Annotated in this window: 57 protein-coding genes (1 of these 57 running past the window's edge); 22 read left to right on the top strand and 35 right to left on the bottom strand. The window is 46.1% G+C overall.

The genetic code is table 11. From position 1 onward, the window contains the following. Positions 1-207, top strand: the 3' portion of a protein-coding gene (locus BMX05_RS10445) for an MFS transporter (RefSeq protein WP_218139038.1). Its footprint begins 1593 nt before the window's first position; only the last 207 of its 1800 coding nucleotides appear in the window; its start codon lies beyond the left edge, outside the window; its stop codon occupies positions 205-207. A 229-nt stretch (positions 208-436) separates the two neighbouring features. Further along, positions 437-1384, top strand: a complete 948-nt coding sequence (locus BMX05_RS10440; protein ID WP_093311440.1) for a chemotaxis protein — start codon at positions 437-439, stop codon at positions 1382-1384. 5 nt (positions 1385-1389) lie between these two features. On the opposite strand, the gene BMX05_RS10435 is transcribed toward BMX05_RS10440, so the two are convergent. Further along, the gene (locus BMX05_RS10435; RefSeq protein WP_093311437.1) at positions 1390-1665 is read right to left on the bottom strand and encodes a DUF2782 domain-containing protein; all 276 of its coding nucleotides are present in this window, start codon (positions 1663-1665) and stop codon (positions 1390-1392) included. 116 nt (positions 1666-1781) lie between these two features. Here BMX05_RS10435 and polA point away from each other — a divergent pair, with 116 nt between their 5' ends. Further along, positions 1782-4490: a DNA polymerase I gene (gene polA / locus BMX05_RS10430; protein ID WP_093311434.1), complete on the top strand. Its 2709-nt coding sequence runs from the start codon at positions 1782-1784 to the stop codon at positions 4488-4490. A 27-nt stretch (positions 4491-4517) separates the two neighbouring features. Here the strand turns inward: polA and BMX05_RS10425 are convergent, their stop codons facing one another. Further along, the gene (locus BMX05_RS10425; RefSeq protein ID WP_093311432.1) at positions 4518-4775 is read right to left on the bottom strand and encodes a SlyX family protein; all 258 of its coding nucleotides are present in this window, start codon (positions 4773-4775) and stop codon (positions 4518-4520) included. 188 nt (positions 4776-4963) lie between these two features. Between BMX05_RS10425 and BMX05_RS12910 the strand changes: the two genes are divergently transcribed. Beyond that, on the top strand, positions 4964-5431 hold the full coding sequence (locus BMX05_RS12910) for a cold-shock protein (RefSeq protein WP_093311430.1): 468 nt from the start codon (positions 4964-4966) through the stop codon (positions 5429-5431). A gap of 73 nt (positions 5432-5504) precedes the next feature. Here the strand turns inward: BMX05_RS12910 and trxB are convergent, their stop codons facing one another. The 3 genes from trxB to BMX05_RS10405 form a co-directional block, all read right to left on the bottom strand. Then, positions 5505-6455, bottom strand: a complete 951-nt coding sequence (gene trxB, locus BMX05_RS10415) for a thioredoxin-disulfide reductase (RefSeq protein WP_093311427.1) — start codon at positions 6453-6455, stop codon at positions 5505-5507. A 197-nt stretch (positions 6456-6652) separates the two neighbouring features. Continuing rightward, positions 6653-7891 carry a ribonucleotide-diphosphate reductase subunit beta gene (locus BMX05_RS10410; protein ID WP_093311424.1) on the bottom strand — a complete coding sequence of 413 codons (1239 nt, stop codon included), beginning with the start codon at positions 7889-7891 and terminating at the stop codon, positions 6653-6655. 91 nt (positions 7892-7982) lie between these two features. Then, complete coding sequence (locus BMX05_RS10405; protein ID WP_093311421.1) at positions 7983-10811, bottom strand: ribonucleoside-diphosphate reductase subunit alpha; 2829 nt, start codon at positions 10809-10811, stop codon at positions 7983-7985. 565 nt (positions 10812-11376) lie between these two features. Here BMX05_RS10405 and BMX05_RS10400 point away from each other — a divergent pair. Next, positions 11377-12096, top strand: coding sequence for a response regulator (locus BMX05_RS10400; protein ID WP_395855343.1), 720 nt, complete (start codon positions 11377-11379; stop codon positions 12094-12096). 12 nt (positions 12097-12108) lie between these two features. Next, entirely contained in the window at positions 12109-13833 is a 1725-nt protein-coding gene (locus BMX05_RS10395) for an ATP-binding protein (RefSeq protein ID WP_093311411.1), read from the top strand. Between the two features lie 134 nt (positions 13834-13967). Here the strand turns inward: BMX05_RS10395 and yidC are convergent, their stop codons facing one another. The 3 genes from yidC to rpmH all read right to left on the bottom strand — a co-directional run bounded on the left by yidC (position 13968) and on the right by rpmH (position 16526). After that, positions 13968-15602 carry a membrane protein insertase YidC gene (gene yidC / locus BMX05_RS10390; protein ID WP_093311406.1) on the bottom strand — a complete coding sequence of 545 codons (1635 nt, stop codon included), beginning with the start codon at positions 15600-15602 and terminating at the stop codon, positions 13968-13970. Between the two features lie 337 nt (positions 15603-15939). Further along, the gene (gene rnpA, locus BMX05_RS10385) at positions 15940-16371 is read right to left on the bottom strand and encodes a ribonuclease P protein component (RefSeq protein ID WP_093311451.1); all 432 of its coding nucleotides are present in this window, start codon (positions 16369-16371) and stop codon (positions 15940-15942) included. Positions 16372-16391: 20 nt separating this feature from the next. Then, complete coding sequence (gene rpmH / locus BMX05_RS10380) at positions 16392-16526, bottom strand: 50S ribosomal protein L34 (RefSeq protein ID WP_093311402.1); 135 nt, start codon at positions 16524-16526, stop codon at positions 16392-16394. A gap of 1233 nt (positions 16527-17759) precedes the next feature. Here rpmH and BMX05_RS10370 point away from each other — a divergent pair. Continuing rightward, positions 17760-18929 carry an anhydro-N-acetylmuramic acid kinase gene (locus BMX05_RS10370; protein ID WP_093311399.1) on the top strand — a complete coding sequence of 390 codons (1170 nt, stop codon included), beginning with the start codon at positions 17760-17762 and terminating at the stop codon, positions 18927-18929. On the opposite strand, the gene BMX05_RS10365 is transcribed toward BMX05_RS10370, so the two are convergent. Further along, the gene (locus tag BMX05_RS10365; RefSeq protein WP_093311396.1) at positions 18926-19780 is read right to left on the bottom strand and encodes a hypothetical protein; all 855 of its coding nucleotides are present in this window, start codon (positions 19778-19780) and stop codon (positions 18926-18928) included. The two genes, BMX05_RS10370 and BMX05_RS10365, sit on opposite strands and share 4 nt — an antisense overlap. Positions 19781-19882: 102 nt before the next feature. Here BMX05_RS10365 and rluD point away from each other — a divergent pair, with 102 nt between their 5' ends. The 5 genes from rluD (at position 19883) to cysQ (ending at position 25580) form a co-directional block, all read left to right on the top strand. Beyond that, on the top strand, positions 19883-20827 hold the full coding sequence (gene rluD, locus BMX05_RS10360) for a 23S rRNA pseudouridine(1911/1915/1917) synthase RluD (protein WP_093311393.1): 945 nt from the start codon (positions 19883-19885) through the stop codon (positions 20825-20827). 130 nt (positions 20828-20957) lie between these two features. Continuing rightward, positions 20958-22001 (top strand): quinolinate synthase NadA, encoded by a 1044-nt coding sequence (nadA, locus tag BMX05_RS10355; protein WP_093311390.1) that lies wholly within the window; start codon positions 20958-20960, stop codon positions 21999-22001. 133 nt (positions 22002-22134) lie between these two features. Beyond that, positions 22135-24018, top strand: coding sequence for a methyl-accepting chemotaxis protein (locus tag BMX05_RS12520; protein ID WP_177166879.1), 1884 nt, complete (start codon positions 22135-22137; stop codon positions 24016-24018). 148 nt (positions 24019-24166) lie between these two features. Further along, a complete protein-coding gene (gene nudE, locus BMX05_RS10345; protein WP_093311384.1) occupies positions 24167-24733 on the top strand; it encodes an ADP compounds hydrolase NudE in 567 nt (188 codons plus the stop codon). A 1-nt stretch (position 24734) separates the two neighbouring features. Further along, a complete protein-coding gene (gene cysQ / locus BMX05_RS10340; RefSeq protein WP_093311381.1) occupies positions 24735-25580 on the top strand; it encodes a 3'(2'),5'-bisphosphate nucleotidase CysQ in 846 nt (281 codons plus the stop codon). Here cysQ and ruvX read toward each other — a convergent pair. From ruvX to BMX05_RS10300, 8 genes are all read right to left on the bottom strand, one after another. Next, on the bottom strand, positions 25577-25993 hold the full coding sequence (gene ruvX, locus BMX05_RS10335) for a Holliday junction resolvase RuvX (RefSeq protein WP_093311378.1): 417 nt from the start codon (positions 25991-25993) through the stop codon (positions 25577-25579). The genes cysQ and ruvX overlap by 4 nt on opposite strands. Before the next feature lie 2 nt (positions 25994-25995). Next, the gene (locus tag BMX05_RS10330) at positions 25996-26553 is read right to left on the bottom strand and encodes a YqgE/AlgH family protein (protein ID WP_093311375.1); all 558 of its coding nucleotides are present in this window, start codon (positions 26551-26553) and stop codon (positions 25996-25998) included. Between the two features lie 60 nt (positions 26554-26613). Next, positions 26614-27483: an energy transducer TonB gene (locus BMX05_RS10325; protein WP_093311373.1), complete on the bottom strand. Its 870-nt coding sequence runs from the start codon at positions 27481-27483 to the stop codon at positions 26614-26616. Between the two features lie 12 nt (positions 27484-27495). Further along, on the bottom strand, positions 27496-28467 hold the full coding sequence (gene gshB, locus BMX05_RS10320) for a glutathione synthase (protein ID WP_093311370.1): 972 nt from the start codon (positions 28465-28467) through the stop codon (positions 27496-27498). 30 nt (positions 28468-28497) lie between these two features. After that, positions 28498-29229, bottom strand: a complete 732-nt coding sequence (locus BMX05_RS10315; protein ID WP_093311368.1) for a 16S rRNA (uracil(1498)-N(3))-methyltransferase — start codon at positions 29227-29229, stop codon at positions 28498-28500. A 6-nt stretch (positions 29230-29235) separates the two neighbouring features. After that, positions 29236-29682 (bottom strand): protein-export chaperone SecB, encoded by a 447-nt coding sequence (secB, locus tag BMX05_RS10310; RefSeq protein ID WP_093311365.1) that lies wholly within the window; start codon positions 29680-29682, stop codon positions 29236-29238. A 95-nt stretch (positions 29683-29777) separates the two neighbouring features. After that, entirely contained in the window at positions 29778-30035 is a 258-nt protein-coding gene (gene grxC / locus BMX05_RS10305; protein ID WP_093311362.1) for a glutaredoxin 3, read from the bottom strand. Between the two features lie 29 nt (positions 30036-30064). Continuing rightward, positions 30065-30475 carry a rhodanese-like domain-containing protein gene (locus tag BMX05_RS10300; RefSeq protein ID WP_093311360.1) on the bottom strand — a complete coding sequence of 137 codons (411 nt, stop codon included), beginning with the start codon at positions 30473-30475 and terminating at the stop codon, positions 30065-30067. A 546-nt stretch (positions 30476-31021) separates the two neighbouring features. Between BMX05_RS10300 and mqo the strand changes: the two genes are divergently transcribed. Further along, positions 31022-32509: a malate dehydrogenase (quinone) gene (gene mqo / locus BMX05_RS10295; protein ID WP_093311357.1), complete on the top strand. Its 1488-nt coding sequence runs from the start codon at positions 31022-31024 to the stop codon at positions 32507-32509. Positions 32510-32588: 79 nt separating this feature from the next. On the opposite strand, the gene purC is transcribed toward mqo, so the two are convergent. The 3 genes from purC to dapA all read right to left on the bottom strand — a co-directional run bounded on the left by purC (position 32589) and on the right by dapA (position 35365). Beyond that, complete coding sequence (gene purC / locus BMX05_RS10290) at positions 32589-33302, bottom strand: phosphoribosylaminoimidazolesuccinocarboxamide synthase (RefSeq protein WP_093311354.1); 714 nt, start codon at positions 33300-33302, stop codon at positions 32589-32591. A gap of 134 nt (positions 33303-33436) precedes the next feature. Next, positions 33437-34456 carry a hypothetical protein gene (locus tag BMX05_RS10285; protein WP_093311352.1) on the bottom strand — a complete coding sequence of 340 codons (1020 nt, stop codon included), beginning with the start codon at positions 34454-34456 and terminating at the stop codon, positions 33437-33439. A 15-nt stretch (positions 34457-34471) separates the two neighbouring features. Further along, positions 34472-35365 (bottom strand): 4-hydroxy-tetrahydrodipicolinate synthase, encoded by an 894-nt coding sequence (gene dapA, locus BMX05_RS10280; RefSeq protein WP_093311449.1) that lies wholly within the window; start codon positions 35363-35365, stop codon positions 34472-34474. A gap of 177 nt (positions 35366-35542) precedes the next feature. Between dapA and BMX05_RS10275 the strand changes: the two genes are divergently transcribed. Next, positions 35543-36037: a peroxiredoxin gene (locus BMX05_RS10275; protein WP_093311349.1), complete on the top strand. Its 495-nt coding sequence runs from the start codon at positions 35543-35545 to the stop codon at positions 36035-36037. On the opposite strand, the gene BMX05_RS10270 is transcribed toward BMX05_RS10275, so the two are convergent. The 10 genes from BMX05_RS10270 to BMX05_RS10225 form a co-directional block, all read right to left on the bottom strand. Next, positions 36038-36484 carry a hypothetical protein gene (locus BMX05_RS10270; RefSeq protein WP_093311347.1) on the bottom strand — a complete coding sequence of 149 codons (447 nt, stop codon included), beginning with the start codon at positions 36482-36484 and terminating at the stop codon, positions 36038-36040. 131 nt (positions 36485-36615) lie between these two features. Next, positions 36616-37062 (bottom strand): DUF2721 domain-containing protein, encoded by a 447-nt coding sequence (locus tag BMX05_RS10265; protein ID WP_093311345.1) that lies wholly within the window; start codon positions 37060-37062, stop codon positions 36616-36618. An 87-nt stretch (positions 37063-37149) separates the two neighbouring features. After that, entirely contained in the window at positions 37150-38664 is a 1515-nt protein-coding gene (locus BMX05_RS10260) for a methyl-accepting chemotaxis protein (protein ID WP_093311343.1), read from the bottom strand. Between the two features lie 12 nt (positions 38665-38676). Beyond that, entirely contained in the window at positions 38677-39246 is a 570-nt protein-coding gene (locus BMX05_RS10255) for an SCO family protein (protein ID WP_093311340.1), read from the bottom strand. A gap of 119 nt (positions 39247-39365) precedes the next feature. Then, positions 39366-40697: a KamA family radical SAM protein gene (locus BMX05_RS10250; RefSeq protein ID WP_093311338.1), complete on the bottom strand. Its 1332-nt coding sequence runs from the start codon at positions 40695-40697 to the stop codon at positions 39366-39368. Between the two features lie 203 nt (positions 40698-40900). After that, positions 40901-42181, bottom strand: a complete 1281-nt coding sequence (gene hemL, locus BMX05_RS10245) for a glutamate-1-semialdehyde 2,1-aminomutase (RefSeq protein ID WP_093311336.1) — start codon at positions 42179-42181, stop codon at positions 40901-40903. Between the two features lie 16 nt (positions 42182-42197). After that, positions 42198-42878 carry a thiamine phosphate synthase gene (thiE, locus tag BMX05_RS10240; protein ID WP_093311333.1) on the bottom strand — a complete coding sequence of 227 codons (681 nt, stop codon included), beginning with the start codon at positions 42876-42878 and terminating at the stop codon, positions 42198-42200. A 26-nt stretch (positions 42879-42904) separates the two neighbouring features. Then, positions 42905-43777, bottom strand: coding sequence for a bifunctional hydroxymethylpyrimidine kinase/phosphomethylpyrimidine kinase (thiD, locus tag BMX05_RS10235; protein ID WP_093311331.1), 873 nt, complete (start codon positions 43775-43777; stop codon positions 42905-42907). 11 nt (positions 43778-43788) lie between these two features. Continuing rightward, positions 43789-44226, bottom strand: coding sequence for a protoporphyrinogen oxidase HemJ (hemJ, locus tag BMX05_RS10230; RefSeq protein ID WP_093311329.1), 438 nt, complete (start codon positions 44224-44226; stop codon positions 43789-43791). Between the two features lie 29 nt (positions 44227-44255). Beyond that, positions 44256-46061, bottom strand: a complete 1806-nt coding sequence (locus BMX05_RS10225; RefSeq protein ID WP_093311327.1) for a chloride channel protein — start codon at positions 46059-46061, stop codon at positions 44256-44258. A 70-nt stretch (positions 46062-46131) separates the two neighbouring features. Between BMX05_RS10225 and argC the strand changes: the two genes are divergently transcribed. The 4 genes from argC (at position 46132) to erpA (ending at position 49106) form a co-directional block, all read left to right on the top strand. After that, positions 46132-47178 (top strand): N-acetyl-gamma-glutamyl-phosphate reductase, encoded by a 1047-nt coding sequence (gene argC / locus BMX05_RS10220; protein WP_093311324.1) that lies wholly within the window; start codon positions 46132-46134, stop codon positions 47176-47178. Positions 47179-47213: 35 nt separating this feature from the next. Further along, positions 47214-47972, top strand: coding sequence for a DUF6776 family protein (locus tag BMX05_RS10215; protein ID WP_093311322.1), 759 nt, complete (start codon positions 47214-47216; stop codon positions 47970-47972). Position 47973: 1 nt separating this feature from the next. Further along, on the top strand, positions 47974-48543 hold the full coding sequence (locus BMX05_RS10210) for a bactofilin family protein (protein WP_093311320.1): 570 nt from the start codon (positions 47974-47976) through the stop codon (positions 48541-48543). A 209-nt stretch (positions 48544-48752) separates the two neighbouring features. Beyond that, entirely contained in the window at positions 48753-49106 is a 354-nt protein-coding gene (gene erpA / locus BMX05_RS10205; RefSeq protein WP_093311317.1) for an iron-sulfur cluster insertion protein ErpA, read from the top strand. 32 nt (positions 49107-49138) lie between these two features. Here the strand turns inward: erpA and BMX05_RS10200 are convergent, their stop codons facing one another. Then, positions 49139-49873 carry an SIMPL domain-containing protein gene (locus BMX05_RS10200; protein ID WP_218139037.1) on the bottom strand — a complete coding sequence of 245 codons (735 nt, stop codon included), beginning with the start codon at positions 49871-49873 and terminating at the stop codon, positions 49139-49141. Between the two features lie 204 nt (positions 49874-50077). Here BMX05_RS10200 and lon point away from each other — a divergent pair, with 204 nt between their 5' ends. Next, entirely contained in the window at positions 50078-52561 is a 2484-nt protein-coding gene (gene lon / locus BMX05_RS10195; RefSeq protein WP_245710698.1) for an endopeptidase La, read from the top strand. Between the two features lie 37 nt (positions 52562-52598). Here the strand turns inward: lon and BMX05_RS10190 are convergent, their stop codons facing one another. Further along, entirely contained in the window at positions 52599-53399 is an 801-nt protein-coding gene (locus BMX05_RS10190; protein ID WP_177166878.1) for an ATP-binding cassette domain-containing protein, read from the bottom strand. Positions 53400-53434: 35 nt separating this feature from the next. After that, positions 53435-54184: a tRNA (N6-threonylcarbamoyladenosine(37)-N6)-methyltransferase TrmO gene (gene tsaA / locus BMX05_RS10185; RefSeq protein WP_093311314.1), complete on the bottom strand. Its 750-nt coding sequence runs from the start codon at positions 54182-54184 to the stop codon at positions 53435-53437. Positions 54185-54306: 122 nt separating this feature from the next. Here tsaA and BMX05_RS10180 point away from each other — a divergent pair, with 122 nt between their 5' ends. Further along, a complete protein-coding gene (locus tag BMX05_RS10180) occupies positions 54307-55128 on the top strand; it encodes an alpha/beta hydrolase (protein ID WP_093311311.1) in 822 nt (273 codons plus the stop codon). A 3-nt stretch (positions 55129-55131) separates the two neighbouring features. Here BMX05_RS10180 and BMX05_RS10175 read toward each other — a convergent pair whose 3' ends face one another. After that, positions 55132-55899 (bottom strand): response regulator, encoded by a 768-nt coding sequence (locus BMX05_RS10175; RefSeq protein ID WP_093311309.1) that lies wholly within the window; start codon positions 55897-55899, stop codon positions 55132-55134. Positions 55900-56115: 216 nt separating this feature from the next. Then, positions 56116-56295: a hypothetical protein gene (locus BMX05_RS10170; protein ID WP_093311307.1), complete on the bottom strand. Its 180-nt coding sequence runs from the start codon at positions 56293-56295 to the stop codon at positions 56116-56118. A gap of 86 nt (positions 56296-56381) precedes the next feature. Between BMX05_RS10170 and mtnC the strand changes: the two genes are divergently transcribed. Together mtnC and BMX05_RS10160 are read left to right on the top strand one after the other, a co-directional pair. After that, positions 56382-57065, top strand: coding sequence for an acireductone synthase (gene mtnC, locus BMX05_RS10165; protein WP_093311304.1), 684 nt, complete (start codon positions 56382-56384; stop codon positions 57063-57065). 139 nt (positions 57066-57204) lie between these two features. Continuing rightward, the coding region (locus BMX05_RS10160) for an RNA-guided endonuclease InsQ/TnpB family protein (RefSeq protein WP_143051962.1) at positions 57205-57671 on the top strand (467 nt) is incomplete at its 3' end.

Below are 57671 nucleotides of genomic sequence, written 5' to 3'. Positions count from 1 at the left end.
CAACGCTCTGTGCCAGTGGTGCCTATGGCATTGCAAGGGCTTTGGGGATCTTGGTTCTCACGTTCTGGTGGTATGGCTTTTCGTAAGTGGCCCAAGCGTTTGCGTGCCCCTGTCACTTTAAACGTTGGCGACCCCATCATGCAGGTTACAGAAATGCAAGTGCTACAGCAGCAAGTTGAACATCTTTTGAGGCAAGAAATTAATTAAGGTATGACGATTTCTAGCCCGATTGGCAAGGGGTTTCGGGCTATTTTGCTAAGGCTTAAAAAGGCGTGATCGTTAAAATGTCAAATAATGAGTGTTAAATACTCAATATTCCTGCTAACTTTGCTAAGGATCACTTTTGCAAAATGATGCTTACCTTTAAAATGACTGGATTTGTACAAGTCTGGCACTAAGTCACATCTAAGCACCTATCTACAAGGAAGGTTGCCTTATGAGTAGCCTGTTTAACACGATTAATCAGCGCACCCAAATAGCTGGCTCCAACCGCTTTGAGGTTTTGCTATTCCGCCTAGGCGATCATTACCTATACGGCATGAACGTGTTTAAGGTCAACAAAATCATCCCGCGAGGGCGTTTACAAGGACGTAAAAATGAGCAGTCTGGGCTGCTTGGATTGCTTAACACCCAAGATTACGGGACTTTACCGGTTTTTGACTTACGTCACAAAATTGGTAAAGGCGCTTTACCAGCAAGTTCAATTCACAATGTGGTCATTACTGAATATAACCGTCAAGTACTGGGTTTTTTGGTCGGTGCTATTGAAGGAATTCGCAATGTGGAATGGCAAAAGGTTAAGCATGCGCCAAGTCATATTGGCAAGGATCATTTTTTAACTGCAGTGTACGTTGAAGAAAACAGCATAGTACAGATTCTCGACCTAGAAAAGTTCATGGAAGAGCAACTGCATTTAAAGGCGCAAGCAGAACATGCGGCTTTAGGTGCTAAATTGGACGATGACCGCTTAATTTTAGTTGCAGATGATTCTAAAACGGCACTGAAGTTTTTGGTAAACAGTATTAAAAGCATGGGGTTACAAGTACAAGCTTGTCATAATGGCCAAGAGGCTGCAGACTGGTTAGCAGAACACGCACAAACGCAACCGCCTGCGCTTGTGATCACCGATATCGAAATGCCGCAAATGGATGGCTATACACTAACGCGCACGATACGTGAAATGCCAAATATGCGCCAAGTACCTGTTATTTTACATACTTCCTTAAGCGGCGCTTTTAACCAAGATATGGCCAAGAAGGTCGGTGCGAATGGATTAGTTGCCAAGTTTTGTGCAGGTGATTTGACACGTTTACTACTAGATCACCTTGGTGAAGTGCCTTGCCAAGAAGAAGCACAAGCTTTAGCCGCTACGGCTTCTCCTTAAATTGTCTACCACTCAAACAGTACCCATTGGGGCACAAGTAACACGTCTCTTTCTTGACGAATAAAGTGCCCGTCACCTTTTGCATTCACTAGAAAATAAGGACGCCCCACCTTGGGGGTGACTTTGATTGCGTAGATCTGCCCATTGATCTTATATTCTTCTAGCTGCTGCTTTTCAGTCTGTTGAATACGTACCTCAGTTTCAGGCAAATCATTAGCATAACCTAGACTGGCAAGTGTCAAGCTTAGCAGCACAAATGCACGCTGAATGTAGACTGACATCTGGCACCTCCTCAAAAATAAATACTTGGTTTTAAGAATAAGGCAAGGCGCACAAATTTGCTATGATAAGCCTAATTTTTTGTTGAAATCCATCTCATGAATATAAGGTTAATCGAATGCCTACGCCGCCTACAGTTATTTTAGTTGATGCCTCTTCTTATTTATATCGTGCTTTTAGTGTTCTGCCTCCTTTGATTGATTCTCAAGGACGTCCCACAGGTGCTATGCTGGGCACATTAAAAATGTTAAAACGCTTGCAAAAAACCTATCCTCAAGTACCTATTATTACAGTTTTTGATGCCAAAGGGGAAAATTTCCGCCACAAATTATATAAAGAATATAAGGCAAATCGTACAAGTGCGGATCCAGATTTAATTTTACAAATAAAGCCTTTGCATGCTTGTATTCGTGCTTTAGGTTTGCCGCTTATTTCTCAGGAAGGTGTAGAAGCAGATGATGTTATTGGTGTGCTTGCTTATCAAGCCAGCCAAGCAGGGCATCAAGTGCTGATTATTTCTGGTGATAAAGATCTATGCCAATTGATTAACGAAAAGGTACACATGCGTACCATGGATCAAAGAGACCATTATTTTGATCCGGAAGGTGTTAAAGAGAAATATGGAATATCACCTGAATATATAGTTGATTACTTAGCTATTAAAGGAGACACCTCTGATAATGTGCCAGGCGTTAAAGGGATTGGAGAAAAAGGCGCACTTGCATTAATTCAGCATTTTGGGCACTTGCAAGATATTTATGCACATCTTGATCAGGTGGCAGAAATACCTGTACGGGGTGCGAAAAGTCTTGCCAAAAAGTTACAAGAAGATCAAGAAAGTGCTTATTTATCTTTAGAGCTAGTACGTATTTATCATGAATATGAAAATATTAATCTAGATATTGATTGGCAAAACCTTAAGATGGCACAAATGGATGTTGAACAAGTTCGCCAATTATACCAAGATTTTGAATTTAATTCTTTACTCAAAGAGTTAGAAGAAGAGCAGCTAGGAACGCAAGACACAAAAGCTATCTATCAATGTATTCAAGAGTTATCGGATTGGCACCGCTATTTAGAAGAAATAGCAAGTGCACCCGCTTTTGTGATCGATTTGGAAACCACAAGTTTAGATAGCAAAAATGCTGAAATTGTTGGCATTGCACTTTCTACCAAGCAAAACGAAGGTGTTTATATTCCTCTTGCACATTTAGAAGAAAAACCGCAATTAGCATGCCAGCAAGTATTACAGGATTTACGTCCTTACTTAGAGTCGACAGAAAAAGTAAAAATTGGTCAACATTTAAAATATGATATAGATGTGTTGGAAAACTATGGTATTCGGGTTGAAGGTCCAATAGAAGATACACAATTAGAGTCTTATATTCTCAATTCTACACTCACTAAGCACAACATGGATGATTTGGCGGCCACTTACTTGCAGCGCAAAACGATTCGCTTTGAAGAAATCGCTGGCAAAGGAAAAAAACAGTTAAATTTTGCGCAGATCCCTATTGAAATAGCTTTTCCTTATGCAGCAGAAGATGCAGAAATTACTTGGGCCTTGCATGCTTACTTGTATCCACTCTTAAAAGAGCAGCCCCAATTACTAGAAGTTTATCGTACAATTGAGTTGCCATTAATTCCCATCTTAGCAAGTATGCAGCGTAAAGGCGTTGCCCTAGATGTGCAAGCCTTGCAAGATCAAAGCCAAGAATTAGCAGTACGGATTCAAGCGCTGGAACAAAAAGCTTATCAGCTAGCAGGGCAGGAGTTTAATTTGTCTTCTCCTAAACAATTAGGACATATTTTATATGAAGTCTTACAAGTCCCTGTGATTAAACGTACACCTAAGGGACAGCCGTCGACCGCAGAAGATATTTTAGAACAATTATCGCAAGAATACCCTTTGCCACGTCTATTGCTAGAGCATAGAAGCCTAACTAAGTTAAAAAATACTTATACAGAAAAATTACCAAAACTCCTTGATAAAAATACGGGGCGTCTACATACACATTATCATCAAGCAGTCACGGCAACGGGGCGTTTATCTTCTTCTGATCCTAATTTACAGAATATTCCAATTCGGACTGCAGAAGGTCGACGTATTCGTCAAGCTTTTATTGCTCGTGAAGGTTATTGTTTAGTTGCTGCAGATTATTCTCAAATTGAACTACGTATTATGGCACATTTATCAGAAGATCCAGGTTTACTGGCTGCTTTTAATCAACAAAAAGATGTTCATACAGCCACCGCTGCTGAGGTGTTTGCGCTTCCTGTTGATCAAGTCACTACAGAACAAAGACGCAGCGCAAAAGCCATTAATTTTGGTCTGTTATATGGGATGAGTGCTTTTGGTTTGGCACGTCAGTTAAAAATTGAACGTGAACAAGCACAAACTTATATTGATACTTATTTTGCACGTTATCCACAAGTTGCCGCTTATATGCAGAAAATACGTGCCCAAGCACATGAACAAGGTTATGTAGAAACTTTATTTGGGCGGCGTCTTTATGTCCCAGAGATTCGTCAACCAAGCAAGCGTCAAGCAGCAGAACGCACCGCAATTAATGCCCCCATGCAAGGGACTGCCGCAGATCTAATTAAAAAAGCCATGATTCGTGTTGATGCTTGGTTACAAGCACATCCACACCTTGATGCTTGGATGTTAATGCAAGTACATGATGAGTTGGTGTTTGAAGTACGCGAGCAAGATACCAAGGCGGTGATTGAAGGAATCCGTACCTGTATGCAAGGCGTGGCCACTTTAAAAGTGCCTTTAATCGTTGATGTGGGTGTCGGCGCTAATTGGGATCAGGCGCACTAGGCACCTGATATCAGCCAAAAGCGCTCACTAGTAATGTGGAGGGCGCTCATCCTGAACCTCAGGTTGTAAAAGCGCCACTTCTTGCTGCAAGTCTTGGTGGCGTTTAACCATTAAACGCAAGGTTTTTTGCAAGGCTAAGATGTCTTTTTGTTGTTGCACAAGAACAGTATTGAGTTGATCAAGGGTATCATCTTGAAAGCTTTGACGAATTTCTAACTCATCGATGCGATCACTAAGTGATTGTATTAAAAGGTGAACTTGGGTATCTGTTGTATTTTTTGGCATTTTAGGGTCTTCCTTAAGTCGTATCGCAGTTTGGGCGCTTGAGGTGCTATGGTGCGTATGGAGAAAATGCGCATGAAAAACTACTCACTGTGTATAGGAAGTAGGTTTGCATCAATAATAATAATAGAGTGCCTTGGTCAGTGTCAGCGTTTTGATCTTTAAGGCACCTGAACCTGAAGAGAGTGGTTATGAATTCGAAAGTTTTTGCTCGCTGTACCCTTATTAGCTTACTGCTGGCTTTGCCAACCCCAGTATTACTCTTTTGGTTATTAAATACGGGAGAGACACCTCTATTAGCCATCAAAAGTACCGACGCCTTATTTGCATTAGAAGGGGTAGTACAAGCGTATTTAAAAGTGAGCAGCCTGTTATTTTTGATTCTATTATTAGCTAATTTAAGTTTCTACTGGTTAAGCCCACATTTAGCTTTGCCAATGCAAGAAATCGATCAACGCGAAACAGGGACAGTAAAATGGTTTGATGCGAATAAAGGTTTTGGTTTTATCACCCGTGATCAAGGTGGTGATGTTTTTGTCCATTTTCGTGCGATTCGTGGTACAGGTTATAAGTTATTAGCAGAAGGGCAAAGGGTTTATTTTACGGTCAGCACGAATGATAAAGGGTTACAAGCGGATGATGTGAGTTTAGTTAAGTAAGTTATCAAGCAAAAATTGATACAAGGGGCGAGGTCTTTTGTAAGAACCTGCCCCTTTTTTAGTTAATTTTCAATTAACCTACTTGTTGATCTAAATAACGCTCAGCATCTAAAGCAGCCATACAGCCTGTTGCTGCAGAAGTAATAGCTTGGCGATAAATATGATCGCTGACATCACCCGCAGCAAACACACCAGGAATACTCGTTTGGGTTGCATTGCCTTCCAAGCCGGAACGTACTTTTAAATAGCCATTGTGCATTGCAAGTTGGTCATTAAAAAGTTCTGTGTTGGGTTTGTGGCCAATAGCAATAAAGACACCAGTGACTTGAATTTCTTGAGTGCTGCCATCTTGTGTTGATTGTAAACGCAGGCCCGTTACCCCGCTAGCATCCCCTAATACTTCATCTACTTGGTGATTCCAAATAATATCAATCTGACCAGCAGCTTGTTTTTCAAATAATTTATCTTGGAGAATTTTCTCTGAGCGTAATTGATCACGACGATGGATGAGTGTGACTTTTTTAGCAATATTGGCTAAATAAAGGGCTTCTTCAACGGCGGTATTGCCACCACCAATAACCGCGACTTCTTGATTGCGATAGAAAAAACCATCACAAGTTGCACAGGCAGAAACCCCCTTGCCTTTAAAGTTTTCTTCGCTTTCTAAACCTAAATATTGCGCGCTGGCACCTGTGGCAATAATTAAAGCATCACAAGTATAGGTATCATTATCACCAATTAGGGTAAAAGGGCGCGCTTGTAGTTTTGCGGTGTGGATATGATCAAAAATTACTTGAGTATCAAAGCGTTCTGCATGTTTACGCATACGTTCCATTAATTCTGGGCCTTGTACCCCTTGATCATCTCCTGGCCAATTGTCCACTTCTGTAGTGGTGGTGAGCTGCCCACCCATTTGCATTCCTGTAATGAGAACAGGCTTGAGGTTGGCACGTGCTGCATAGACAGCTGCGGTATAACCCGCAGGACCTGAACCTAGAATAATCAAAGGGGTATGCGTACTCATAACAAGCTCCAAAGGAAAAATTTTATTCATCAACAGGATTTATACTTGAGTATAAAAGAGGGAATTAATGCAAGGCAAAAGGATTTTGTTTATCTTATTAATAGTTAAAAACTATGGCTGGTATTGCTTTTTTTGATGAATTTAATAAAAAAAGGGAAGCTGCCAGCTTCCCCATGAAAGGCTTTAAATCGGTCTATTTAATCCCAAGCGAGGGCACCACCGACTTGGTATTCAGTCACGCGAGTTTCAAAGAAGTTTTTCTCTTTACGTAAGTCGATAATTTCTGACATCCAAGGGAAGGGATTACTCGCACCTGGGAAGGCTTCCGCCAAACCAATTTGCATCAAACGGCGGTTACAAATAAAGTGCAAATATTCTTGCATAATTTCTGCATTCATCCCTAAAACACCACGCGGCATGGTATCACGTGCGTATTCAATTTCGAGTTGAGTGCCTTCTAAAACCATTTGTAAGACTTCTTGCTGGAACTCAGGTGTCCATAGGTGCGGATTTTCGATCTTGATTTGGTTGATCATATCCACCCCAAAATTGAGGTGCATAGACTCATCGCGCAGAATATATTGGAACTGTTCTGCAACCCCTGTCATTTTGTTACGGCGGCCCATAGATAAAATCTGGCTGAAACCGCAATAGAAGAAAATACCTTCTGTGACCAAATAAAAGGCAATCATATTGCGCAGTAATTCTTGGTCTGTTTCTGGCGTGCCGGTTTGGAAATCTGGACGTGATAACGACTGGGTATGTTTTAAACTCCATGCCGATTTTTTTGCAACTGAAGGCACTTCGCGATACATATTAAAGACTTCGCCTTCATCCATGCCTAAAGATTCAACACAATATTGATAGGCGTGTGTATGGATGGCCTCTTCAAAAGCTTGGCGTAGCAAGTATTGGCGGCATTCTGGGTTGGTGATTAAACGATATACGGCAAGCACTAAATTATTAGCAACCAAAGAATCAGCCGTCGAGAAATACCCAAGAGAACGCATCACAATCAGGCGTTCATCCTCTGTGAGACCATCTTGGCTTTTCCACAAAGCGATATCCGCATTCATGTTAATTTCTTGTGGCATCCAATGGTTGGCGGTGCCATCCAGATATTTTTGCCATGCCCAATCGTACTTAAAAGGCACTAACTGGTTTAAATCTGCACGACAGTTAATCATGCGCTTATCATCTACTTGAATCCGTTGCGCGCCCATTTCGAGTTCTTCTAAACCCGCAGCAATATCCAAATTGGCAATGGCCGCTTGTGCCTTTTCCATTTGTGTACTGGCTGTAAGCGTGGTCACGGACACCTCAGCTAAGGACGGGCTTGGCGTTGCTTGCGGTTCGTGAGCTTGTGGCTGTGCGACCTTAGGCGAACTGAATGTGACCATCTCATCATTATAGTCATCCCAGCTTAGTGTAGACATAATCAAAGTACCTCGATCAACCGCAGGTTAAGAACAAAAAATACAACGCCAGAAGGGGATTGGCTGTGACCTTCTGGCATGACACTAGGTGTTATTGGCAAGCTTCACAGTCTGGATTATCAAGAGAACACGCCTGAGGCACAGGCGCAGCCTCACCCAAAGCAAAGGAAGAGGAGGTCGGTGCGCTTGTTGCGGCTACGGCATTTAAATTCCCTTGATTGACTGTGGATTTTTCTACCGAAGTTGCCCCTAATGCACGTAAGTAATAAGTGGTTTTTAAGCCGAGTTGCCACGCCATGCGATAGGTAACATCCAGCTTTTTGCCAGAGACCCCTTTAATATACAAATTGAGCGATTGCGCTTGGTCAATCCACTTTTGTCGACGTGAAGCTGCTTCGACTAACCAGCGTGGTTCTACTTCAAATGCAGTGGCATATTTTTGCTTTAAGTGGGCAGGAATCCGCTCAATACTCTGCAAAGAGCCATCATAATATTTAAGATCATTCACCATCACCTCATCCCATAAACCTAAAGCTTTTAGCTCATGCACAAGGTAAGGGTTTACAATGGTGAACTCCCCAGAAAGGTTAGATTTTACGTATAGGTTCTGATACGTCGGCTCAATGGATTGGGACACACCACAGATATTGGAAATCGTTGCTGTTGGTGCAATCGCCATCACATTAGAATTACGCATCCCTTGTTGTTGGACTTTTGCCCGCAAACTGGACCAATCAAGGCGGCTTTGCGTATCCATTTGTAGATATTCATGCCCACGCGCTCGTTGCAACAAGCGAATGGAATCTAAAGGTAAAATCCCCTGATCCCATAGGGAGCCTTGGAAGCTAGCGTAAGTGCCACGTTCTGCGGCAAGATCACTTGAGGCTTCGATGGCGTAAAAGCTAAGCAGCTCCATAGAAATATCAGCAAAGTCAACCGCTTCCCTAGATGCATAAGCTAGATTTTGCTTAAAGAGGGCATCTTGGAATCCCATAATGCCTAAACCCACAGGGCGATGTTTCAGGTTAGAGAGACGGGCTTGTGGTACTGCGTAATAGTTAATATCAATGACGTTATCTAGCATACGGACAGCCGTGCGCACATTGTGCTTGAGCTTATCTGCATCGAGCTGGCCTTGCGCATTAATATGTTGCGCCAGATTGATCGAGCCTAGGTTGCAAACGGCGATTTCTTCTGCGTTGGTGTTCAAGGTGATTTCAGTGCAGAGGTTAGAGCTATGCACCACACCTTGATGCTGTTGTGGTGAACGCAAGTTACAAGGATCTTTGAAGGTGATCCAAGGGTGGCCGGTTTCAAACAACATAGACAGCATTTTGCGCCACAAATCTTGCGCCTTCACACGCTTAAAGTGGCTTAATTGGCCTTGATCTGCTTGGCGCTCATATTCTTCATAACGTATACGGAAAGCATCGCCATACAAGTCATGCAAATCTGGGCAATCTGATGGTGAGAATAAAGTCCAGTGCTTATCTTCAGCCACGCGCTGCATAAAAAGATCCGGTACCCAGTTCGCCGTATTCATATCATGGGTACGACGACGATCATCTCCGGTATTTTTGCGCAACTCTAAAAACTCTTCGATATCTAGGTGCCAAGTTTCTAGATAAGCACACACAGCCCCTTTTCTTTTGCCACCTTGATTGACAGCAACTGCGGTGTCATTGACCACTTTTAAGAAAGGTACCACGCCTTGGCTTTTGCCATTGGTGCCTTTGATATGGCTACCTAAGGCACGTACAGGTGTCCAATCATTACCAAGGCCACCAGCCCATTTAGATAGCAAGGCATTATCGCGAATGGCACCATAAATGCCTTCAAGATCATCCGGTACACTGGTGAGATAACAGCTTGATAACTGGCTACGCTTAGTCCCTGCATTAAAGAGGGTGGGCGTAGAGGCCATATAATCGAAGCTAGATAAGAGATTATAAAACTCTATCGCGCGTTCGGTCGGTGCTTGCTCATTAAGTGCCAGCCCCATAGCCACACGCATAAACATCAGCTGAGGTAACTCATAACGGGTATTTTTATGATGCAAGAAATAGCGATCATAGAGGGTTTGCAGACCTAAATAAGTGAACTGATTATCACGATCTGCACGCAAAGCTTGGCCTAAACGGGGAATATCAAAGCATTCACCTAATTTACTATCTAGCTGATCTAATGTGATCCCTTTATCAAGATAGGCTGCCAAAGCTTGTGGATATAAGTCTTGCATTTGCCCTTGGGTTGCTTCCTGCGCTAGACCGAGGAAGCTCAGGGCTTCACGTCTGAGGTTATCGAGCAATAAACGGGCAGTAACATAAGTATAATTGGGTTCTTTTTCTACCAAGGTGCGTGCGGCCATCATCAAGGCTGTAGACACTTCCTCGACAGGAACCCCATCATACAAGTTGCGCAAGGCATACTCGATAATTTTGGTAGATTCTACTTCTGCTAAGCCGGTACAAGCTTCTTTGACTAGGGTTTCAATGCGTCCTAGATCCAAAGGGCGGCGTTCTTGATCGGCATAAGTCACATTAATACTTGGATGTGGCTTACTGATTCCTTGTTCACGTGCGGCACGTAAACGTGCATGTTCTTCGCGATACAAAACATAAGTCCGTGCGACTTTTTGTTCACCGGCACGCATCAGAGTTAGCTCCACTTGATCTTGCACTTCTTCAATATGTATCAGGCCGCCACGAGGCAAACGGCGTTCGAAGGTGCTTTGAATTTGTTGGGTGAATTCAGCGATTAATTCGTGGATACGCGTAGATGCGGCGGCTTGATCACCTTCAACGGCAATAAAGGCTTTGCTCATTGCCACACGGATTTTATTAGCATCGAAACAAACCACATCACCGTTACGTTTAATCACGTTTAAGCTGTTTTCAGTGCGCGTACCCTGTGTGCTCATAATTACGTATTGGTCCAGTTAATTAAGTCAAAACACCTCTGCCACGGTCGCAAAATCGCGGCCATGCAAGGCGGGAATAAAGAAGAAAAGTGAAGATGTAAAGCTTATCAGCTTAATGTTTGCGTGTTGTTCAGCAAGAAATATACCTAGAAGTACACAAGTGACTGACTTGGATAAAACCCCTATATATAGTCCCTAAAGTTGCTGACGGCACAAGATAGTGTTGTTGGATGTGATTTTCAAGTGAATAAATTTGTGGTCAGATATTGACAAAGAGGAAAGCCTTGCAAGCTCTAGCCTAAACGCCTGATGTTTTTTTGTATCCACAAAATAGGGGCTGGATGAAAAAAATTGCATAGGGCTACATAAGGAAAATGGCTTGTCTATTTCTTGCACTTTGCCAGACCCTACCTTAGGCTTGCGTGATTTTTTGCTATCCGCTGCGAAAAAGCTGCGGCTGTGACTATCCTGTATGGGGACTAAGTGATACCCTGTAACCTAGCCGATGCCGCATAGTGACGCTATGTGGCCTTTTGTAAAAAGTGACGCCTAAAGTGAGATGCCTGTGGAAGCGCATGATTCTTCTCGAATACTGATAGTTGAAGATGACACTCGCTTAGCGAGTTTGACTCGTGAATACCTCGAAGGGAATGGTTTTAACGTCACTGTTGAAGGTGACGGCGCACGCGCAGTGGAGCGTATTCTACGTGAAAAGCCTGACTTGGTCATCCTTGATGTGATGTTGCCGGGAGAAGATGGCTTAGGAGTCTGTCGTCGAGTGCGTCCTGAATATACAGGACCAATTTTAATGTTAACTGCGCGCACAGACGACATGGATCAAGTCGTTGGTCTGGAAATGGGCGCAGATGATTATGTGGCCAAACCTGTACGCCCACGTGTTTTGCTAGCGCGCGTGCGTGCTTTGTTGCGACGTTCAGATAATCTAGAAACGGATTTAATCGCACCAGAAGATACCCCTAGCCGTCTACAATTTGGTAATCTGATTATAGATAGTGCCATGCGTGAGGCTTGGTTAGAAGAACGCAACATAGAATTAACTAGTGCTGAATTCGATCTGTTGTGGTTACTTGCTGTGAATGCCGGTCGTGTGTTAACGCGAGAGGAAATCTTTACTGCCTTGCGTGGTATTGAATACGACGGTCAAGACAGATCGATTGATGTGCGTGTTTCGCGGATTCGCCCTAAAGTTGGAGATGATCCTATGCACCCACGTCGCATCAAAACAGTACGCAGCAAAGGGTATCTGTTTGTGAAAGACGCTTAACGGATAAGCAAAATGCAAAGGCTTAGAGGCTGGTTGCGCATACGATTACGCAACTTTCGCGGGATTTTTTTACGTGTTTATCTAGGGATTTTGACCGCCTTACTTGCGGTCTCCTTCTTGGCAATTTTAGTAGTGAAAGCTGCTAATCAAGTGCGTTTAGAAGAATACCGCGAACGTCAGGCCGATCAAGTGTTAATCACCCTAAGCCACTTGCTGCAGCCGTTACCTAAAGCCCAAAAGGTCGCTTGGTTACAAAGCCAAAGCGACATTTTAGGGATAGAGGTTGCTTTATTAAGCCAAATTCCTGCCCATCTTAACGCGCATCAACAACAGCGCCTAGAGAGTGGACGTACGGTCGTTACCCCAGTCAATGCACCAGCAAGCAGTAGCTTGCTTGCCTATCGTGCTCTACCAATTCGAGAAATTGTCAGCAGTCACAAGATCCCAGAGGAAGTGCTCCAAGTCCGCTTTCAGCGCATTGATGAACAGCCTTTGCAAGTCTTGTTGCGCCTTGCTCAATCCCAGTGGCAAAGCATACAAACCCAATTGTTGACAGATCCAGATGCAAAAGAACAAGCATTACAGCATTTAAATCAAGCTCTTACGTATCCATTACGCTTGATAGCGCTTGAAGAGATCCCTGTAGGATTAGATCAGGTACAAGAAAAGAACCTATTGGCAGGGCAACTGCAAATTATTGCCTCTGAAGCGGCTTACACAGGCTATTTACGCCCTACCTCAACCAGTCATACTATCTTTGCTTTAGGGCCTGTACCCAAGCTGGCATCTTGGCCTTGGACTTTATTGCTCGGTGTTGGCTTAATGACCGTACTGTTGCTGGGTGCGGCTGTATATTGGCAAATCCGCTTGTTAGAGCAAAGATTGCAGAAGCTAGAAAAAGCGGCCAGCCATATTGCCTCAGGCAATCTGAATGCGCGTGTGGAGCTGGGTGGTCAGCAGGATTTTATTGCCCGCCTTGCTGCGGCTTTTAATCGTATGGCGGAACAAATCCAAAGCCTACTGAATACGCAGCAAGATATGATTCATGCTGTCTCGCATGAGTTGCGCACGCCTGTAGCACGGATTCGTTTTGGTTTACAAATTCTCGAGGATTCCCTAGAGCAACATCCAAGTTTACTGGCCCAACTAGAAGGCATGGATACAGATATTCAGGAACTCGATGAACTTGTGGATGAAATCCTCACTTTTGCCCGTTTAGGGCAAAATGGTCTGCGTTTACGCTTTGAATCCTGTTTGATTATGGACCTAGTGCATGAGGTGGTGGAAGCCCATCAGCCTTTGCATCCGCATCTACAATTGACAGTGCATCAAGATCGCGGTGCACAAGACCAAGGCCTAGCTGATGTCGAAGCGCGTTATTTTCAGCGTGCTGTGCAAAATCTTGTGGGTAATGCCTGTCGTTATGCACATAGTCAAATTCAAGTATATTGCTGGTTTGAGGCCGATAGCTTGCGTATTGATGTTGAAGATGATGGGCCTGGTATTCCAGAACAGGATTGGCAACGGGTGTTTACCCCATTTTCACGTTTGGATGATAGTCGTACGCGTGCTTCAGGCGGCTATGGCTTAGGCTTATCGATTGTGCAACGCATCATGCATTGGCATAGAGGTAGTGCTCTCATTGATCGCAGTCCCAGTTTACAAGGGGCACGCTTTAGCCTGATTTATCCGCGTATTCAAAGGCGCAAAGAACACCCTAAAAGCCCTGCACCTTAAGTCGTTTTGAGGCTTTCTCCAATGCGCACAAAAGCGTTTTTTTTGTGAAGGAAGGAAAGCTGAGGTACCAATAAAACACGGTGAGGACGCCTGCTCACTCCTCCCCTAGCAGGAGAGGAGTGAAAGAGACAAGCTTAGCTAGTGCCTTGCTGTTCAATTTGGCGTGTAATCACCCATTGTTGGGCGATAGACAGCACGTTATTGACCACCCAGTAAAGAACCAAACCGGATGGGAACCATAGGAAGAAGAAAGTGAAGATAATCGGTAACATCTTCATAATCTTAGCCTGCATAGGGTCCGGTGGCGTTGGGTTGAGCAATTGCTGCACGAACATGGATGCCCCCATCAAGATGGGTAATACAAAATAGGGGTCCTTCATGGAAAGATCATCAATCCATAGCATAAAAGGCGCATGACGCAGTTCAACCGATTCCATGAGCATCCAGTAAAGAGCAATGAAAACTGGCATTTGCACCAGAATAGGCAAACAGCCACCCATAGGGTTAATTTTTTCCTTACGGTAGAGCTCCATCATCGCCTGTGACATCTTTTGGCGATCGTCCCCGTATTGCTCTTTTAGCTGCTGTAACTTAGGCCCCACCTTACGCATATTGGCCATCGAACGGTATGCCGTGGCGGAAAGCTGGAAGAAGGCGAGTTTAATCAGCAAGGTCAGTACAATAATGGCCCAGCCCCAGTTGCCTAGGAAATCATGCAATAAGTCCAGCAACCAGAATAAAGGCTGAGCAATAAACCATAACCAACCAAAATCAACCGTCAGTTCCAAATAAGGTGCTGCAGCTTCCAAACGGCTTTGGATCTTAGGGCCTAAATACAAGTTGGCACTGATTTCTGCTTGTTGGCCGGCTTCGATACGTTGTGCAGCGCCTTTAAAGCCGATGATATTACGGCCTTGGTTATCTGTCCGTGTGCTGTAGAGGTTGGTTTGCTGTGCGTCGGGAATCCAAGCGCTGACAAAATAATGCTGGATCATAGCAACCCAACCACCTTGTACCTCGCTTAAATAGCGGCGTTCGCGTAACTCATCAAACTCTAGCTTTTCGTAGTGATTTTCCTCAGAAGAAAAAGCCGCCCCTAAAAAGGCACTCATACCTAAGGCTTCGCCTTGGCTTGGATCAACAGAATTATCCCGCTTGATCAAACCAATAAAACGTGTTTCCAAGGCTTGTGCAGAGGTGTTATCGAGTAGATAGCTCACCTTGACTTCATAGCTGTCTCTTTGGAAAACAAAGCGTTTAACAACCGGAATCCCATCAATCGTCGCGGCCAAATCTAACTGGAGGCTATCTTGGCCTTCTTGCAGTTGATATTGGCTCTGGCTCGCTTGGAACTGGATCCGACCACGGTTGGCAAGGCCCTCTAAAGCACTTTGTACGATGTAAGTACGCTGGTTATCTTGTTGCAACAAGACAAAAGGCTGGTCAGGCGTGTTGGCTCTTTGCTTATGCTGGAGTAAAGCTGCATAAGTAATATCGCCACCGCGAGGATTAATCCTTAAATCAAGGACGTCTGTCGTCACTTGAATTAAAGCTTGGGGGCTTGCAGCTTGTGCCGCTGGGGTAGGTGCTTCGCCTAGATGCAAGCGCTCATCTTCAACAGCATTCGAGGAAGCTGTTGTTACCGAGGGCGCAGGTGCACTTGTTGCCACACTGGGTGCAGGGGAATGGTAATCCTGATTCCACTGTAACACCATCAGGTAGGAGACAAGCGCAAGCGAGATGAGTAAAACGATACGTTTCACGTCCATTAGTAATCTGCCGCTCAAATCAGGTGGATCTTGGGATAATCCCAGACCTAGCGGCTTGTATCGCCCCAAAAAAGTATCCGCAGTGCTTATACAAGGCTAGGTAGGTATTATCGCCGCGTGGTGATCCCTGAAGGCTGAATCTTTCCAAAATCAAGCCCACAGTTGCCTGTAAAGACACCTTACCTAGACTCAAGATCACTTGAGCTTAGTGCACTGATTGGGAAAGGCTTCAGGGGGAATAATCACTGAGGGCATGATACCCCATCTTACCTCGAACAGGTATGCCTAAGGGGGGATGCCCATCGGCGATTAAATACTGGTCGGTGAGGATGGAGGCTCACTTGACGCTACCGGCGTCTTGCGCCCTCTGCGTCTTTTGCTGTTGGCGAGCTTGCTTGGCTAAACGCGCCCAAGCCTGTACCAATTGTTGTTGCAATTTAGCATCTTCGATTTCGCCGGCACCCCGTACCGCCAGAGCTATGATGTCCAAAGGGGGTAATTGGTGCTGATGAAGGCGAAAAGAGTTACGGATTAAGCGCTTTAAGCGGTTACGCCGCACAGCATGACGCACATGCTTTTTGGCGATGACCAGACCTAAACGGGCTTTAGTTTGCGGGTTTAGGCATCCGCCGCTAGCCGCTGCAGGCGTTGCGAGCAACAAAATCCCAGAGCAAAAAGCCTTAAATTGCGTCTGCTCAAAGACTCGGCTATAAGCCGCGGCTTTGGTTAAACGCTGGCAAGGTTGAAAGGGATAAGTTACAACAGGCATGGTCATCGTCAAAGGATCACTTAAGCGCTTAAACGCTTACGGCCTTTCGCACGACGACGTGCTAATACTTGACGACCGTTTTTCGTAGCCATACGCGCACGGAAGCCATGAACACGCTTACGCTTAAGGTTGCTAGGTTGGAATGTACGTTTCATTATTTCTCACCGCGAGAGCCTTTAGCCTAAAAATGACTAGGTTAAAGTTGGGATAGCACGTCAGCCAAGCTGACCCTAATTCTCGCATCCTCTTAAGTTAAGCTATCTTGATTGAAATGAAGACTTGGCGTGGCGTCTTAACTGCCATTTTGATTCTACTGATTCAAAAGGCAGTTGCACAACCGCTAGCAACCCTCGCAGACTCCTTGTACATTCACTTCTTTAAAGTGTAAGGTTTCAAAGAGTTAGTTCGCCAGTCCTCTTAAGGAATTGGATTAGGGCTGTTTTTAGGGCGCGCCTGCTGCCGACTTGAGAGCGCAGATTCTAGTGAATTCCGTGCAGAACTGCAATTTGTACACAGAGTATTTATGTTTTTTTTTCTTGAACATTTGCCCGCGCATTCTACGAATCAGTTTCACGTAGCGGAATAACTCGATAGTCAAGCGTGTGCTACCTGCTTTTGATCTTCATCAGAGCGACCCTGATTCTCAATGTAAGCCTTTAGGATTTCCGCCAGTGCTCACCACGCAGTAGCTGCGCGACCAACAGATCAAAAATATTCACGCCAAGATTGCCAACCGACGCAAAGATGCTCTGCATCAGTTCAGTCGCCAATTGGTGAACCGTGCCGGTGAAATCGACGTGGGCAAGGTAAAAGCTTCCTTGCCTAATCAATTAACCCCAAGCGCCTTAAACACAGCATCAACACCCGTTTTGCACCACTGTCCATCGCCATCTGCAAGCTACCTGCCAAATCCTGCACCGGATTGACAACTACTGGCCTATTGCAACCAATGAGCATCCAGCCTATTGGGTCTTATTTAATACAGAATATAATCATATTATTTTATAATAATTTATTGATGTCTTCTGCTGAAAATCAGGATTGCACTTGGATCGCTCTGCCGATCCTGCCGGCATAGAAAAAGGTGCTTCGTCGCTACAAAAAACCACCAGCACACCGGCTTGTGCTAACATGCGCATAGCCATTTGGATCCCAGATACCTGTGTACTTAATATTGAGATAAAAAGATCAGTGCGCTCGTAATCCAATAAAATTGTTAAATTACCAGATGGAATATTTATGATTAAATAGCCTAAAAAATCCAAGCAATGATTTGTGCTGGTCTTTTACTTGCTAAGGTATCTATTAAAGCTGGCATATTTTTTTGGCCAAGTAAGTATATTTTTATTATTTGTGTTGTTTTTTGCCTCAGCAAAGGAGTCGACCTTATGTCAGCAAAGGCGTATGCAGGTTATTATATTGGTTTGATGTCAGGAACGAGTTTAGATGGTGTAGATGCGGCATTAATTGATTGTGATCCCCACACAGGTATTCGCCTTGTTGCGACCCATTATCAGCCTTATCCGGAATCTTTAAAACAAGCCTTACTTGAAGTGTGCCATAGCCCGAGCATTCACTTTCAAACCTTAGCCACTTTGGAATATCAATTGGCTCTTAGTTATGCAGATACAGTCAACGAATTGCTTGATCAGCACAGTGCTAACCGACTCACCATTCAAGCGATTGGCTGTCATGGGCAAACGGTTGAGCATCAGCCAAGTGCTAATCCAGGATTTAGTTACCAGTTAGTGGATCCTAATGTCCTGGCAGAAATGACCGGCATTAGCGTCGTGAGTGATTTTCGCCGCCGAGATTTAGCCGCTGGTGGTCAAGGTGCCCCGTTAACGCCGGCATTACATGCATATTTATTTCAAGAAGAACATCAAGATCGTTTAGTGCTTAATTTAGGTGGTTTTGCTAACCTGACTTGGTTGCCTGCTAAAACATCCCAACAAGCTATTTTAGGTTTTGATACTGGGCCTGCGAATGTCTTACTTGATACCTGGTATCAAAAACATCACCCAGAAAGTGGTCATGCTTGTGATATTAAAGGGGATTGGGCAGCACAAGGTCAAGTCATTAATGAAATTGTCGCTACTGCATTACAAGATGCTTATTTTGCACGTCCTTTACCAAAAACTACAGGTAGAGAATATTTTAATCCTGAGTGGTTAAATCATTTATTAATACAACAAGATTTTATTCAAGCTGCACCGGTGGATATTCAAGCAAGCTTATCTCAGCTAACGGCTGTGAGTATTGCTCATGCGATTAAAGATCATTTGGCAAAACAAATGGATCTTTCTCAACCTATCGACCTTTATGTGTGTGGTGGCGGTGTCCATAACCAAGATTTAATGCGACGTTTACAAAAAGTGCTTGCACCAATGAAAATTCACGTCAAATCCACCCAAGCTTTAGGATTAGATCCAGATTGGGTAGAGGCAGTGACTTTTGCTTGGTTGGCGTATCAAACCTTAAACCGACAGCCGGCAAATTTACCTAGTGTGACCGGCGCCGGGGGTCCACGTATTTTAGGCGGGATTTACTGGGCCTAGGCGGGTATATCCATCGAGGCAACAAAAGCCGGCTGCCAATTGTCTTGTTCCCATAAATCAGCAAAATGGACATATAAAGTGCGGGTGACCAGAAAAATTTCCGCTTGGATTGCATAAGCATCACTTGGTAACACAGGCCCTTCTCCCCGCAAAGCGCGCACGGTATCTTCATTATGCAAGGCCGCTTTAGATCTTTGCCGATTCGGATCACTGGCATAATGAGGGCCCACCAGCAGGATTTGTAGCACAAATTTGGGCGCTGATTTAGGTTGAGCGGCTAAACGTGCGTATAAATCTTGCGGGGCGGACGTTTGTGGCGGCTTAGCGGCGGTTTGGTATTGTTCGCGGACGGAGACCAGCGTCCGGTATAAATCCCGATGCTCGCTATTCAGACCTAAACGTTGTACTTGCCCAGTATGTGGATCACGTAAAACATAAAGGCCCTGCTGTCCTTGCATGAGTTGAATATTTGCTTGCATCAAATCACCTAGATGCAGCCAAGGTTTTAAGCCCCAAGAGACTAAAGCCGCCGCATCGACAGCCTCACCATAGTAAGCTTGCGCATCGATTGACTGGCGCGCTTTTTGGTGGGCTAGCTCTTTTCGTTTGAGCTTAGCTAAACGTTTGGGAACCCTGGCTTCTTCCTCAGCCAGTCTTTGTTGCTCACGCGCTTTTATTCTCTTTTGGGCATCTTGACTTTGCTTCATCACGGCGTTGGCCTTATCGAGACAAGCCTGGATGTAAGCATCTGCCGCTTCTTGTTTTTTTTGCTCTCGCCAAGCTTGCATTTGCCCAGTTCTTACCGCACTTTGGGTCAGCTTATACGCAAGTAGCGCTTGTAAAATATTCATCTTTTTTCTCCCTTAAAGATCTGATACGCAGGTGCTATTTGTAGGTGCTTGCCTTATCCTTGCGATAGGTTTTTTATTTTAGGTGAATGAAAGATATTTTTTATGGCAGAACATTTCCATTTTAGCGGTCAAATTCCTCCTGAATATGCTGCTTGGCGTTTAGATCAAGCCTTAGCTGAGCTGCTTCCTGAGCACTCACGCGCGCGTTTGCAAGCTTGGATAAAATCAGGTCACTTAACTTTAAATGGCCAAACTTGTCGCCCGAAAGATAAAGTCCGCTTTGGCGATCAAATTGATTTAGATATTACCTTAACCCCTCAAGTGGTGCATGATGCACAAGCTATTGAGCTCGATATTGTGTATGAGGACGAAGATATTCTCGTCTTGAATAAAGCGGCGGGTTTGGTTGTGCATCCTGCAGCAGGCCATGCCAGTGGCACCTTATTAAATGCCCTGTTACATCAGTGTCCACAACTTGATACGGTGCCACGTGCTGGAATTGTGCATCGTTTGGATAAGGATACCAGTGGCCTTATGGTGGTGGCTAAGCATGTACGCGCCCAAACGCATCTGGTTGAGCAACTACAAGCACGCACGATGAAACGCGAATATTATGCCCTTGTGTATGGCAGCTTGATTAGTGGTGGTACCGTAGATGCCCCCATAGGTCGTCATCCACAACAACGCAAAAAAATGGCCGTGGTCGCTCAAGGTAAACCAGCACGCACGCATTACCGTGTGTTAGAACGTTTTGCGGCGCACACTTGGGTTAAATGCCAACTAGAAAGCGGGCGTACGCATCAAATCCGTGTACATATGGCGCATGTACATCATCCTTTGATTGGTGATCCTTTGTATTTAGGGCGCTTAAAATTACCTGCTGGCGCAAGTTGTGCGCTGAAAGAGCACTTGCGCACCTTTCCACGGCAGGCATTACATGCCTTTCAGCTCGGTTTGATACATCCGCGCACTGGTGAAATGTGCAGCTGGCAAGCTCCCATGCCGGAGGATATGCAGCTTTTATTAGCAGCCTTGCGCCAAGGCTAAATCTCGACAGAGTGGATTTTAGTGCTTAGGGGCGACTTTCGGAGTATGCTATGATGTTGCTCCGCTAGGCCAACGCCCTAATCCGGCACGGCTTGTCCTGACCGACTTAACTCGTGATACGCTTGCAAAAATGACTATTCAAGCTAATTCAATTTTTGTGCGCGAGCACCTCAACCGAGCTGCCGTGCCGTCAGCGCTCTCCGTCGATGAAGAGCAAGCTTATAAAGCCCGTATTAAAAGTCTATTACAGCAAGAAGATGCTGTTTTAGTGGCTCACTATTATACAGATCCTGTCATTCAAGCTTTAGCAGAAGAAACCGGCGGTTGTATTGCTGATTCGCTAGAGATGGCACGTTTTGGGGCGGCACATCCAGCAAAAACCTTGGTGGTCGCTGGGGTGCGCTTTATGGGCGAGACTGCGAAAATCCTTAGCCCAGAAAAACGCGTGCTAATGCCAACGCTAGAAGCAACCTGCTCGCTTGATTTGGGATGCCCGATTGAGGCATTTGATGCCTTTTGCAATCAGCACCCAGAACGGACCGTGGTGGTTTATGCGAATACTTCTGCGGCAGTTAAAGCGCGTGCAGATTGGGTGGTTACTTCCAGTATTGCTTTAAATGTGGTGCGCCATTTGCATGAAGCGGGTGAAACCCTCATTTGGGCACCAGATCAGCACCTTGGCGGTTATGTGCAAACACAAACAGGCGCGGATATGCTGTTATGGCAAGGCGCTTGTATTGTACATGAGGAATTTAAAGCCAAAGGTATTAGTGATTTATTACGTGTGTACCCAGATGCAGCCGTCTTGGTGCATCCTGAATCCCCTAGTGCTGTGGTTGAGTTAGCTGATGTCGTCGGCTCCACTTCTCAACTATTGAAAGCTGCGCGTGAGTTGGCCAACCCGCATTTTATTGTGGCGACCGATCGCGGCATCTTCTACAAAATGCAGCAAGAAAATCCAGATAAAGTTTTTATGGAAGCCCCAACTGCGGGCCAGGGTGCGACTTGTCGCAGTTGTGCGCATTGTCCTTGGATGGCGATGAACTCGCTTGAAGCCATGGTAGCGGTTCTCAGTGATCCACAGACCCCGCATGAAATTCATGTCGATGCAGATTTGATCCCGCGTGCTTTGGCACCTTTGCAGCGCATGTTAGATTTCCCGCTACACCTGTAAACTTTCTATCTTGGGTTACGCAAGTAACCCAAAATAAAGCCCCATACATGAGGCCTCGCCTGTAGCTTAATAGTCAACTTCCCTTGCTATGCTGGTCGGCAAATTTTGGCGACCAAATAATGAGGGAACGCGCATGTCTATTCGGCAAAAACTCTTGCTGATTTCTGCAGTGGTTATTTTATCTATGTTAGGCATGGCGTTTTTGTTCAAACATACCCTCAGCACTTTGGAAGAAGGCCATCACATTGGGCAAAAAATTCAGCACCTTGAAGCACTTTTGTACCAGTTGAGATATCAAGAACAAGCCTTTCAGCTTAACCACCAAATTTCAGTACAAGAAGAACACAGTCATATTTTCCAGCAGCTCACCCAGACTTTACATCAGTTAAAACAGCAAATTCATGCTTATCACTTGCCATTAGCGCCAATCACAAGTTTACAAGCCAATCTTAGCGAATATCAAAAAGCCTTCCATCAGTTGGTAGAAGCGCAACAAAGGTCGGGGTTAGATGAAACTCAAGGTTTATATGGGCGTTTACGTGCTTCTGTGCATGCGGTAGAAGCTGTGTTAAGGGAAGAATCCCAAGCACAGCTTTTAGTTGATGTGCTTATGCTCAGGCGTCATGAAAAAGATTTTATGTTGCGCCGTGATATGAAGTATGTGCACCAATTTCGCCAACAAATGCAGCGCTTGCAACAAAGTCTCGCCCGCTATGCCTTGTTAAGCCCGACACAACTTAAACAGTTAGAAGTGGCTTTAAGCACCTATCAGCAAGATTTTATCGCTTTAGTCCAACAAGAACAGCTCATTGGCCTGCATCCAGAACAGGGCTTGCGTATGCAATTGGCACAATTAAGCCAGAAAGCAAGAACAACCGGCGAGCAGGTGCGCCAAAGTATTGAACCACCACTACAAGCGAATTTAACCTATCAAAAACAGTTACTTTGGTTGTTGCAAGGGGTCATTATACTTAGCGTCGCTGTGGTCATCCCTGTGTTGGCCCTACTGGTACAAAGGCGTATTTTGCATTTGCGCGCCGCTTTACAAGCGGTTGCCGAAGGGGATGGTGATTTAACTCGCCAAGTGCGGCTTTCAGGCAATGATGAAGTTGTGACCCTAGGGGACGTTGTCAATACTTTTATTGAACAGTTACGTCTTTTAATTACCCAATTGCAAGCTTCTGGTTCCGCTTTAAATAGTACCTCAGCGACCATGCACAGCGTATTGGAAGAAAACGAGCAAACGTTACAACATCAAAAAACACAGCTAGAGCGTTTTTATCAGGATTTATGCCAGCTGGCCCAGCTGACGAAGACGATTCATCAACATGTTGATGAAGTCGCTCAGTTAAGCCAAGAAGGCTCCAGCTTAACTGAGCAAGGGTTAGAGGATATTCAAAAAACCCAAGCGTATATTGTCAGCTTAGTTGCGGACATGCAGACCCTCAATTCGCGGATGCACGAGTTGGAAGAGGCAACCATAGAAATTAATGCCTTACTCGCGCGTATCCAAGGGATTGCAGAACAAACCAACTTGTTGGCGTTAAATGCTTCGATTGAAGCCGCACGTGCTGGTGATCAAGGCCGTGGGTTCGCTGTGGTTGCCGATGAGGTCCGTCAATTAGCGACCCACAGTGCCCAAGCAACAGAAGAAGTTGAAGCCATTGTCTTGCGTTTGCGCTCTGCCGCTGAGTTAAGCTCTGCAAGCACTTTACAAGGCAAGCATCGCAGTGAGCAAGGTGCACAAGGGATGCAATTACTGACTGTGCATATGCAAAAGCTGCATCGGCGTATGTCTCATATTGCCCATATGAATAGCCAAATTGCGCAAAGTACTCACCAACAACAGACACTCAATGAAAGCGTCGATTTCCAACTACATTCACTGCAACATGTGATCCAGCGGAGTCGACGATCTGCTGAGCAATTACAAGATGCTGATCACCTGCTGGCCAGTGCTTTTCAACAATTGCAAACCTGCATTCATCGCTTTAAAGTCGATCGACAAGATGACTAGCATAAGCATTTCCTAAAAAAAGCCGCCTTCCCCCTTGCCAAAGGGGCAAAACACAGCGACCGACAAGATTGTGTTAACATGCACGCTTTCCGCATTCCTATAGATTTTGCTATTCTGCTTATTTCGCTTTGCTCAAGTGAGAATCTTTATGTCAGGACATTCAAGGCCACAAAAGCCGCAGATCCTTGCGCAACATGTGCTTGCGCGCTCACGTTTATTTGCCATCGAAGAAATGCAACTACGCTTTAGCAATGGTGTAGAACGGACTTATGAGCGTCTTGCGGGAGGAGGACGTGGCGCTGTGATGATGGTTGCCATGCCAGATCCTGAACACGTCATCTTGATTCGCGAATATGCCGGCGGTCTGCATGATTATTGCCTAAGCTTGCCGAAAGGCTTAGTTGATGCGGGAGAAGATATTTATCAAGCGGCCAATCGCGAGCTGAAAGAAGAAGTGGGTATGGGTGCTGGCACGCTAGAGTTTTTAACTGAGCTCACCTTAGCACCCAACTATATCGGTCATAAAATGAGTGTACTGATCGCACGAGATTTGTATCCATGCCAACTGGAAGGGGATGAACCCGAGCCTTTAATTGTTGAGACCCACCCTTTAGCCGCGTTAGAACATTTGATCCTTCATGACACCTTGCAAGAAGCGCGTGCTATTGCCGCTTTATATATGACGCGCACTCGTTTACAACAGGACACCCTTTAGCATGACGCCCCAACAACTCAAACAATTACGGATTCCCTTGCGTAAGATTTGCCAACAGGCCTCGCAAGCGATTATGGCCATCTATAACAGCCCAAGGCACTGGGAGCGTGCTGAAAAAGAAGACGGTTCTCCAGTGACGGCGGCGGATTTAGCAGCACATAAAATTATTGCGAGCCAGCTATCACGTTTGAATCCACGTTTACCTGTGCTTTCGGAAGAATCGGCTAAATTATCTTGGAGTACACGCAAGCAGTGGGGGCGTTATTGGTTGGTTGATCCCTTGGATGGGACGCGCGAATTTTTAGAACGTAATGATCAATTCACCGTCAATATTGCTTTGATTGAAAACGGTTATCCTACCTTGGGGATGGTGCACTTGCCTGCGGTCGGGATTAGTTACTTTGGTGGGATTGATATAGGAAGTTGTAAGTTTGAAGATTTACATCAGGATGTAGAGCCAATTTTTACCCACAAACTCAATTCTTCACATCTAAGAGTTGTGGCCAGCCACCGCCACGGTAATCAACAAATTGAACCTGTGTTGCTGACTTTGCAACAACAAGGGCTAGAAATTGATAAAGTCCAAGTAGGTAGCTCGCTAAAATTTTGTTTGATTGCAGAAGGCAGCGCAGATTTTTACCCACGTATTGGCCCAACGAGCGAATGGGATACAGCAGCCGCACAAGCTGTGGTAGAAGGTGCTGGCGGGGTAGTCACGGATATAGGCTTTAATGCCTTGCAATACAATGCGAAAGAAGATTTGCTCAATCCGTATTTCTTAGTCTTTGGTGATCCGACGCCGCCTTGGCGACGTTGGTTAGATGGAGGTTTGCCGCCTTTACGTTAATTCGTGTGTTGCAGCCATTTCTCCAGAATTAAGGCTGCAGCAAGCGCATCAACAGGATCTTTATCATAGCGACGCGCCTTATGGCCTTGGGCTTTCGCCATCACTTTTGCCTCTTGTGTGGTACGTCTTTCATCCACTTCAATAAAAGGCTTACCATAGCGCCCAAACAGGCGCTTGCCAAATTTGCGTGCTCTGTGGCTCATTTCGGATTCGCGCCCATCCATATGTAAAGGAATGCCAACGAGAAAAAGATCTGGTGTCCACTCCTGTAAATGCATCTCCAATGCCTGCCAATCTGGGATGCCATCACGTGCTTTGATAGTACCCAAGGGCGTGGGGTGTGCGAAATCCGTATTAGCAACCGCAATACCAATCCGTTGGGTACCAAAGTCAAAGGCCATTACACGTTGCATGATTAAGCGTGTCCTGCTTGGGTGCTCATCAGATGAAAATCAATACCGAGTAAGTTAGCCGCTGCTTGTAAACGGTGTTCGCTGGCTATCTCGAATAAAATGTCTAAATCTAACGGACATGTCAGCCAAACATTGTCTTTAATTTCTTCTTCTAACTGGCCTTCTGCCCAGCTTGCGCAACCTAAAGCCACCAAAAAGCGTTCAGGACCTTGGTTTTTGGCAATGGCTTCTAGAATGTCGATAGAGGTGGTTAAACATAAATCCGCCGTGATTTGCACGCTAGCGTCCCAATCTGCGGTCCCTGTGTGCAAAATAAAACCACGATCTGAGTGCACTGGCCCCCCTTCATAGACACTGGCTAGACTGGCTTGACACTGATAAGCATCTAAGCCTAGTTGTTGCATGACTTCCCCAAGGGTGATATCCAGCGGACGATTAATGACCACACCCAAAGCCCCCTGGTTACCATGATCACATAAATAAGTCAGAGTGCCGCTAAAGTTGGCATCTTCAAGATGTGGCATAGCCAAAAGAAATTGATCTTGTAACGAGGTAGACATGCGTTTCCTTGAAAGCTCAAAAATTAACTTGTTATCCTGAACTTGCTGCTTGAACTCAGATTAGCTTTTATCGTGCCAGCGGTCTTCGCCAAAGCGCCAAGTGCGGATAATTTCTAATACATCGACTTGCGTTTTTAATTCATCAGGGAAGGGAGCAAAAGGTGCCGCGAGCATGACAATACGTTGTGCAGCTTGATCAAGTACAGGGTGTCCTGAAGATTCTAACACTAAAATCTCTTGCACACTGCCATCCTTACGCACCGCAACCAATAAACGTAATTGCCCTTGTAGTTTTTGTGTACGCGCCGCTTGTGGATAATTTAAATTACCAATCTGTTCAACGCGTTTACGCCAAGTCTCTAAATAAAAAGCTTCTGGGCTGGTCATAGTCGCAGTCGAGCTTAACGTCCGTACTCTAGGACGCTGCGCATAAATCGCCTGCTGGGCTGCCAATTCGGCTTCCAGCTGGGCAAGCAAGGCTTGAGGATCCAAAGTCTTGGTCTCAAAGGTGGCTTCCGCTGTCAGTGTTTTAGGCTCGGGTGCCTCAGTTTGGATGACTTGTGGACTTGGCGACGATTTCACTTGAAGTTTGGGTGGTACAGGCGTTGGTTGTTTTTCTGTTGTCGTTTGTGGTTCCGTGATGCTTGTTGTCGCGGCAGTTTGTGCTTGTGGTGGTGCTTGCGCGACCTCTGGGTTTGGCGTTTCTTGGGTGCCACTGGCTTGGCGATCTTGGTTAGCTAGCCAGGTGGCTTGTTCGGGGGCTGGGCTAGTTTGTGGGCGCTCGAATAAGACCACATCTAAAGTGGAACGTGGCGGTTTAGGCATGGGATCTATGCCGAGCCAGGAAGATTCTAAAGCCGCAGCCAACAAAAGATGCACCGCTAAAGCAGTGCATAAGGCCAGTAATAAACGTCCGGGCGCGCTAATCATCGCTGGGCCGTATTAGGGCTGTTTTCCCTGAGCTTGTAAACGTTTGGCAATTGCACTCATCAGGCGGTCTGCAATATTGAGATCATATTGACGATCCAGCTCACGTACACAAGTGGGACTGGTGACATTAATTTCAGTTAAATACCCACCAATCACATCCAAACCGACAAATAAGAGTTCTTTGGCTTTTAAGGTAGGTGCCACCTGTTCCACCAACCAATAATCCCGAGCATTTAACTCACGGCCAACGCCTGTGCCGCCGGCAGCTAGATTACCGCGTGTTTCCCCTTGTGCTGGAATCCGTGCTAACCCATAAGGGATGGGTTCACCATCAACGACAAGGATTCGCGTATCTCCGTCTTTAATTTCAGGTAAGTATTTTTGCGCCATAATAGCGGTGCGGCCATTGTCTGTTAATTGCTCAATAATGGCGCCTAGATTTAAACCTTGTGCATCGACACGGAATATCCCCATCCCGCCCATGCCATCTAGAGGTTTTAAAATAATATCTTGGTGTTGCGTATGGAAGGCACGCAACAAAGCCGCTTGCGAGCTGACCAGGGTTGGTGGCGTACATTGAGGGAAGGCTTGGGCAAAGAGCTTCTCATTACAATCACGTAAGCTTTGTGGTTTATTGACGACTAACACACCCGCCTCTTCAGCCGCTTCTAATAACCAGGTCGCGGTTAAAAAGGCTTGATCGAAAGGGGGATCTTTGCGCATCAAGATGACATCAAGGGTCGCTAAGGCGATAGTTTGGGTTTCGCCAACACAAAACCAAGCGTCAGGATCTGCAAACACTTGCAAGGGGCGTACTTGTGCATAAGCTTGGCCCTGTTGCAAATATAAATCTTCCTGCTGCATATAAAAAAGCGTCCAGCCGCGTGCCTGTGCTGCCAGTAACAGGGCCAGACTGGTGTCTTTTTTGTAGTTGATGTGTTCGATGGGGTCCATCACAATGCCAACACGAATTGCAGCCGCCATATGCTTTTACCTATCTATAAAAAATCATCGTTAAAAATCGCCCCACAAATATTGAAGCAGGCTCAAAGCGACCACGGGGGCCGTTTCTGTACGTAAAACTCTCGGCCCTAACTGCAAGGCTTGAAACCCAGCCGCTTTGGCTGCATCCAGCTCACTCTCACTGAGCCCACCTTCTGGACCAATCAAGACTTGTACCTGTGTTGGTGGCTTGGTTTGTGTCAGCGCTGTCAGTGCTTGCTCTGCCTGAGGGGCTAACACAAGGCGCAACCCTGTAAAATCTTGCGCGAGCCAATCGCTGAGCTTACAGATGGGGGCCAGTTGAGGCACAAAATCACTCCCCGATTGCTCACAAGCACTGATAGCCACGTGTTGCCAATGGTCGATTTTGCGCTGTTCGCGGTCATTTTTTAAACGGACTTCACAGCGTTCACTCGTTAAAGGCGTGATCTGAGTTACCCCAAGTTCTGTTGCTTTTTGCACCACATAATCCATGCGTTCACCTTTGGACATGACTTGTCCTAGGTGAATATTTAATGGCGAACTAGCTAAACCTGCATACGGGGTTTTTAACTCAACTTCCACCTGTTGGCGCTTAATGAAGGTGATATGCGCTTGGCATCTATGGCCTTGACCATCGAAAATTTCGACCGGATCGCCAAGATTTTTGCGTAAGACGAGACCCAAATGCCGGCTAGCAGGTTCACTAAGGGAAATACGAGCGCCCTCAATCAAGGGCGCTGGATGATAAATACGGGTGCTCATACAGGCTTAGGCATTTTCAGTGGCTTGTGCTGCTTGGCGTTGCTGTTGCTCTGCATAGAGCGCCTCAAAATTCACAGGGGCCAACATCAGTGGAGGGAAACCGCCTTTAGTCACTAGGTTATCCACAGCTTCACGTGCATAAGGGAATAAAATGTTGGGGCAGAAAGCACCCAGAGTATGTTGCAGTGATGCTTGATCAAGGCCATCAATCAAAAACAAGCCCGCTTGTTTGATTTCTACCAGAAAAACTGTTTGCTCTTGATCACTGACAGTGACAGTCAAACCCACAACGACTTCATAGTGTTTGTCTTCAACTAGGGTGCTGTGTGTATTGAGATCTAAGTTCACTTTTGGCTGCCAGCCTTTGGCAAAGACTTGCGGCGCATTGGGTGATTCGAAAGATAAATCTTTGAGGTAAATACGTTGTAACGCAAATTGCGGTTGGTCGCTCATAGGTAAACCTTACAATCAAAAAAATAAATAAATATGCGCTGCGAGTATAACAAGATCTTTTTAGCTGAAGATAGCCACGCCTAGGTTAACCAGGCTTAGGTTAACAAAGGATCAAGCTGGCCATCGCGTTCTAAAGCATATAAGTCATCACACCCACCGACATGGACTTCACCAATAAAAATTTGCGGGACGGTGCGGCGCCCTTTACTGCGATCGAGCATTTCTTGCATGCGCTCAGGCGCTTGATCAAGATTAATCTCATTGAAGGCCAAGCCTTTAGCTTGCAATAACTGCTTGGCACGTACACAAAAAGGACACCAAGGGCGCATATATAAATCAATCGGTAAACTCATGGGATTCTCCTTTTATTCACTGGCAAAAATTAGCTGGCGACTAAAGGTAAACCGTCGGACTGCCATTGCATAATGCCACCTTTGAGGCGCACCGCTTGTTTATAGCCTTGCTTGTGTAATTTTTGTACCGCTAAAGAGGCAGAGCTACCCATACGGCACACCACAATCACAGGTTTTTCCTGATAGGCTTTCAGCTCATCCATCCTTTGATCTAACTGTGTCAGTGGAATATTCACTGCACCGGTTAAAGAGCCTTTTTTAAAGTCATTACGGTCGCGAATATCGACAATCACAGCATCTTGCTTGTTAATCATCTCTGTCGCTTGTGTACTGCTCACACCATTATTGCCTGATTCATGCAGGATTAATAAGACCAACAAACCAAGAAAGGAGAGGGTCAGCATCCAATGGTTGGTTGCAAATTCGAGTAATTGTTCCATGGCCATTTACTTTATTAGGTGAATAGGTCTGTGTGCAAAAAACTGTGTCGAGTATACCACAGCTTGTGAGCACACAAGCGGATCGCCTCTGTGGCTCTCAGTGCTTTTCGGCACGCCTGCACGCCAATTTTCTACAACTTTAGGCTAGATCTACGCCGAATGGCTAAGGTGATGTCAAGACTTTTGCTGGGGAATCCGTATAATTTGTCGCGATTGCCCAGCCTCGTTTAGCCTGTATCCCCTTTAGTTAGGTTGAAGCTAGGGAAGACTGCGCGTTTAGACCTAGTAAGTAAAGCACGCAGCCAGCCCAGAGTCTGGGGCGAGGGAGTATCCAGAAGCAAGGCTCTTAACGAATTAGCCTCTGGGTGTTCAAAAAGTGACTCTCTGGACATCTAATCCCTATTGGCAGATCTGAGGTGGTTTGTACCCCTAAACCTCAATAAGGCAGATGTGTGTTGATCAATAGGCAGCAATAGCTTAAGAGTGGCCACAAGCCTGTTTCTGGTGTCGGCTTTTATCCCACATATAATTAATGGCGAAGCGCGTATGACCGTAAAATCAGTAGACGTATTGCTTGTTGGTGCAGGTGCGATGAGCACCACTTTGGGCACCTTGCTCAAGCAGCTTGATCCTAAACTCAATGTCCTTATCGTGGAACAAAGAGATCAGGTTGCTCAAGAAAGTACCGATGGTTGGAACAACGCAGGGACAGGCCATGCAGCCTATTGTGAGCTGAATTATACCCCTGAACAGGCAGATGGCAGCATTAACACCAGCAAGGCGTTTACCATTAACTCCGCCTTTGAGGTGAGCCTACAGTTTTGGGCATATCTAGTTGAACAAGCGGCCTTACCAGAACCAAAACGCTTTATTAATACGGCGCCGCACCAAAGCTTTGTATGGGGTGAGAAAAACGTAGAATTTTTGCGGAAGCGCTACCAAGCACTTAGCAAAACGCCTTCGTTTGAGGATATGGAATATAGCGAAGATCCAGAAGTTTTGCGCCAATGGATGCCTTTGGTGATGCACAACCGTGACCCCGAACAGCCAGTGGCAGGCACGCGTGTACGTTACGGAGCGGATGTCGATTTTGGTGCTTTGGCGCGCAATATGGTCAGCCATTTACAAAGCCAATCTGGGTTTGAGCTAGCACTGAACACCAAGGTGACTGATTTAAAGCGTCAAGCAGATAAAAGCTGGTTGGTTAGTACACGTCACATCTCAGGTACACAGACACAATATCAAGCCAAATTTGTGTTTGTTGGCGCAGGTGGTGCTGCCCTGACGTTATTACAAAAATCCAATATTCCCGAAGGCAAGGGTTATGGCGGTTTCCCCGTCAGTGGTCAATGGCTGGTATGTCGCAAACCAGAAATTGTCGAACAGCATCATGCTAAGGTCTATGGTATGGCCCCGATTGGTGCACCTCCCATGTCGGTACCTCACCTAGATACACGGATTATCAATGGCGAGAAAGCTCTGTTATTCGGGCCTTTTGCTGGCTTTACCACCAAGTTCCTTAAGCAAGGTTCCGTCTTTGATCTTATCGGCAGTATTCAAGGGGATAATTTGACCCCTATGATGAAAGTCGGTATGGGGAATATGGATCTAACGCGCTATTTAATTAGCGAAGTCATGCAATCCCACAGCTCGCGGATGGATTCTTTACGCAATTTCTTCCCCGAAGCACAAAACAAAGATTGGAAATTGGCGATTGCTGGCCAAAGGGTACAGATCATCAAAAAAGATCCAGAAAAAGGCGGCAAGTTGGAGTTTGGTACCGAGGTGATTACTTCTGCCGATGGCAGCTTTGCGGTGCTTTTAGGCGCTTCGCCAGGTGCTTCCACTGCGGTCAATGCGATGTTATCTGTAATCGAGCGTTGTTTTAAAGAAGAAGTGGCTTCGGCAAGTTGGCAAGCAAAGTTAAAAACTATGATTCCGTCGTACGGTAAATCTTTAACAGATCACCCCGACCTACTGCATACTGTGCGTCAGCGGACTTTGAGGTTATTGCAGTTAGATCAAGAGGCTTAGGTTTGTAGTGCAATAAACGTAGGATGGGTGGCACTGCACTCATCCTACCTCTGTAGCCTTGCGGCAATGCAAGTATCTATTAATCGAACTTAATGCCTAAGCGGCGGCCGACTTCTTCATAAGCTTCAACCACCCCACCTAAACCTTGACGAAAACGGTCTTTATCTAGCTTGTCGCGGGTGTCTTTATCCCAAAGGCGGCAACCATCTGGGGTAAACTCATCACCAAGTACCAACTCACCTTGATACATACCAAACTCAAGTTTGTAATCCACAAGCAACATGTTGCCGCTGAGGAAGAGCTCTTTTAATACCTCGTTGACCTTTAAAGTGAGCTCGCGGGCACGGGCGACTTGCTCAGGGGTTGCCCAACCAAAAGTTTGTGCTAAGGATTCGTTAATCATGGGGTCGCCTTTTTCGTCGTTTTTCAAAAACAACTCAAAGGTACAAGGGTTAAGATCCAGACCTTCCTCAACACCTAGGCGACGGCATAAGCTACCAGCAGAAATATTACGTACTACGCACTCGATCGGTAACATCTCGAGTTTTTTCACTAGGGATTCTTGTTCAGAAAGCAAACGATCAAAATGGGTGGGGACACCGGCTTGTTCGAGCTTTTCCATAATGAAGGCATTGAACTTGTTGTTCACCATACCTTTACGGTCTAAAGCTTCTTTCTTTTTACCATCAAAGGCTGATGTATCATCACGGAATAAAAGAATCAGGCGGTTAGCATCATCCGTGGTATACACTGATTTTGCTTTGCCTGCATAGAGTTGATCACGTTTTTCCATGGGGGCTAAACCTCCGCTTTTTGATAAGTCAAAATAAAAATGAAGCCGGCAAAGGGCTCCATTCCAGAAAATAATCAGATCCATTTTGACCCTACACTGTGTGAAAAAGTGCAGGGCCTGAACATCTCTTTTAACTAGCGCAAGGCTTGATAGAGGAGCGTCAGAATTTCTGCTTGTATCTCGTTAGGTGCAAGGTGTTGGCCTTGTGCATCTGTATAGACTTGCGCTTGCAAAGCGCCTTGCGCCTTGCTTGGTTGTAAACTTAGCCAATAGGCTTGACCGCGATCATCTGTGCCAAATTGGCCTTGTAGCCAGTTTTTAATGCTAAATTCGCGCGCTTGTTGCGCGACATAATACAGTTGGAACCAAGCTTGGCTGCGGTTTTTATCTGTTACTTGTTGTTCCGTTTGCTGAAAATTCGCGGCTAATACCTGATCAAGACGATCCCAAGCTTGGCTCGGTGCAAAATCTTTAAAGACTAACTGCCAATCTTTCGAGGCTGCTTGAATCAGGTTTACTTCCCCGCTGAGGCTCGCAATCTCTTGTGCTTGTAGCTCACGATTGAGTGACTGAGCTAGTAAAGACGCTGAGGAAGGCATGGTTTCTTGTTGCTGAATGTACTGAGCTAAAGTTTCTAAAACCTGGGTGCTTGTGCTGACTTGTCCCTGATGCAGCCAACGCACACGGCTATGATCTAGCTTAGTGCTAGGCTGGACTTGCAAACTGTAACCCTCACCCAAATCCAAACGTCCTTGGCGCGGAGCTGCTTGTAAAATAGGCCAAGCTTGCTGTTGCGTATACGCTTGCAGCCATGCCCAAGCTTGCGCAGGTGGCCAGGCAATTTCTAAATAAGGGCCTTGGGCATCTTGGGCCACTTGGGTGCTACTAGTGGTGCCCAGTGCTAACGCACGTGGACGCGGTACCTTAAACTCAGATGTTGAATTTAAAGCCAATTGTGCCGGTGGTTTGGGTAGCTGATAAGCATCACGCTCGCTTAAGCCTGCTGGCAAAGGAATCGGTTCCACCCGCACAGCTGTTTGATAATCAAGATCACGGTCACGATAAGTGGCTTGCTCTGAAGGTGACAGAGCGCATCCTACCTGTGCTGTGCTCAAGGCGACTAAAACAAGCACCTGCGGGCGTAAGTGAAGCATGATGCTAAATCCTCGTTATCCTGCCAATAATCCGGCCATTTGTAGGGCTTCTTGCACTGTCGGACGATACTTTTCTGATAAAGGAGTTAAAGGTAAACGTATCCCTAAATCAATTTTGCCCATGGCGTGCAGTGCCCATTTTACTGGGATGGGGTTTGATTCTACAAATAGACGGTTGTGCACTGGCATCAGGCGGGTATTAATTTGGTGCGCTTTTTGTGTATCACCTTGCAAAGCCGCATGACAAAGTTCATGCATTTGCCGTGGCGCAACATTGGCCGTCACGGAAATATTGCCGCGTCCGCCCATTAAGATAAAATCAACCGCAGTGGCATCATCCCCAGAAAAAAGCAGAAAATCACTATCAGCAAGGCGTGTGATTAACTCTTTACCACGTTCTAAATCCCCAGTGGCATCTTTTAAGCCAATGATATTCTCGACACAGCTCAGACGTTCGACTGTCTCATTAAGCATATCGACAGACGTTCGTCCTGGCACATTGTAGAGGATAATGGGCAAGTCTGACGCTTGTGCGATGGCTTTAAAATGCTGGTAAAGACCCTCTTGGGTGGGCTTGTTGTAATAAGGGGTGACAGACAAGCAAGCAGAAGCCCCAACTTTTTGTGCATGGCGCGTTAGTTCGATGGCCTCTTGTGTCGAGTTTGCCCCTGTGCCTGCAATGACAGGGATTTTCCCCTGAACACGCTCAACCACACGGCTGATCACATCAAAGTGCTCGCTAAAGGATAAAGTGGATGGCTCGCCTGTGGTGCCGGCGGCGACAATCGCATCTGTACCCTCAGCCAGATGGAAATCGACCAAGGCATCCAGTGCAGGCCAATCAATAGCTTGTGTATCTGCGCGCATCGGCGTCACTAAGGCGACGAGGCTGCCTTTTAGTTCGGTCATGGTTAACATCCCCATAAATAAAAACGACTCCTTAGCAATCCCTGTATCATCTTTGCCGAGAGGAGCCTTAGGTTAAGCTTTAGCCTGATAGGGTCTCTATGCTACCTTGTTTGCTTGGGTCTAGGGACTTAGAGAAAGTCGCCTAGGTGATCCGCATCTAGCATGAGGAAAGTAATAATGCGTGTTGAGCTGAATGCTCCTGTACCCGAATTTCGTGTACCTGTCACGCCAGCATGGCAAGAGACTTTAACAGAAATCAGCCCGAAAGATTTACTTGGGCATCAGTGGGTCTTGTATTTCTATCCTAAAGATAACACGCCAACTTGTACTCAGGAAGCGCTCGACTTTAAAGCGGAACAGGCCGCATTTCAAGCAGCGAATACCTATATTCTTGGTGTATCTCGTGATGGCCTGAAAGCACATACGAATTTTCAAGCCAAACATGCATTGAATTTCACCTTGTGCAGTGACAAGCAAGAAACCTTATGTCAGCTGTTCGATGTGCTCAAAATGAAGAAAAATTTTGGACGTGAGTATTTAGGGATAGAGCGCAGCACTTTTTTAATTGATCGCCAAGGGATCTTACGCGCTGAGTGGCGCAAGGTGAAATTAAAAGACCATGTCGCACAGGTGCTCGCTAGTGCGCAAAATTTGCATGGAGCTACTTGTTAACTAAGCAGAAGTACGTACTTTTTGCACCTGCTCGATGATTTCTTGTGGGGAATTTAAGTTAGCAATCTTAGTATATAAACGTTCGAGTTGTTGCTGTGCGGACTCGGGCGTTTGTATCCGCATGGCAGTCACTTGCTGTAACTGCGGAAACTCCTCACTTAAGGCGCGTAATAACGAAAAATATCCGCCTTGTCCTTCGCCTAATGCTGCTCCCATGTGATTATTGATGCTGGCAGCGAGCTCACGGGCGGAAGTATCTGGCTCTAAAACTGGTAGCTGTCCTTCATAGGGGCGGAAAAAACCGCCATCGGGGACATCATTCACCGCCACTTGCTGCGAGATAAAGCTAAGGAGAATAGCAAACTGCGCCCCTCTGGCTTCTTGCAAGGAGAGGTTTAAGGACTCATTGACACTTAAGGATGTGCCTAAAGCGTTATCTATTCTCATAGGGCGACCGTCTTTCGGGGAGGGGATCAAGCGCTTGCAAAGCCTAGCTAGGTATGTCTGCTTAATATCGGCATCTGCAAAGTAAGCTTTAACCTGGAGCTAACGTCAAGACGGTCGAGAAGGCAAAAAGATTAGCGTGGCTGGGTAAGGTCAAAATGTGCAGGAACGGCGTGTAAATGCGGATGACGCAAATGTTCGCCTTGTGCTTCGATGCTATCAAGGAAAATATGCGCTTCCTTAATCAGTTGCCAAGCAGCAAAAAGTACACACAAGATGCCGCAGCAGGTCAGGATAGCAACAGCAAATTTTGCCAACTCGGCCCAAGTCCAAAAACTAATAATACCGCCCACCAAACTGGCTAACGCAAATAAGCCAATACTGACATATAAACTAAATAATGCACGCACTAAAAGCTCGGCACGCTGTTGCAAGTGTTGATGTAGTAAATCTGCTTTGTGATGTCCGCTATCGATCAACTGATGCAAACTTTCGTGTAACTGTCCATAACGCGCAGAAGTCGATAGTACGAGCAAGCCCACGCCTGATACCAATAAAATCGGGGTAATCCAAAAACTCATTTCGTGCACGGCTCCTACTCCTCAGATTTGTGCTTGCGAGCTTGCCTGAGTTTGTTGACATTTTCGCGACATTGGCCCTGTGATGGTTTAAATCAACTTGAGTTGATAGCCGCCAATAAAAGTATCTATATCTTGAATATCGATTTCTAAACGTTCAGCAAGGGCCTGTGCTTTTTGGGCATCTTGAATTAAGCGCCGGCTTTGCTCAGCTAAGGCATGCACCTTCTCACTAATCTCGCTTGAGGTACTGACCTGCTGCTGACTGGCACATGCGATATGGTTGCTAATCTCTTGCACGGCTTGAATTGCTTGTTCGATTTGCTGCATGGCTTGCTCGACTTGACGCACGCAGGCAAGGCCTTTCTCTGCAGCCTGGTGTCCCTCTTGAATACCGTGAAGGACTTGTGCAGAAATTTGGGTTAATTCTTCTAAAGTGTGGCTGATATTCTGGGTGAAAGTTTGGGTACGCAAGGATAAAGCGCGCACCTCATCAGCAACGACAGAAAATCCACGCCCAGACTCGCCCGCGCGTGCTGCTTCAATGGCGGCATTTAAGGCGAGTAAATTTGTCTGATCAGAAATATCATTAATGGATGCGGTCATTTCCGCGATGGATTGGACTTTATTCACCAAGGTTTGTACTTGCTCAAGCGCATTTAGCAAGGCTTGATTGGTGTGTTCACTCATGCGGTTGGAAGCATGTACCTCATGGTGTACTTGTGCTACTGCACTTTGTGCTTGTGTGACACACTCAGTTGCCGCCTGTGCTTGTCCAGCCACTTCTTGAACGCTTTGAGTCATTTGGTGTACGGATTCAGCGGCTGTTTGTGTATGGGTTTGTTGCAGTTGGGCAATCTTGCGGGTGTACTCACTGACTTGGGTTAAATCTTGCGAGCCTTGGCGTAAATGCTGTGCAAAATCTTTTAACTTAATAATTAAATGACTAAATTGATCCAGCATATTATTAAACGATTGGCTAGCGAGGGTTTTACCGAGAAGACGTTGGCTTAAATCTTGTTGATGATCAAAACGGTCTACCAATACCAGCATGTCTGTAGCTTGCTGATGTTCTTTTTGCATCCGTATTGCAAAAGCCATCAATATGGAAGTTTCAAAGACCACAAAAGCGGCATGTAAAAAGGCGATAGACCAGCTGCAACCATAGTTATAAATCATCAAAGGCATATTGGCTAAAGTGGCATCTGCCAATTGCAAAGCGGTTAAAGCCAAGTGATGGATTGCAATCAGCAAAGCACCAACGAATAAGGGCAGCCAATCACGATATAGCATGAGTAAGGCAAGTCCACAAAAGACGTGAAAGTGCATTTCGATACGCCCCATTTGTACCTGAATCATCAGGGCAGAAAGGAGCATTAAGCACATGGCAAAGAGGACAGAACAAGTACGTGTACCTTTAGTGAGCTGATAGCTCAATAGGGCAAAGCCACCAATAAGCACAGAGGCAATACCAGCAAATGTGAAGGTGTCATATCCATAGGGTAATACCAAGCTGATAATAGGAAGATGTGCCAAGATAATGAACAAAAGCGACCGATCAGCTTCTTGGCGACTGGTTTGTATATCAGTGGAAGATAGCGACATGTATCACCTAAATCAGGACTTTAAGGAGTTGAGTAATAAACGGATATCTTGTAATACACGATCTATATTTAAATCAGTATAAGGATAAATAAGCTCAATTTTTGCTTGGGCAGAAACGATAAATAAAGAAGCTTTGTGGTTAAATTCGTAGTCTTTTCCTTGATACACTTTTGTTGCAATTTCTGTATAAGCTAGTGCTAAATTTTGGGCTGCTTGGGTTGATTCAGGACGAATAAAATAAAAATTTTTCCCTAAATTAGGAATCCCTTCTGCTAGTAAATCTTGGGTGTCTCGTTCAGGATCTAGACTAATAAAGGTAAAATATATTGGCAAATCTTTAGAGACTTGTGCAAGTTGATGCATCTTGATCAACTGTGGAGGACAAGCTTGTGTGCAGCTTAAATAACCAAATAATAAAATGTGTAATCCATTGGGATCATCAAAGTGCAGAGGGAGGGCGGGCACTGAAATTTGGCGTTTTAATCCATACCACTTTTCAGATTGTAGTTGGGTTTGTAGCCAAGGCAACACGAGTAAAAGGCAAAAGCCGGCACTGATTAAAGCGATCCGTATCCAAGGCATTGTGTATGGCCTTTGATCAGCATAAATTAAGATAGATATAAAATACGCGAAATAACCCAAGGATACTAGTCAAACACCCTCCCAAAGCGGGGAAGGTGTGAGCATCTGCTGATTAATGATTAATCTTCGAAAAAGAATTTACTTTCGCCAAAAGCAGGCTTGAGGTGATGCAACCAAGTGGCTTGTTCGTCGTAACGTGCGAAAAAGGGCCTTTGTACCCAGTCTGGGTTGCGTCCTTGAATAAAACGCAATACGAAGACTTTCTCGCCATGAATTTCTGTGACACCTTGAATTTCGACTTTACCCGGTGTGGCACTCATGGAAGGACCGCGCGCTGTACGTGCAATGCCACTGACTTGCTGCATGGCTTGGCGGTAAATTTGCCATGCTTGTGCTAAAGGCACTTCGAAATAATGCTGCGCCCCTGTATCTCGTTCCACAAACATATAATAGGGCTGAATGCCTAGCTCGACTTGGGTTTGCCACAAACGCGCCCAATCGGCAGGGTGATCATTAATATGACGTAGTAGCGGGCCTTGGCTACGAATTTGTGCCCCTGTTGCGCGGACATTAGCAACGGCTTGACGTGCAATTGGTGTTTCTAGCTCGCGCCAGTGATTGTAATGTGCCATAAACGCTAGATGTTTACCTGCGGCCACAATTTCACGCAATAAAGCGAGTAAATCTTGGGCATCTGCATCAGTGACAAAGCGATAAGGCCAGAAAGTTAAGGCTTTAGAGCCGAGGCGAATGCTGCGAATATGATCAAACTCAGGCGCTAACAGGGGTTCCAGATAAGCACGTAAGTTCTTGGTTTTCATCACCAGAGGATCACCCCCTGTGATTAAAACATCGGTGACTTCTGGATGTTCACGTAAATAATCGCACAGTTGGCTTGATTCTTTGGCGGCGATTTTTAACGAGGGATCGCCAACAAATTGCGCCCAACGGAAACAAAAAGTGCAGTAAGAATGGCAAACCTGTCCTGAGCTGGGAAAAAAGAGCACGGTTTCGCGGTATTTATGCTGTAACCCAAGAACTGGTTCTCCGTTAACTTTAGGGATGTTTTGTTCTAGTTGACCGGCGGGATGGGGGTTGAGTTGGGCGCGCACCTCTGCAATGGTGGCTTTGATATGGGCGGCGTCTTCAGTGGCTAGCGCTGCTTCGACAGCTTGATAATGCGCTGGTTTGAGCATGCCTTTTTGTGGAAAAGTCAGCTGAAATATCGGGTCTGCAATGGGATCGCGCCAGTCGATCAAATCATCAATCACATATTGATTCACACGAAAAGGCAAGACGGAAGCCACGACTTTCATCTCCTGGCGTATCTGAGATGGAAGGCGTTGCACTTGCGGAATTTGTTCTAGGTGGCGTGCAGTGTAAACCTTAAAGCTAGGCGCTAGTGAGGTTTCGCTGAGTTCTTGTACGGGTACACGGACTTGAATGGACATAGGTCTTTGAGTCCTCCTTGGGATGGCTTTAGTGTCGAAATTGAACAGGTCAGACCATTAAAGGCGGCCTAGTGTACCCGAAAGCGAGAGGTAAACCTAATTTGTGGGGAGGAAGGGGGATCCCTGCTTCTGCTGCGCACTAGCTTTAACGCAGGAAATCTACGCCCCCCTGCACCAAAGAACTCAGTGCAAGGGGGTTTAGGTTATAGCTGCTTAAATGCCTGTTCAGCGGCTTGAAGCGTCGCTTGAATTTCTGTCTCTGTATGGGCGCTGGAGATAAAACCGGCCTCATACGCAGAAGGGGCAAGATAGACGCCAGCATCAAGCATCAAGTGGAAAAAGCGGTTAAAACTTTCTAAATGGCATTGGGTGGCTTCGTCAAAGGAGGTCACTTGAGGGGCATCGGTGAAGAAAAGACCGAACATGGCACCGACATTTTGTGTCAAAAAGGGCACGCCCGCAGCTTGTGCTCGGGTTTGTAAGCCTTGACACAATTGCTCGGTTTTGTTGCTCAGTTGCTGATGGAAGCCGGGCTGACGAATTTTATTCAATAATGCTAAACCTGCGGCCATAGCCAAGGGGTTGCCAGACAAAGTCCCTGCTTGATAAACAGGCCCTAACGGGGAAATATGACGCATCACTTCCGCCTTACCGCCAAAAGCGCCAACAGGCAAACCGCCGCCGACAATTTTACCCAAGGTGGTTAAATCTGGGGTGATCCCATAATGTGCTTGTGCCCCCCCTAACGCGACCCGAAAACCTGTCATCACTTCGTCAAAAATCAGCAAGCTGCCGCTCGTATCACAGACTTCACGTAGGGTTTGTAAAAATTCTGCCTCAGGTGGGATGCAATTCATATTGCCAGCAACTGGCTCGACAATGACAGCCGCAATCTGATCGCCCAAGCGTGCAAAACAGTCTTTGACTTGCTGACTATCATTAAAGCTGAGCGTTAAGGTATGTTGTGCTAAATCAGCAGGGACACCTGGGGAATTAGGCTCACCAAAGGTCAGTGCCCCCGAGCCTGCTTTGACGAGTAAAGAATCACTATGACCGTGGTAGCACCCCTCAAATTTCACGATTTTATCGCGCTTGGTATAACCACGTGCTAAACGCAGGGCACTCATGGTGGCTTCTGTTCCTGAGTTCACCATGCGTACCATTTCCATAGAAGGTACTAGCTCACACAGCAAATCGGCCATGTGCGTTTCTAAAGCGGTGGGTGCCCCATAAGATAAGCCATAATCTAAACGCTCACGCACAGCGGCCAAAATTTCTGGGTCTGCATGGCCGGTAATCATAGGGCCCCAAGAGCCAACATAATCAATATAAGCTTTGCCATCCACATCATATAAATAAGCGCCTTGGGCACGCTCAATAAAAATCGGTGTTCCTCCTACACTGCGGAATGCACGCACGGGCGAGTTGACACCACCGGGAATATGTTTTTGTGCAGCAGAAAAGAGTTCAGCAGAACGAGACATAGCATCAATCCTTTTATCATAAGTGATGGGGAACATTTGAGGGCATGGCAGGGCGTAATGCCGCATTTAACGCTGTGACTTGCATACGGATTTGCGTTGGTGAGAAGTCTGTATGCGCAAAAATACCAGCCGACAAAGCAAGCAAATGTGCACCTGCAGCTTGGACTTGTGGCAAATTGTTGACGTTTAAACCACCAATGGCAACCAAGGGGCACGTCAGCTTTTGACGTGCTTGGGTAAGCAAACTTAACTCTGCAGGTGGGGCTTCTGCTTTAGTTTGCGAGGGGAAAAAACGCCCGAAAGCCACATAAGAAGCCCCAGCTTGTAAGCTAGCTTGTGCACGGGACAAGCTGGCATGACACGTGGCACCAAGGAGGGCGTTTGCACCAAGCAGGCGGCGCGCTTGTGCGATGCTGGCATCGCTGACACCAAGATGAACGCCCAGCCCCAAATCAGCCGCTAAATGCAAACGATCATTGATAATTAAGGGCACTTGATAGTCCGTACACAAAGCTTGTAAGGCGCGTGCGCGTCGGTATGCTGTAGCCTCTGTGGCTGTTTTATCTCGGTATTGTACTAGGGCCACCCCAGCCTCTAGTGCCGCCTCAACACCAAGCAGCAAGCTTTTATCATCAGGCAACCATTGAGGATCGGTAATGGCATATAAGCCAGATCCCCCAACGTTTGGGTTAAGCATGGTGTACTCCATCCCAGAAAAGCAGCTTACGGATTATTAAATAAACGCTGCGGCAAGAGTTGGCCTTGGCCAATTTGATAGGCGGCATGTAAAGCGCGCCAAGTGTAATCTTGTGCACTAAGACAGGCCACTTCCAAAGGCTCACCCAAGGCTAAGCGTGCCGCCAAAGCGGAAGCTAGGGTGCAACCGGAGCCGTGGTATTCATTGTCCAAACGTGACCAACGATGGGTAATGGGTGGCACATCACTTTGATAGAGGGTGTTTTTAACAGCAGGGCTATCTGCATGAGTGCCTGTGACTAACACGGCATGGCAACCTCTTTGTAAAAGTGCATAGGCCTGTTGGGCTTGGTGTTCGTCTGGATACTGTAAACCGCTTGCAGTGGCTTGGGTCGCCAAAGGTGTGCCTACCTCAGCGACCAAATTGGGAGTTTTAGCCTGTGCTAAGGCAGCAAGCTCCAAAGTGTTAGGTGTGGCAATATGCGCATAGGCAATGAGGTGGTGTGCAAGTGCAGGCAAGAGGTGCGCATCACTCATAGCCTGTCCTGCACCTGAACGCAGGACAGGATCGAGCACGACAGGTACTTTCGGGTGGGCATCTAAAATACGCACAATCACTTCCAAGACAGCAAGATTGGGCACCAAACCTATTTTAATGGCAGCGATATTAAAATCTTCGCTCAGTTTTTGTGCTTGGGCTTCGATCAGGTGGGCATCCACTGCTTGGACTTGGTACACCTTGCGCGTATCTTGCACTGTGAGTGCAGTTGCCACTGTCACCGCCCAGACTTGCTGGGCGCGAATGGCTTCAATGTCGGCACTGAGTCCAGCACCACCACTAGGATCGTGCCCTGCCAGTACAAGAACGACAGGGGCTTTACGGTAATTAAGTATGGGCATGATAGCTTAGATCAAAAGGGCTTGAGTACCGCTAAAATCACGATGCCAATAAGGGCAAATACTGGCAATTCATTGAAAATACGGTAATACACATGACCGCGTTTATTCTGGTCAACAGCAAAACGGGCAACGTAACGATGACACATAACATGGTAAATCAATAGCAAGGCCACTAAAGAGAGCTTGGCATGCATCCAGCCTTGGCTCATATAACCACTAAAATTGGTGCTTAATAACCCTATGCCAAGCACGACCACCACGATCATCGAAGGCGTGGTAATACCACGTAGGAGTTTACGTTCCATGACTTTAAAACGGGTGCAGGAGTTTAAATCCTCGTCTTGTTCTGCCATAGCATGATAAACAAATAAGCGTGGTAAATAAAAGAGGCCACTAAACCAAGTGACAATCGCCATAATATGAAAGGCTTTTAACCATAAAAATGTCATCGTTTACATCCTTTTTTGAGGTAACCAGGCTAGCGGTAGTATTGTTCCAGCATATCACGGGTCAGAATCCCCAAGATAGGGGAGACCCCTTGTATGGATGAGGGACAGATGACTAAAGCATCTACCGCAAAATCCTGCAAACTCTGGTCAGCTTCTTGCAAGCTCGCCTGCATGGACAAGGGCGTTAAACTCAAGCGCGGCGCGGCAAAACGTGCTAAATCCAGTGTGAGCTCAGGCGTTTGCTGATGCGTTGGCACCTGTGAATCCAGTTCTTGTAAGTAATGTGCAAGGGCAGCCGCCGGCATTAAAGTCAGGGTGTGGGCATCTTTCACGCTTTGAATCACTAACCAATGGGGCTTAGGTATCAAGGCTTGACGGGCTTGCGCATAAGTTAATCTTTGTGCTACCTGCACAAAACGCCGATCCATCACCGCCATGACGCCAGTGCGCCCTAAGGCTTGTGCTAAAGGGGCTTGATGCGGATAAATGCCTTGGCCATTGAGCAGACTGATAAAAATAGCATTTTGTTTAAATAAGACACGCTGAATTAAAAAAGCCACCATTAAGGTGAGCATGCTGGGCATTAAGACTTGAGGATTATGGGTCAGTTCAAGTAAGGCTAATAAAGCTGCCAGTGGCGCTTGTAAAACACTGCCCATCATAGCGCCCATGCCAATAAGAACGTAAAGGCTAGGGTATTGATCTGCGTGACTGATCAGAGCCACAAACTCGGCCCCTAAAGCCCCGAGACCGCCACCTATGACAAGTAAAGGCGCAATCATCCCAATAGGTAGCCCCATCCCTAGGGTGAAGCTGGTCAAAAAACCTTTCCCTAATACCAATAGCAACAAGTACAGCCAAGGAAGACCACCAGCAAACATAAGATTGAGTGCATCATAGCCCATACCCATCACTTGTGGGGCAATCAGTGCGCAAGTGCCTGTTGAAAGACCAACTAATAAGCCCCTTTGTATCAAGCTATAATGGCGTTGATTTTGTTGCCAAAAACGACAACTTGCCTGGAAGCTCGCACCGGCAAGTCCGATAAAAACCCCCAGCAATAAGCAAAAGCCTAGCTCAGTAGGATCGAGCATGGGCAAGGCAGGTAGACTAAAAATCGGTGCTGCACCATAGGTCATCTGGGTTAATACAGCACCTGTAATGGCCGCGATAATAATGGGGGCAAAACCCAGTACGCTATACTCAGCCATCACAACTTCCATCGCAAAAATCACCCCTGCTAAGGGCGTATTAAAGGCAGCAGCAATGGAGGCCGCGGTACCACAACCAATTAATAACCGTAGGCTGTTATTAGGGAGTGCGAGGCTTTGCCCTAAAGTGCTGGCAATACCTGCACCCAAATGCACAGAAGGCCCTTCGCGTCCTGCAGAGAGCCCACCCCCTAACGACACTAGCCCTAAGACAAATTGTAAGAGCGTATTGACCAAGGGCAAACGCCCCTGATGCAGGTGAAAACCCTCGATGACAGCACCAATGCCCAGCTTGCGTTGATGCGGCTTGGCCCATGTCAGTAAAGTGGCCATGGCTAAAGCAGCTAACAAGGGTAAAAAAAAGCGTGCCCAAGCATTGAGCTGTTCGAAGGCTTCCGTATGTGGATGCAGGTAAAGGGATAACAGACTTTCTAACGTCCAGCGAAAAATTAGGGTAAGACTGGCAGCAGCAAAACCAGCGACTAAACCCAAAATAGCCAATTGTGGCAAGGCATCCACTTGCGCCACCTGATGACGAAAATCTTGCAACTTAAGTTGCAAATAGTGGCCTAAAGCGCGACCTAAGCGGGTGTGGTTGATCGGCAAGCGCATCCCTCTATCCATAGCAAGATTCCAGAGAATATAGTATAACCGCTTATTCTATCGGGATAAATTCACAAGAGGGCCAGACACAGTGATTAAGGTAGGTATCGTAGGTGGCACAGGTTATACAGGCGTTGAGCTACTCAGGTTGTTAACTCAGCACCCTGAAGTGGATGTGAGTGTGATTACCTCGCGTAGCGAGGCCGGTATCCCAGTGGCGGATATGTACCCTAATTTACGTGGGCATTTAGATCTTGCTTTCAGTGAACCTGATGTTGATGTCTTGGGTGCTTGTGATGCCGTTTTTTTTGCGACACCACATGGGGTAGCACACGCGTTGGCAGCGCCTTTATTGGCACAAGGCACCCGTGTGATTGATTTATCCGCAGATTTTAGAATTAAAGACCCACAAATCTGGGCGCATTGGTACAACCAAGCACATGGTGCTCCTGAATTATTACCAGAAGCCGTGTATGGTTTACCGGAAGTCAATCGTAATGCGATTAAAGATGCCCGTTTGATTGCCGTACCAGGCTGTTACCCGACAGCGGTGCAATTGGGGTATTTGCCTTTAATACGTGCGGGTCTAATTGCGCTAGATTCTTTGATTGCGGATTGTAAATCTGGTGTCAGCGGTGCAGGCCGGGGCGCTAAAGTGGGTTCCTTATTATGTGAAGCCAGTGAGAGCATGAAAGCGTATAGCATGAATGGCCATAGGCACCTGCCAGAAATTACGCAAGGCTTGCAAGAAGCTGCACAAAGTTCGGTAAATCTCTTGTTTATGCCGCACTTGACTCCTATGATACGCGGCATCCATGCCAGCTTATACGCCACCTTAACGCCTGAAGCTCAGCGGATGACGCTTGCAGAACTTCAAGCTGTATTTGAACAAACCTATGCACAAGAAACCTTTGTGGATGTGATGCCTTTAGGTTCCGCGCCAGAAACGCGTAGTGTCCGGGGTTCGAATATGTGCCGTATCGCGGTGCATAGACCGCAAGAAGGCGCGCATGTGTGTGTGCTCTCGGTGATAGATAACTTGGTAAAAGGAGCAAGTGGCCAAGCGGTGCAAAACTTAAATATCATGTTTGGGTTTGCCGAAGATGCTGGTCTAAAACAGGTCGCCTTACTGCCTTAATTGCGAAGGCAGCTTAAACAGCGGAACCGTTCGAAATGAGTTTTGGTAAAGCGAGATCACAAAAAAAACTAGATGACACTCTGGTGATCGTACCTAAGCGTCAAAGATCACCTTGGAAAACTGTGTTGCTGGTGCTGATATTGTTAGCTTTAAGTGCTGGAGCTAGTTATTGGGCGGGACATTGGCAAGTTTGGCGTAAACAACATGGTGCTGTGGAAGAACGCGATCAGTTACGTGTTGAAGTGCAGGTGAAAGAAAAACAGCTGCAAGATTTGCGCCGTAAACTTGCGATTGTAGAAAGTGGAAATGATATCGACCGCAAAGCTTATCAGGAACTGCAACAAGCCAGTGCAGAGCTGAATGCACGTATTGCTCAGCTTGAAAATGAAGTTGCCTTCTACAAACGTGTGATGGATCCTGATAATGTAGATAAGGGATTAAGGGTTGCACGTTGGGAGCTGGCGGCGACAACAGATGCTAAAGTATTCGATTATAAGTTGGTGATTAGCCAAGTTGCTGATAATAATAACTATATCGAGGGCTTGGCTTTGGTAAACCTTGTTGGTCGTCAAGGTACAACCCCGAATGTGGTGATACCTTTAAAAGATGTTTCGGAAGAAGTGCAAGAGCTGGGGATTAAATTCCGTTTCCGCTTTTTCCAGAATGTCACAGGTCAAATCCGCTTACCGGATGATTTTGTTGCAGAACGCGTGCAGGTCATTCTGCAATCCACGGGGAGTAAAGCAATGCGTGTAGAAAAGTATTTCGACTGGACCACTCAGGAGGCTGAATAAGATGGCATTTTTGGGTGGTGGTAATAATAATGCGAGTAAAGAAAAACCAGTAGCAACGACGCATTTTGATACTTTGATATCAAGTAAGTCGGAAATTATTGGGGATTTGCACTTTAGTGGTGGCTTGCATATTGATGGCAAGGTTTACGGGAATATTGTTGCTGAGGACGACTCTAAAAGCATTTTGCGTATCAGTGAGAAAGGCGCAGTTGAAGGAGAAATCTCTGCACCCCATGTAGTAGTGAATGGTGCTGTCACTGGGGATATTCATGCCTGTGAGCATTTAGAGCTAGCTTCTAAAGCCATTGTGAATGGTGATGTATACTATAACACCATAGAAATGATTATGGGCTCGCAAGTCAATGGTGCTTTGCGTCAGGAATATCGTGCGGCTGCGACAGGTGAGCGCCCACAGATGCCTAAAAAGACCACGAAAGCACGTCCTAAACAGCCAGAAGTGCAAGAAGCACCGAAGGCGCTCAGTGGTGAAACCTTCCCCAAGCTAACGCAGGATGCCAAAAACGCATCAGCTAGCCCAGCCACAAATAAAAAAGCTGCAGAAACTAAATAAGCTTTGCTCTTGAATGCTTACAGCTTGCGCAAGGAGTAACCTAGGTTGCTCCTTTTTTTCGGTTTTTCTTTTTTTAGCTGTTAGTTGGCCTTGTCACATGTTCGGCAACACTTTTTGCTTTCTAGGTACTTGAGTCTTTTACTTGGTTAAAGCATCTTGATACACTTGGACGCATCTTCCCAAGTTTTATTGATATAGGTAGGTTTTTCATGAGTGCGGTGAGTGAATATATCCCTAGCCTCCTTCATTGCACGCCAGAGGCGGTGGCAAAACTGCAAGCGCTGGTTGCAGAAGAAGCCAATCCAGAACTCAAGTTAAGAGTTTTTGTCACTGGGGGGGGCTGTTCAGGGTTTCAGTATGGCTTTGAATTTGTTGAGGAACTTAATGAAGATGACACCCTGATTGAATATCAAGGTGTGTACTTGGTGTTAGACCCCCTAAGTTACCCCTATCTGGTCGGTTCTACTTTAGACTATGAAGAAGGTTTAAGTGGTGCGCGTTTCAAGCTACAAAACCCGAACGCAAGCACCACTTGTGGTTGTGGTGCGTCTTTTTCTGTCTAGTGATCTCTCGTTTGCCTCCTCAAAGCAGGCACTTATTCCTGTAAGTAGAACTGAATGGTGGTGACGACACGAACTTTTTTCACATCAGGGGTATAAGCGTCTAAATCCTCAATAGAAAAATAGCCTTGTTGCGCATTACGGATGGAACCAACCTCTGCTTGGGCATCATGCGCAAACTGATCCGCTGCTGCACGCGCATCTGCTGTGGCTGCGGCAATCATCTCTGGCTTGATCTCGTTTAAGCCTGTAAACAAAAACTCAGTTCTATGTTCGTAGGTTTGTGCAAGTAATACCCCTTGGCTCACCAACTCCCCTGTTTGCGAGATCACTTGTTTCACTTTGGGTACATCTGGGGTGCGCACGAGTACAGTGGCTTCTGCGCGGTATCTATCTTCTGGTAAGCGATTACCATAATTATTGAGATGTTGGTCGGTAATTTGCGGTGATGACAGGCTAATCATAGGTGCCTGAAACCCTTTAGCGAGCAAAAACTGGCGAATCACTTGATGCGTGTATTCAACTTTTTGTTGCAAGATTTCTAGGCTATTGGCACTCACACTAAAATGCAGTGGCCACAAGGCGAGGTCCGCTTTCACCTCGCGTTCTGCTAAACCTTTCACGGTGACATAACGTTCTGTCGCTTTCCAGCCTAGCAAGGTCTCTTTCAGTGTGACGCCAATAAACACTAAGGCAGCGCTTAATAACGCTGCTGCAACAATCATACTGAAGGCGCTGGCTTTAGAAGGTGTCTCTGTTGTCGTTGCCATAATCAAAACATCCTTGAAGTAGGTGAAACCAAGACACAGGATACACCGAGGTTATGCAAGACGCATGTGCTCTTTATCTGGGTGTTGCTTGAAAAGCCCTGGGATCACCTCCATAACTTGCACAAGCTTTTTCTGTACTTTTTCTCATTGACGGCGTGACGCTCGTTTGTAAGTCGTCACCTAGAATACTTAAGGAAGGATTGTATGAGTGACGATGCTCAAGACCCAATAGAAGCTATGATCCAAGCGCAGCTCAATGCAGACACTTCAGAAACCACAGAGGAGGCTAGCCAAGCGTCATCTGATGAACAATCTAGTGGTGCGCTGGTTTTGTCGCGAGACTCTCTGCCTGAACGCCTGTATTTATTACCTGTGCATAATCGCCCTTTTTTCCCTGCACAAGTGCAGCCGTTATTAGTAAGTCGCAAGCGCTGGGAACAGACGTTGGAAAAGGTGGCAGAAACCGCACACCATGCCCTCGGTGTGGTCTTTGTGGAACAAGAAACCGAAGAAGAGGCGACACAGGAACACATGCCGTGTGTAGGGTGTGCAGTGAAAATTCATCGCGCACAGAGTGAGGGTTCACGGATTCAATTTGTTGCTCAAGGGTTGCGGCGTTTTCGCATTGAGCGCTGGTTATCAAAAACCCCGCCCTATTTGGTTGAAGTCACTTATCCGCGTGAGCCTTTAGAAGACAATGAAGAAAGTCGTGCATGGGCCTTATCTATTATTAATGGGATTAAAGAATTACTGCCTATCAATCCTCTCTATGGCGAAGAACTCAAGCATTATTTGCATCGTTTTAGTCCCAATGAACCTGGTCCTTTAAGTGACTTTGCTGCCGCAATTACCTCTGCAAAAGGCCATGAATTACAGCAAGTATTAGAAACGCTACCTGTACTGGAACGGATGCAAGTGGTTCTACCTTTATTGCGTACAGAACTGGAAGTTGCCAAATTACAAAGTGAAATTAGTGAGGAAGTTAATCAGAAAATCCAAGAGCGCCAACGCTCCTTTTTTCTGAAAGAGCAACTCAAAGTTTTACAGCGTGAACTCGGTATTTCTAAAGATGATAAAAGTGCAGATGTTGATGAATTTCGGGAGCGTTTACAAGGAAAGCAAGTCCCAAAACATGCACAAAAACGAATTGAAGAAGAGCTACATAAGCTGTCTTTGTTAGAAACAGGCTCACCAGAATATGGGGTTACACGTAATTATCTGGATTGGATGACCTCCATACCTTGGGGAGTAAGATCGCAAGATAATTTATCCTTAAGTCACGCACGCACTGTATTAGATCAAGACCATGATGGTTTAAAGGATGTCAAAGAAAGAATTATTGAGTTTCTAGCCGAAGGGAATTTTAAAGGTGATGTTGGCGGTTCTATTTTGCTATTAGTGGGGCCACCAGGTGTAGGTAAAACTTCAATAGGGCGCTCGATTGCACAAGCCTTGGGACGCAAATTTTACCGTTTTTCTGTCGGTGGGATGCGTGATGAAGCAGAAATTAAAGGTCATAGGCGTACCTATATTGGGGCTATGCCAGGAAAGTTAGCACAAGCGTTAAAAGAAGTTGAGGTAGAAAACCCTGTCATTATGCTAGATGAAATTGACAAACTGGGCGCTAGCTATCAAGGGGATCCAGCCTCCGCATTATTAGAGGTGTTAGATCCAGAACAAAATATCGATTTTCTTGATCATTATTTAGATGTACGTTTAGATTTATCGAAAGTTTTGTTTGTTTGTACAGCAAATCAGCTGGATACGATTCCTAGCCCTTTGCTAGATCGTATGGAAAATATCCGTTTATCTGGTTATATTGCGGAAGAAAAATTTGCCATTGCAAAACATCATTTATGGCCGCGTCTACTCAAGCGTGCCGGTTTGAAAAAGAAACAAATTGATATTAGTGACGTGGCTTTAAAAGCCATGATTGAAGGCTATGCACGTGAAGCTGGGGTGCGTCAATTAGAAAAGTTGTTGCATCGTATTATGCGTAAAGCTGCGGTTAAGCTCTTGCAGGATGAAGATTGCGAAAAAATCAAAATTACCCAAAGACATTTAAAAGCCTACTTAGGCACACCCGTATTCCGTAAAGAACAAAAAATGCAGGGGATTGGGGTTGTAACAGGTTTGGCTTGGACGTCTCTCGGTGGTGCCACTTTAGCGATCGAAGCAAGCCGGATTCATCAACAACAAAGTGGGTTAAAACTCACAGGTAAATTAGGCGAGGTGATGCGCGAATCTGCGGAAATCGCTTACAGTTATATCCGTAGTCACCTAGGGACTTATGGCGCACCGCCTAAATTTTATGACAAGGCATTTATTCACTTACACGTGCCGGAAGGGGCGACGCCAAAAGATGGGCCTTCTGCTGGTATTACTATGGCTAGCGCACTTTTATCTTTAGCACGTCGCCAGAAATTACGCCCTTTAGCAATGACAGGTGAGTTAAGTTTAAGCGGACAAGTCTTACCTGTTGGTGGGATTCGTGAAAAGATCATTGCCGCACGACGTGCCAAGATTACTGAGTTGATTTTACCTGAAGCGAATCGTGGTGATTATGAAGAATTACCAGATTATTTACGCTTAGGTATGCAAGTACATTTTGCGCAGCATTTCCGTGATGTAGCCAAGGTGCTATTTACGGAGACAGCCAAAGAGCCACAAACCCTACCAGAAAATTAACACGCTTGGTGGGTCTTGCTACCCACTGTTGCAAGACTTAAAAGTGATGCGGAATAAATAGGCTACGTTCTTGCACTTGTACCTTTTGCACTGACCAGCCTAAGGCGTGCTGTAAATTGGTAGAGGTCAAGACGTCTTGCGGTGTGCCATCGGCAAAGACTTTATGGTGTGAGATTAAAATCACCCGAGAGCAATACTGGCTGATGGCGTTTAAATCATAACTGGTGAGCACGATAGCCACCCCTGTACTGGCTAACCAAGTCAGTACAGGCCATAAATGCGCTCTTTGTGGTGGGTCTAAAGGTAAAAATGCTTGATCTAAAATCAGCAGACGGCTTGGCAGCTTGTCATAAGTGTTGTCTCCACAGGATCTGGGCCAAACTTGCGCGAAAACACGGGCAATTTGCACCCGACGGCGCTCGCTTGCGGCGAGGTTGGCATATTCTCGATACAAATAAGCCCCTAAATCTAAAGCTTTTACCACCTGATGTTTGACTTCCTCTTGTTCTGCATGGGGATAAACATCTTGCAAAGCATCTAAACCAATTTGGATTACCTCATGGACTTTATCATCAAAGACCATAGGTGAGCTATGCGCCAAATAAGCTCGATACTTGCTGAGCTCACGGTAAGACCAGGTATGCAAGGCTTTGTCATGTAGTTGCAACCGTCCCTGATACCCTGTTGGCTCACCGGCCAGTGTGCGTAACAGACAGGTTTTGCCGCTGGCACTACTTCCTAAAACGGCAACTAGCTCGCCACGTGCTAAATGAAATGCTGGTAAATGTAAGGCACGGCTTGGCCCTTGATATAGGGTCAACTGGTGGGCATCGAGCATACGTTGGTCCATCCTTTTGCGGCGAGCATGCAAAACTAAAGCGGCTTAATGGCCAGTACCCAAATACAAGGCCTAGGTGCGCCAAAGGGCGCTTGTTCAGAGTTGCGATAACAGAAATTCACATTATACCCTGAAAGTTTCACCCCATATACTCGGTGTGGATCAGTCTTATGGTGATAGGCGGGGCGTGGATCCTGTGCTAATACTTGGGTGATCAATTCATAAAGATTTTGCATCTCCTCAACCACTTGGAGATTTGCTAAGGCTTCGGGTGTCCAGTGAACGTTTAAAGGATCGGGTGCCTCTTGTGCCCAAGTTGCCGCATGGGCTTGGGGTTGGATGTCGGCATAAGGCAAATAAGGTTTGATATCTAAAATCGGCGTGCCTGCAACTAAATCTGCACCACGAATCTCAATATAAATATCTTGTTGATCAGTATGGATACTTTCTAAGCGTACCAGAGATAAACCAATCGGATTGGGGCGAAAACTTGAGCGTGTTGCAAAGACGCCTAAGCTTTGATTGCCACCTAAACGTGGTGGGCGCACCTTGGGTTTCCATGTCTGACGTAGACATAAGTGAAATACAAAGTGTAACCAAAGATGTGAGAACTCGGTTAAGCCTTGCAGTGCATCAGGGGTATTATAAGGCGCTAATAAACGGATGCGGCTTTTAGCAGCGACGAGATTGGCTTGTCGGGGAACGCCAAATTTTTCTTGGTAAGGGGATTCTATGATCCCTATGGGTTGAAAGGTGTAGCTGTTGGGCAGTGTGCTAGAAGACATAAGCGAACTCTTATACGGGGGAACTGGCATCAAAATGTCAAAAAAAGGCACTAAACTCAAGTATCAACCGCAGAAGATCGAATATTGCCAAAGCCTAAGCTGGCAAACAGGAGCCAATAAGTATGCAGATTGAAGTGATTAAATCCCCCTCTGAACAAGCGCAGGCACAGCCCGTGCTTTTTGTACATGGCATCTTTACCGGCGCTTGGATCTGGCAAGAGCACTTTCTTCCTTGGTTTGCCGAACAAGGTTACCATGCTTGGGCATTGAGTTTGCGCGGTCATGGTGGCAGTGAAGGCCATCAAGATTTGCACCATTGGGGGTTGGATGACTATGTTGCAGATTTGACCCAGGTAGCCGCTAAAATGGAGCTTGCCTATCGACGTAAACCCCTGATTGTTGGCCATTCTATGGGAGGGATGGTGGTGCAACGCTATCTTTCTAAAAATCAGGGCGCAGGGGCGGTGCTTTTATGCAGTATGCCGCCGCAAGGCTTGGTCCCCTTGTCTTGGCAATCTTTATTGCAGCATCCACGGCTGACTTTAGAAATGGGCCAAACTTACTTAAATCCTAACCTGGCCAGTCGGCGTCAGTTGCAAGAAATTCTCTTTCACCATCCTATGCCAGAGGAAGATTTAGATCGTTGGCTAGCACAGATGGGGGCGGAATCACGTCAACTTTTGTGGGATTTAAGCTGGGGAGCTTTGCCTAATATCTATCAAGTACAGCGTACACCCCTTGCCGTAATAGGTGCGCGCCATGATCGTTTGGTCCCCACGACGATGGTGTCTATGACCGGCTGGAGTTATGCCTTGGCGCCTTTGTGGTTGGAAGAAATGGGACACGGGGTCATGCTGGAACCAAACTGGCAGCAAGCGGCACATTTGATTAAAGCGCAACTTGATACCATGACGCAATTTCAGCAGCAAACCGCTTGTGCTTAAGCGTTAACTAGGCTGTGAGCGTCGCAAGCCTTCAATCATTTTGACCAAGCCGCTGCGAGTTTCACGCTCCATCGGCTGGAAGCGTACCGCAACGCGAATTTGATCAGTCCGTCCTGGATGCAAAGGATCTGCTTCCATACGAATCACTTGGACAGGTAAAGACAAGACCCCTTTTGGTAAGTGGATTTCAATCTCGCCCAAGGTAAAAATACTCAAACCTTGCAAGTCTTTAAGCGAAGCGAGCGCCAAAGCACCAGAAAGAGAAATATCCAAAAGTGTGCTTGAGGTTGTTTCGAAATCTTTAAATTTCAGCTTGGTTTGGGTTCCTTGAGTGACTTTAATACGTTCGGCATTGCGACGCTCCATGCGATGCATAGCCATGCGTATTTTCTCAACTAGGGTATTGGCAGTGAAAGGTTTAATGACATAGGAAGTCACGCCTAATTGTACCGCTGTTGCCAAAGAGTCCCTATCGCTACGACTGGTGACCATAATAAAAGGGACATTGGCGCTTTCTGGATTTTTACGTACTTCCGCCAATAATTGATCACCGCTTAAGCCAGGTAATTCCCAATCAGAAAATACCCAGTCAATACGTGAGTGCTTACTAAACATGGCCAAAGCGGCTTGGCCATCAGAAGCCTCTAGAATATTTTGGCAATTAAGATAATCACGTAAAATAGTCACGAGCGTTTTACGTGCTGTGCCTGAGCTATCGACAATTAAAGCCGTGTCTTTTGATAGCAATGCGTCTAAGGATCCTGCTCCCATGATACCTGCGTCCTAACCCTGCGATTTGCTCGCATAAAATTTGCCTAAAGTTACATACACGACCAAAGGTGACTTTTGAGTATCACTATAAAAGATTTTGCTAGTACTTGGGTAGCCTAATGACATTCAGAAAGGTAACTAAATGTACATTTTACATGAAATTTTTAATATCTTGATTTTTAATAAAAATAATTATATCCGTATATCAATTTGCCGCTAGCGGCGCAAGAAGCGACGTGAGCTTGCATTTTCGAGTTGCTCAATACGGCGCATCAGCTCGTGCAAGCGCTCATTGTACAGATCCAGCTTAATCTCTAAGCGAGTCAAGCGTTCACGTAATTCTGGGCTTATCTCTTGGGAAGGGTGGGGGGAGATTTCTTGCGCAGTAGAGGACATATAAAAGGCTCCTAGTCGCATAGAGATGCAGTGATCTATTGAAGTTGCGTATACTGGTCAGTCCTAGACATTTGAGAGAACAGATAATGATTCAAGCCATAGTGACAGATATCGAAGGGACAACAGGTTCTATCCATTTTGTCCACCAAGTCTTATTTCCTTATGCCAGCCAACATATGGCGGATTTTGTACGCCAAAACGCGCATCAAAAGCAAGTCAGTGAACAGTTAGATACAGTGCGTATGCTGGCTGATTGCCCTCAAGCTGATCTAGCGCAAGTCATTGAGATTTTGCTGACTTGGATTGCAGAAGATCGCAAAGCAACCCCTTTAAAAGCCTTACAAGGGATTTTGTGGGAGCAGGGTTATCAAAACGGTGATTTTAAAGGCCATGTGTATGCGGATGTGGTCACCCAATTAGAAGCTTGGCAGCAACAAGGTTTAGCTTTATATGTGTATTCTTCAGGCTCTATTCATGCACAAAAACTCTTATTTGCATATAGTGAAGCAGGGGATTTAACGCCATTATTTCGTGGTTATTTTGACACCACCTCAGGCAATAAAAGGGAAGTGCAAAGCTATCAAAAGATTGCGCAAAGTATCGGCTTGCCTGCACAAGACTTGTTATTTTTATCTGATGTCGTGGAAGAATTAGATGCAGCCCAAGCGGCTGGCTGGAAAACTTGTCAATTGGTACGCGAGCCTGAGATGCGCACAGGTACGCATCCTCAGGTTGCAAGCTTTGCACATATCCAGCTTCAGGATTTTTGATATTTTTCATCAATTTTGCGCGGGAAACCCCGTCCTGTTAGGGCGGGGAGGGATAGCGGCGGCGTCAGCCGCCCCTGCTCCCGCTCCTCCGTTTTAAGTGGGTTGCTATCTTCACAAAAATCATACTAAAATGTGACGCATGATGAAACGCGCCTATAAATATCGGTTTTACCCGACGCCCGAACAAACTGAGCTGCTGGCCCAGACCTTCGGCTGTGTGCGTTTTGTCTATAATGCGATACTGCGCTGGCGTACGGATGCCTTTTATCAGCGCCAGGAAAAGATCGGCTATGTCGCTGCCAACGCCCGACTGACCGAAATCAAAAAAGATCCCAAGTTGGCGTTTCTGTCTGAGGTGTCGTGTGTCCCCTTGCAGCAATGCCTTCGCCACCAGCAAGCCGCCTTCAAAAACTTCTTTGAGGGCCGTGCCAAGTACCCAACCTTCAAGAGTAAGCGGCACCGCCAGTCGGCGGAGTTCACCCGCTCGGCCTTTAAATACCGGGACGGCAAACTGTATCTGGCCAAAAGCAAAACCCCATTGGATATTCGCTGGAGTCGTGAACTGCCCAGCGCACCCAGCACAGTGACCGTTTCCAAAGACTCGGC

The sequence above is a fragment of the Allopseudospirillum japonicum genome, assembly GCF_900108915.1.
GTDB lineage: Bacteria > Pseudomonadota > Gammaproteobacteria > Pseudomonadales > Halomonadaceae > Pseudospirillum > Pseudospirillum japonicum.
The sequence above is the reverse complement of the archived record's forward strand: the minus strand, read 5'-3'. Positions and strand labels throughout refer to the sequence as shown.

Excerpts from the sequence above, each read along its gene's own strand:
- BMX05_RS10440 (WP_093311440.1), top strand. The coding sequence starts at position 437 with ATGAGTAGCCTGTTTAACACGATTAATCAGCGCACCCAAATAGCTGGC.
- BMX05_RS10435 (WP_093311437.1), bottom strand. The coding sequence starts at position 1,665 with ATGTCAGTCTACATTCAGCGTGCATTTGTGCTGCTAAGCTTGACACTT.
- polA (WP_093311434.1), top strand. The coding sequence starts at position 1,782 with ATGCCTACGCCGCCTACAGTTATTTTAGTTGATGCCTCTTCTTATTTA.
- BMX05_RS10425 (WP_093311432.1), bottom strand. The coding sequence starts at position 4,775 with ATGCCAAAAAATACAACAGATACCCAAGTTCACCTTTTAATACAATCA.
- BMX05_RS12910 (WP_093311430.1), top strand. The coding sequence starts at position 4,964 with ATGAATTCGAAAGTTTTTGCTCGCTGTACCCTTATTAGCTTACTGCTG.
- trxB (WP_093311427.1), bottom strand. The coding sequence starts at position 6,455 with ATGAGTACGCATACCCCTTTGATTATTCTAGGTTCAGGTCCTGCGGGT.
- BMX05_RS10410 (WP_093311424.1), bottom strand. The coding sequence starts at position 7,891 with ATGTCTACACTAAGCTGGGATGACTATAATGATGAGATGGTCACATTC.
- BMX05_RS10405 (WP_093311421.1), bottom strand. The coding sequence starts at position 10,811 with ATGAGCACACAGGGTACGCGCACTGAAAACAGCTTAAACGTGATTAAA.
- BMX05_RS10395 (WP_093311411.1), top strand. The coding sequence starts at position 12,109 with ATGCAAAGGCTTAGAGGCTGGTTGCGCATACGATTACGCAACTTTCGC.
- yidC (WP_093311406.1), bottom strand. The coding sequence starts at position 15,602 with ATGGACGTGAAACGTATCGTTTTACTCATCTCGCTTGCGCTTGTCTCC.
- rnpA (WP_093311451.1), bottom strand. The coding sequence starts at position 16,371 with ATGCCTGTTGTAACTTATCCCTTTCAACCTTGCCAGCGTTTAACCAAA.
- rpmH (WP_093311402.1), bottom strand. The coding sequence starts at position 16,526 with ATGAAACGTACATTCCAACCTAGCAACCTTAAGCGTAAGCGTGTTCAT.
- BMX05_RS10370 (WP_093311399.1), top strand. The coding sequence starts at position 17,760 with ATGTCAGCAAAGGCGTATGCAGGTTATTATATTGGTTTGATGTCAGGA.
- BMX05_RS10365 (WP_093311396.1), bottom strand. The coding sequence starts at position 19,780 with ATGAATATTTTACAAGCGCTACTTGCGTATAAGCTGACCCAAAGTGCG.
- rluD (WP_093311393.1), top strand. The coding sequence starts at position 19,883 with ATGGCAGAACATTTCCATTTTAGCGGTCAAATTCCTCCTGAATATGCT.
- nadA (WP_093311390.1), top strand. The coding sequence starts at position 20,958 with ATGACTATTCAAGCTAATTCAATTTTTGTGCGCGAGCACCTCAACCGA.
- BMX05_RS12520 (WP_177166879.1), top strand. The coding sequence starts at position 22,135 with ATGTCTATTCGGCAAAAACTCTTGCTGATTTCTGCAGTGGTTATTTTA.
- nudE (WP_093311384.1), top strand. The coding sequence starts at position 24,167 with ATGTCAGGACATTCAAGGCCACAAAAGCCGCAGATCCTTGCGCAACAT.
- cysQ (WP_093311381.1), top strand. The coding sequence starts at position 24,735 with ATGACGCCCCAACAACTCAAACAATTACGGATTCCCTTGCGTAAGATT.
- ruvX (WP_093311378.1), bottom strand. The coding sequence starts at position 25,993 with ATGCAACGTGTAATGGCCTTTGACTTTGGTACCCAACGGATTGGTATT.
- BMX05_RS10330 (WP_093311375.1), bottom strand. The coding sequence starts at position 26,553 with ATGTCTACCTCGTTACAAGATCAATTTCTTTTGGCTATGCCACATCTT.
- BMX05_RS10325 (WP_093311373.1), bottom strand. The coding sequence starts at position 27,483 with ATGATTAGCGCGCCCGGACGTTTATTACTGGCCTTATGCACTGCTTTA.
- gshB (WP_093311370.1), bottom strand. The coding sequence starts at position 28,467 with ATGGCGGCTGCAATTCGTGTTGGCATTGTGATGGACCCCATCGAACAC.
- BMX05_RS10315 (WP_093311368.1), bottom strand. The coding sequence starts at position 29,229 with ATGAGCACCCGTATTTATCATCCAGCGCCCTTGATTGAGGGCGCTCGT.
- secB (WP_093311365.1), bottom strand. The coding sequence starts at position 29,682 with ATGAGCGACCAACCGCAATTTGCGTTACAACGTATTTACCTCAAAGAT.
- grxC (WP_093311362.1), bottom strand. The coding sequence starts at position 30,035 with ATGAGTTTACCGATTGATTTATATATGCGCCCTTGGTGTCCTTTTTGT.
- BMX05_RS10300 (WP_093311360.1), bottom strand. The coding sequence starts at position 30,475 with ATGGAACAATTACTCGAATTTGCAACCAACCATTGGATGCTGACCCTC.
- mqo (WP_093311357.1), top strand. The coding sequence starts at position 31,022 with ATGACCGTAAAATCAGTAGACGTATTGCTTGTTGGTGCAGGTGCGATG.
- purC (WP_093311354.1), bottom strand. The coding sequence starts at position 33,302 with ATGGAAAAACGTGATCAACTCTATGCAGGCAAAGCAAAATCAGTGTAT.
- BMX05_RS10285 (WP_093311352.1), bottom strand. The coding sequence starts at position 34,456 with ATGCTTCACTTACGCCCGCAGGTGCTTGTTTTAGTCGCCTTGAGCACA.
- dapA (WP_093311449.1), bottom strand. The coding sequence starts at position 35,365 with ATGACCGAACTAAAAGGCAGCCTCGTCGCCTTAGTGACGCCGATGCGC.
- BMX05_RS10275 (WP_093311349.1), top strand. The coding sequence starts at position 35,543 with ATGCGTGTTGAGCTGAATGCTCCTGTACCCGAATTTCGTGTACCTGTC.
- BMX05_RS10270 (WP_093311347.1), bottom strand. The coding sequence starts at position 36,484 with ATGAGAATAGATAACGCTTTAGGCACATCCTTAAGTGTCAATGAGTCC.
- BMX05_RS10265 (WP_093311345.1), bottom strand. The coding sequence starts at position 37,062 with ATGAGTTTTTGGATTACCCCGATTTTATTGGTATCAGGCGTGGGCTTG.
- BMX05_RS10260 (WP_093311343.1), bottom strand. The coding sequence starts at position 38,664 with ATGTCGCTATCTTCCACTGATATACAAACCAGTCGCCAAGAAGCTGAT.
- BMX05_RS10255 (WP_093311340.1), bottom strand. The coding sequence starts at position 39,246 with ATGCCTTGGATACGGATCGCTTTAATCAGTGCCGGCTTTTGCCTTTTA.
- BMX05_RS10250 (WP_093311338.1), bottom strand. The coding sequence starts at position 40,697 with ATGTCCATTCAAGTCCGTGTACCCGTACAAGAACTCAGCGAAACCTCA.
- hemL (WP_093311336.1), bottom strand. The coding sequence starts at position 42,181 with ATGTCTCGTTCTGCTGAACTCTTTTCTGCTGCACAAAAACATATTCCC.
- thiE (WP_093311333.1), bottom strand. The coding sequence starts at position 42,878 with ATGCTTAACCCAAACGTTGGGGGATCTGGCTTATATGCCATTACCGAT.
- thiD (WP_093311331.1), bottom strand. The coding sequence starts at position 43,777 with ATGCCCATACTTAATTACCGTAAAGCCCCTGTCGTTCTTGTACTGGCA.
- hemJ (WP_093311329.1), bottom strand. The coding sequence starts at position 44,226 with ATGACATTTTTATGGTTAAAAGCCTTTCATATTATGGCGATTGTCACT.
- BMX05_RS10225 (WP_093311327.1), bottom strand. The coding sequence starts at position 46,061 with ATGGATAGAGGGATGCGCTTGCCGATCAACCACACCCGCTTAGGTCGC.
- BMX05_RS10215 (WP_093311322.1), top strand. The coding sequence starts at position 47,214 with ATGAGTTTTGGTAAAGCGAGATCACAAAAAAAACTAGATGACACTCTG.
- BMX05_RS10210 (WP_093311320.1), top strand. The coding sequence starts at position 47,974 with ATGGCATTTTTGGGTGGTGGTAATAATAATGCGAGTAAAGAAAAACCA.
- erpA (WP_093311317.1), top strand. The coding sequence starts at position 48,753 with ATGAGTGCGGTGAGTGAATATATCCCTAGCCTCCTTCATTGCACGCCA.
- BMX05_RS10200 (WP_218139037.1), bottom strand. The coding sequence starts at position 49,873 with ATGGCAACGACAACAGAGACACCTTCTAAAGCCAGCGCCTTCAGTATG.
- lon (WP_245710698.1), top strand. The coding sequence starts at position 50,078 with ATGAGTGACGATGCTCAAGACCCAATAGAAGCTATGATCCAAGCGCAG.
- BMX05_RS10190 (WP_177166878.1), bottom strand. The coding sequence starts at position 53,399 with ATGCTCGATGCCCACCAGTTGACCCTATATCAAGGGCCAAGCCGTGCC.
- tsaA (WP_093311314.1), bottom strand. The coding sequence starts at position 54,184 with ATGTCTTCTAGCACACTGCCCAACAGCTACACCTTTCAACCCATAGGG.
- BMX05_RS10180 (WP_093311311.1), top strand. The coding sequence starts at position 54,307 with ATGCAGATTGAAGTGATTAAATCCCCCTCTGAACAAGCGCAGGCACAG.
- BMX05_RS10175 (WP_093311309.1), bottom strand. The coding sequence starts at position 55,899 with ATGGGAGCAGGATCCTTAGACGCATTGCTATCAAAAGACACGGCTTTA.
- BMX05_RS10170 (WP_093311307.1), bottom strand. The coding sequence starts at position 56,295 with ATGTCCTCTACTGCGCAAGAAATCTCCCCCCACCCTTCCCAAGAGATA.
- mtnC (WP_093311304.1), top strand. The coding sequence starts at position 56,382 with ATGATTCAAGCCATAGTGACAGATATCGAAGGGACAACAGGTTCTATC.